Below are 54,850 nucleotides of genomic sequence, written 5' to 3'. Positions count from 1 at the left end.
GGGGTACCACAACCCGGCCTGACCTTCCTGTACCCCTCGGGCTGGCACCCCACCCGGGGTGCCTGCCCGTCGGCGTGTCGGACAAGGGACAGCAGATCAAGTCATTGTTCCGGCGGGAACTGGAGGCCGATTTATTTTCATGATCGGATCAACCCGACCGAGTCGGCCGTGCATTCGCATGTCCGACTGTGCAAAACGGGAGGACTCCGAATGACTTTCCAGAGGGCGAAGCGGATGGTGGCCGTGGCCGGTGTGGTGGTGGCGGCAGGGGCCCTGCCGATCCTCGTGGCCTCACCGGCGAGCGCCACGCAGAGTTCCTGCAGCAACTACGTGGCCAGCCATGGGTTCTTTGCCGGCCCGAAGGTGAAGGCGGCCTGCAATTACGGGGCGATCGACACGGGCATAGGGAAGGCGGCCAGCCCCGCCTGCATCGTCGCCTTGGCGAAGCTTCACGTGCCGGCCGAGGTGTCGGGACCGGCCTGCAAGCGGGCCTGATCACACGCAGAAGGCGGCTCATGACGATGAGCCGCCTTCTGTCAGGGGAACGCCGGTTCGCCGGCCTCAGGCCTTGACGCGGACCTCGCTGCGGAACTTGGCCGTCAGGTCGGCCGCGCCGGAGAGGTCGGCCGACTTGCCCGCCATGGCGCTGGCGACGTCCATCGAGATGACGACGCCCACGGTGCTGTGGTCACCCCAGACGCAGACCGGCATGCTGATCTCCTTGGGGCCGGAGGTCGCATCGGTCGACGACGACTCGTTGTTCTTGATCTTGGTTTCCTGGCACTTGAGGATCGCGCCGTTCAACCCGGAAGGCGTGAAGGCCTTCGGGCTGCCGACCAGTGTGCCCGTGTCGTCCTTGTCCTCGGAGGACCCCTTCTTGAGCTGGACGAACATGGCGTCGACGACCTTCTCCGGGTCGGCGATCTCGCCGTAGACACCCATGAACTTCAGGTACTTGCCGGCCAGCGGGTTGCTCTTGTCCTCGACCGAGTACTCCGCGTCGACGTCCTTGGCGTTCTTCACGCCGTGCTTCTCGGCGTCCTTGACGTCGTCGTCACTGAAGCCGTCGCCGGCGCTTTCGCCCTTCTTGTACTCGGTGAGCACGACGGACGGCGTCGTCAGCTTGTGCGCGCCGTCGTCCGCGACCGAGCCGGAGCCGCTGTCGCCGCCCCCGCCGATGACGAAGTACGCGCCGACGGCGATCGCGGCCACGACCGCCACCGCGCCGATGATCAGGCCCGTCTTCTTCTTGCCGCCCTCGGGGGGCGGGGGCGGGGTGCCGTAGGGCTGCTGGCCGTAGGGGCCGGGCTGCTGCGGCTGGCCGTAGGGGGGAGTCTGTGGGGGGACACCCTGGGGGGCCTGCTGGGGGTAGCCGTAGCCGGGCTGGGGAGCCTGCTGCGGGTAGCCGTAGCCAGGCTGGCCGGGCTGGGGGGCCTGCGGCTGCTGGCCGTAGGGACCCGGCTGTCCGTACGGTCCGGGCTGCTGGGGCTGCCCGCCGTACGGGCCCGGCTGGTTGTAGCTCATTACTGGGTTCCCCTCCAGATACTTATGTGGTGCGGACATCCTGGCGCAAGGGCGGGGCGCGCGATGCATCGGGGGGCGCACCGTTACGGAAGAATCCCGTTTCGGGACGGGGTCGTGACACCTCTAAACTGGCCCGGTGACCGACAACGCTCAGCAGCAGCCGCCAGCATCCACTCCCGAACTGCCGACCCAGTACGCGCCGGCCGAGGTGGAAGGGAAGCTGTACGAGCGCTGGGTAGAACGGGGTTACTTCGCCGCCGACGCGAAGAGCGAGAAGCCTCCGTACACCATCGTCATCCCGCCGCCGAACGTCACCGGCTCCCTGCACCTGGGCCATGCCTTCCAGCACACCCTCATGGACGCCCTGACGCGCCGTAAGCGCATGCAGGGGTACGAGGCGTTGTGGCTGCCGGGTATGGACCACGCCGGGATCGCCACGCAGAACAAGGTCGAGCAGCAGCTTGCCGAGGAGGGCAAGTCGCGGCACGACCTGGGGCGTGAGGAGTTCGTCGAGCGCGTCTGGCAGTGGAAGGAGGAGTACGGCGGCAAGATCCTCGGACAGATGCGCCGGCTCGGCGACGGAGTCGACTGGGACCGCGAGCGGTTCACCATGGACGAGGGGCTGTCCAAGGCCGTCCAGACCATCTTCAAGAAGCTGTACGACGACGAGCTGATCTACCGCGCCGAGCGCATCATCAACTGGTGCCCCCGCTGTCTGACGGCCATCTCGGACATCGAGGTCGAGTACCAGGACGACGACGGCGAGCTGGTCTCGATCAAGTACGGCGAGGGCGACGAGACGCTCGTCGTCGCGACCACCCGCGCCGAGACCATGCTCGGCGACACCGCCGTCGCCGTTCACCCCGACGACGAGCGCTACAAGCACCTCGTCGGCAAGCGCATCAAGCTGCCGCTGACCGACCGCACCATCCCCGTCGTCGCGGACACCCACGTCGACCCCGAGTTCGGCACCGGTGCCGTCAAGGTCACCCCCGCCCACGACCCGAACGACTTCGCCATCGGCCAGCGCCACGGCCTGGAGTCGATCACGGTCATGGACGAGCGGGCCGTCATCACGGTGCACGGCCCCTTCCAGGGCCTGGACCGCTTCGAGGCGCGCTCCGCCATCGTCGCCGCGCTGCGCTCGCAGGGCCGGATCGTCGCCGAGAAGCGCCCCTACGTCCACTCCGTCGGCCACTGCTCGCGCTGCAAGACCACCGTCGAGCCGCGGCTGTCCCTGCAGTGGTGGGTCAAGGTCGGTCCGCTGGCGAAGGAGGCCGGCGACGCCGTCCGTGACGGCCGGGTCAAGATCCACCCCGCCGACATGTCGAAGCGCTACTTCGACTGGGTCGACAACATGCACGACTGGTGCATCTCGCGCCAGCTGTGGTGGGGCCACCGCATCCCGGTCTGGTACGGGCCGGAGGGCCAGATCGTCTGTGTCGGCCCCGACGAGCAGCCGCCGGGCACCGAGGCCGAGGGCTGGAAGCAGGACACCGACGTCCTCGACACCTGGTTCTCGTCCGGGCTGTGGCCGTTCTCCACGCTGGGCTGGCCGGAGCAGACCCCCGACCTCGCGAAGTTCTACTCGACCGACGTCCTGCTCACCGGCCACGACATCATCTTCTTCTGGGTCGCCCGGATGATGATGTTCGGCCTGTACGCGATGGACGGCGAGGTCCCCTTCAAGACGATCGTTCTCACCGGTCTCGTCCGTGACGAGCGCGGCAAGAAGATGTCGAAGTCCTTCGGCAACGTCGTCGACCCGCTCGACTGGATGGACGCCTACGGCTCCGACGCCGTCCGCTTCACCCTGGCCCGTGGCGCCAACCCCGGTACCGACGTGCCGATCGGCGAGGACTGGGTCCAGGCGTCCCGGAACTTCGCCAACAAGATCTGGAACGCCACGCGGTTCGCGCTGATGAACGGCGCGACGGTCGAGGGCCCGCTGCCGCAGCCGTTGCAGATGTCGGCGACCGACCGCTGGATCCTGTCCCGGCTCAACAAGACCGTCGCCGAAGTCGACGCGCTCTACGACGACTTCCAGTTCGCCAAGCTGTCCGACGCCCTCTACCACTATGCGTGGGACGAGGTCTTCGACTGGTACGTCGAGCTGTCCAAGACGACGTTCATGGCGGGCGGCGAGCAGGCGAAGGTGTCCGGCCGTGTCCTGGGCGAGGTCCTCGACGTGACGCTGCGTCTGCTCCACCCGGTCGTCCCGTTCGTCACGGAGACGCTCTGGACCACCCTCACGGGTGGGGAGTCCGTCGTCATCGCGGACTGGCCGAAGGACAGTGGCTTCCGTGACGACGCCGCCGAGCGCGAGATCGAGGCGCTCCAGCAGGTCATCACGGAGGTCCGCCGCTTCCGTGCCGACCAGGGCCTCCAGCCCGGCCAGCGCGTCCCGGCCCGGCTGACCCTCGACGGGACCGCGCTGGCCCCGCACGAGGCGGCCATCCGGCAGCTGCTGCGCCTTCAGCCGGAGGGCGAGGGCTTCGCGGCCACCGCCACCCTGCCGGTGGCGGGGGCGCAGGTCGCCCTCGACCTGTCCGGGACGATCGACGTCGCCGCGGAGCGCAAGCGGCTTGCGAAGGACCTCGCGGCTGCCGAGAAGGAGAAGGTCCAGGCGAACGCCAAGCTCGGCAACGAGGCGTTCCTGGCGAAGGCGCCGGACCAGGTCGTGGACAAGATCCGTGGGCGGCTCGCCAAGGCGGACGAGGACATCGCGCGGATCCAGCGCCAGCTGGAGCAGTTGCCTCCCGCGTAGGCGGCTGGGGGGCGGACGGGGTGGTTTCTTCGCCCCCTCCGCCCCTTCCCGTCCCGTACCCGATCGCGCTGCCGCGCTCGTCCTCAAACGCCGGACGGGCTGGATACCCCCAGGCGCCGGAGGGGAAGAAGCGCCCGCAGCCGCACGTGTCAGTGCGGCTCCGTAGACTGTCCCCGTGAGTGAGCTCCCCCCGGACGACAGTGATTCCTTCGACGAGATCGTCGCCAACGAGACCGAGCGTGACCCCGATCTCGCGGTGATCGAGGCAGGCAGCCGTACCCTGCGCACGCAGGGCGGTGCGCCGCAGGGTGATGTGCCCGCGCGGCCCGCCGACCCGGAGGTCGACAAGGCCCTGCGGGCGGTGGAGGCCGAGCTGGCCGGGCGCTGGGGCGAGACGAAGCTGGAGCCCTCCGTCAGCCGGATCTCCGCGCTGATGGACGTGCTGGGCGAGCCGCAGCGCGCGTACCCCTCGATCCACATCACGGGGACGAACGGCAAGACGTCGACGGCCCGCATGATCGAGGCCCTGCTGCGCGCCTTCGAACTGCGCACCGGGCGGTACACGAGCCCGCACGTCCAGTCGATCACCGAGCGCATCAGCCTGGACGGGGAGCCGATCCCGGCCGAGCGGTTCATCGAGACGTACGAGGACATCAAGCCGTACGTCGAGATGGTCGACACCCAGCAGGAGTACCGGCTCTCCTTCTTCGAGGTGCTCACGGGCATGGCATACGCGGCCTTCGCGGACGCGCCCGTCGACGTGGCCGTCGTCGAGGTGGGGATGGGCGGCAGCTGGGACGCCACCAACGTCATCGAAGCCGATGTCGCCGTCGTGACGCCGATCGACCTCGACCACACCGACCGGCTCGGCGAGACGCACGGTGAGATCGCCACGGAGAAGTCCGGCGTCATCAAGCAGGACGCGACCGTGATCCTGGCCCAGCAGCCGGTCGACGCGGCCCAGGTACTGCTGAAGAAGGCCGTCGAGGTCGACGCCACCGTGGCCCGGGAAGGTCTGGAGTTCGGGGTCGTGGCCCGGAACGTCGCCGTCGGCGGGCAGTTGATGACCCTGCGCGGCCTCGGCGGGGAGTACGAAGAGGTGTATCTCCCGCTGCACGGCGCCTACCAGGCGCACAACGCGGCCGTGGCGCTCGCCGCCGTGGAGGCGTTCTTCGGGGTCGGTGCCGCGCGCGCCGACCGGCTCGACATCGAGACCGTCCGCAAGGCGTTCGCCGGGGTCTCCTCGCCGGGCCGTCTGGAGGTCGTCCGACGCTCGCCGACCGTCGTGCTGGACGCCGCGCACAACCCGGCGGGCGCCCGCGCCACCGCCGAGGCCGTCGGTGAGGCCTTCGACTTCAGCCGGCTCATCGGCGTGGTCGGGGCGAGTGGCGACAAGAACGTACGGGGCCTGCTCGAAGCGTTCGAGCCGATCTTCGCCGAGGTCGTGATCACGCAGAACTCCAGCCACCGCGCGATGGACGTGGACGAGCTGGCGGGGATCGCCGTCGAGATCTTCGGCGACGACCGGGTCCAGGTCGAGCCGCGTCTCGACGACGCCCTGGAGGCCGCGATCACGCTCGCCGAGGAAGAGGGCGAGTTCGCGGGCGGCGGGGTCCTTGTGACCGGCTCGGTCATCACCGTCGGCGAGGCCCGGCTGCTCCTGGGAAGGGGCTGACCGTCGTGCGTACGCTCTGTGCTTCGACCCTGATCGGCGAGTTCTTCGTCATCGGCTTCGCCGGACTGGTCGCCATGAAGGACCCCGACCTGTCCATGACCGCGGTCTGGACGGTCAGCGGCATCGCGATGGCGCTGAGCATCCTGCTGTGCGGTGTGATCACCCGCCCCGGCGGCGTCCAGCTCGGCTGGGCGCTGCAGATCGCGCTGATCGCCTCCGGGTTCCTCCTGCCCAGCATGTTCTTCATGGGCGCGATCTTCGCCGCCCTGTGGTGGGCGTCGGTGCACTACGGCCGCAAGATCGACGAGGCCAAGGCCAGGTTCGCGGCGATGGCGGAGACCCAGGCCGACACGCAGCCGCAGGCCGGGAGCGAAGGCACCGCGAGCCCGGCGTGAGGGCGCGCTCGGGGCCGGGACCCGGAGTCCTGACTCCGCGCAGGGCCCCTCAGGCGCGCCCTGTAGCCTCTGAGCTCCGCACATCTGTGATTTGAAGGAGCCACCTCGTGACCCAGCGCACCCTCGTCCTGCTCAAGCCCGACGCCGTCCGTCGCGGCCTGACCGGCGAGATCATCGGCCGGATCGAGCGCAAGGCCGGCTGGCAGATCACCGCGCTGGAGCTGCGCACCCTGGACCAGGAGACGCTGGAGCAGCACTACGGCGAGCACAAGGGCAAGCCCTTCTACGAGCCGCTGGTGGAGTTCATGGCGTCCGGTCCGATCGTGGCTCTTGTCGTGGAGGGCGATCGGGTCATCGAGGGTGTGCGCGCGCTCGCCGGTCCGACCGACCCGATCGCCGCCGCGCCCGGCTCCATCCGCGGCGACTACGGCGTGATCGTCCGCGAGAACCTGATCCACGCCTCGGACTCCGAGGAGTCCGCCGAGCGCGAGCTGAAGATCTTCTTCCCCGGCCGCGCCTGAGTCCGCGTCGGATGAACTTCTGAGGGATCGTCACGTCACTCGCGTGTCTGACCAGGGACGGCCGAGGAAAATCGGCCGTCCCCTGGCATATGCGTGCCGATCGGGGGAACGCCTACCCCCGAACGCCCGTCTCCAGAAGCGAGACGGCGCATCATCTGCTGACAATGGCGAAGACCCTCGCGCAGTGTTCGTGAAGGCGCGTCTACGATGGAAGCCTTCACGTCACCGCACCCACTTCGCCGTCCCAATACGCCATCAAAAGCACCACTTGGGAAGGCCAGACGAATCCTGATGGGGAACTCAATGTCGTTCATCGGCCGTGACATGGCTGTCGACCTCGGGACCGCCAACACGCTGGTGTACGTCAGGGGTCGCGGGATCGTACTCAACGAGCCTTCCGTCGTCGCGATCAACACCAACACCGGTGGCATCCTCGCGGTCGGCTCGGAGGCGAAGAAGATGATCGGGCGGACGCCGGGCAACATCGTTGCCGTGCGTCCGCTGAAGGACGGCGTCATCGCCGACTTCGAGATCACCGAGCGCATGCTCCGCTACTTCATCCTGAAGATCCACAAGCGGCGCTACCTCGCCCGTCCGCGTGTCGTCGTCTGTGTGCCCTCGGGCATCACAGGTGTCGAGCGCCGCGCCGTCATCGAGGCCTCGTCCCAGGCCGGCGCGCGGCAGGTGCACATCATCGAGGAGCCCATGGCCGCGGCCATCGGCTCCGGCCTGCCGGTCCACGAGGCCACGGGCAACATGGTGGTGGACATCGGCGGCGGCACCACTGAGGTCGCGGTCATCTCGCTCGGCGGTATTGTCACCGCTCAGTCGATCCGCGTCGCGGGCGACGAGCTGGACAACGCGATCATCCAGCACATCAAGAAGGAGTACTCCCTCCTTCTCGGTGAGCGGACGGCCGAACAGATCAAGATCACGATCGGTTCGGCGTACGACCTCGACAATGACGAACACACCGAAATCCGCGGCCGGGACCTGGTGTCCGGCCTGCCCAAGACCGTCGTGATCTCCGCGGCCGAAGTCCGCAAGGCCATTGAGGAACCGGTCAACGCGATCGTCGACGCCGTCAAGACCACCCTCGACAAGTGCCCGCCGGAGCTGTCCGGCGACGTCATGGACCGCGGAATCGTTCTGACCGGCGGCGGAGCCCTGCTGCGCGGCCTCGACGAGCGGCTGCGCCGCGAGACCGGCATGCCGATCCACATCGCCGAGGACCCGCTGGACAGCGTGGCGCTCGGCTCCGGCAAGTGCGTCGAGGAGTTCGAGGCGCTCCAGCAGGTACTGGACGCCCAGCCGCGCAGATGACGTAACGCTTCGATTCCGCCGTACGAGATGATCCCTTCTCGTGCGGCGGATCGTTGATCCCGAGGCATAAGCTCCCCCAAAGGGCCCCAGCGGCGATCAAGGCCAACCAAAGGGCTTCGCTTCGCCCGGGGCACACGAATTCCGACGAGGAAGGCACGGCCGCCGCACGTGAGGGACACACGAGAGAGCCGGCTGCTCCTGGTGCTGCTGATCGCCATCGCGTTCGCACTGATCACGGTGGACATCAGAGGTGGCGAGGACTCACCGGTCGACGGTGCCCGACAGGCCGCCGCGACCGTCTTCGGCCCGATCGAGAACGGGGTGTCCGGCGCGGTCGACCCCGTCGGCAACGCGATCGCGGCCGTCCGCGACTCCGGCGGCCGGCACGACCGGATCGCCGAACTGGAGCGTGACAACGCGGCGTTGAAGGCGAAGCTCGGCAGCGACGACCGCAACCGCAGCCGCCTGAAGCAGCTCAACAAGATGATCAAAGTCGCGGGCGAGGGCCAGTACGGCATCAAGGGCGCCGAGGTCATCGCCATAGGAGCGGCCCAGGGCTTCTCCTGGACCGTCACCATCGACGTCGGCGCGAACGACGGCGTCAAGCGCGACATGACCGTCCTGAACGGCGACGGCCTGGTCGGCCGCGTCACCACCGTCGGTCCGAGCACCGCCACCGTGCTCCTCGCCAACGACCCCGACTTCACCGTCGGCACGCGCATGGAGTCCACCGACGAACTCGGCTTCGCCTCCGGCCAGGGCGACCGCCCGCTGCGCGTCGAACTGCTCAATGGCAAGGCCAAGATCGAGAAGGGCGACCGGCTGGTCACCTTCGGCTCGCAGGCCGACAAGCCGTTCGTGCCCGGCGTCCCGGTCGGCGTGGTCTCCCGCGTCGACCCCTCCGGCGGCGGCCTGACCCGCACGGTCTACGTGAAGCCGTACGTCTCCTTCACCAAGCTCGACATCGTCGGCGTCGTCGTCGCGGCGCCCAAGCGGGACCCGCGCGACGAGGTGCTGCCACCCAAGCCCAGACCGACCCCCACGCCGACCGTGACCGTGACGGTCACCCCCTCGGCGAACGCACCCATCGACGGCCAGCAGCAAGAGCAGTAGGAGCCGAATCCCATGCGTTTCAACCGGATGCTCCTGTCCGCCACCCTGGTGGTCGTCGCCCTGGTCATCCAGGTGAGCGTCTTCGCCCGGCTGCACCTGCCGGGCGCCGTCCCCGACCTGCTGCTGCTCACCGTGCTCGCCCTCGCCATGGTCTACGGCCACGTCGGCGGCGCACTGATCGGCTTCGCCGCGGGCCTGCTCGCCGACCTCGCACCGCCCGCCGACCACGCCGCGGGCCGCTACGCCCTGGTGCTCTGCGTCATCGGCTACCTCGCCGGGCTGATCAAACCCGAGAACGGCCAGATCAAGTCCGCCACCGGACCCATGGCCGTGGTCGTCGGCGCCGCCATCGGATCCACCCTGCTGTACGCGGGAGTCGGCGCCCTCGTCGGCGACACCGCCGCCCGCCATGTCGGCCTCGGCAGCCTGCTGTTCACCGCCGCGCTGTACGACCTGCTGCTCGCGCCCTTCGTGGTCCCGGGGATCATGGCGCTCGCCCGGCGGGCCGAGAACGACCCCCTCGCCGAGACCAGTTCGTCCGCGAAGACGGACGTCTCCGCGGGCTGGCTCTCGTCCGGCACAGGCCTGCGCATCGGCAACCAGAGAAGCGGCCTGCGCGTGAAGGCGGCGAAGGCCCGAATGGCCCGCGCCGGACGCATCAAGGGGGTCAAGCGGCTGTGAGGACACGTCAGCCGGGCCCCTGCGCACACAGGTTGGCCGTGTACTCGTATGCCTCGTACACACACTGAGAGGGGGAGGCAGCAGCAGTGACGAACATCCCGGAGACCGGACGGACCCCACGGGTTCAGATCAGGCTCGTCGTCATCCAGATTCTTGTCCTTTCCCTCCTCGGCACCCTCGGCGGCCGCCTCTGGTACCTCCAGATCCGCAACGGCGACGAGTACGCCAAGGAAGCATCCGGCAACCACGTCCAGCAGGTCGTGCAGCCCGCCGTCCGCGGCTCGATCCTCGACGCCCGCGGCGTGCCCATCGCCGACAACGAGACCCGCCTCGTCGTCTCCGCCTCGCGCACCGACCTGCTGAAGATGGCCGACGACGGCAAGGCGGTCCTCACCAAGCTCGCCGGCGTCCTCGCCATGAAGCCCGCCGACGTCATCCAGAAGGTCCGGCTGTGCGACGCCAAGACGCCGCAGCCCTGCTGGAACGGCTCGCCCTACCAGCCCATCCCGATCACCGACGAGGCCACCGCCAAGCAGGCCCTGCAGATCCGCGAGCGCTCCGAGGACTTCCCCGGCATCACCGCCGAACCCGAGGCCGTACGCCGCTACGCCGCCCCCGGCAAGGCCAACACCGCGCAGGTGCTCGGCTATCTCTCGCCCGTCACGGACGAGGAGATCACCAAGGCCAAGGACACCGACTCGCCCTACCTGCGCTCCGACCAGGTCGGCCGCAGCGGACTGGAGCGCCAGTACGACAAGGAGCTGCGCGGCAAGGCCGGCGTCACCCGCTACGAGGTCGACAACCTCGGCCGCGTCATCGGCAAGGCCAAGTCCGACGCCGCCGAGCCCGGCTCCAACCTCGTCACCAGCATCGACTCCCGCGTCCAGCGCATCACCGAGTACGAGCTGAACCAGGCCATGAAGAAGGCCCGCGAACAGTTCGACAAGATCACCGGCGAGAACTACAAGGCCGACTCCGGCGCGGCCGTGGTCATGGAGGCCAAGACCGGCCGGATCGTCGCCATGGCGTCCGCGCCGACATACGACCCGAACGCCTGGGTCGGCGGCATCTCCGCCAAGGACTACCGGCAGCTCACCGGCAAGGACTCCGACTACCCGCTGCTCAACAGGGCCATACAGGGTCAGTCCGCGCCCGGTTCGACGTTCAAGGTGGTCTCCACGGCCGCCGCGGTCGAGGCCGGCTACGAGTGGGACGGCGGCTACCCCTGCACCAGCTCGTATTCGGTCGGCGGCCAGGTCTTCAAGAACTTCGAGGGCGAGAGCTTCGGCCCCATCTCCCTGGGCCGCGCCCTGGAGGTCTCCTGCGACACCGTCTTCTACGGCCTCGCCGACCGCGAGTGGAAGAAGGACGGCGGCATCAACCCGAAGAAGGGTGAGCCCAAGGACTACTTCTACAAGACCGCCCACCAGTTCGGCCTCGGCAAGGAGACCGGCGTCGACCTCCCCAACGAGGTCACCGGCCGCGTCCCCGACCGCCAGTGGAAGCAGAGCTACTGGAAGGCCAACAAGGACGGCTGGTGCAGGACAGGCAAGAAGAACGGCACCTACGTAGAGAAGATCGCGTACGAGAACTGCCTCGAAGGCAACAAGATGCGCGAGGGCGACTCGATCAACTACTCCATCGGCCAGGGCGACACCCTCGTCACCCCGATCCAGGAGGCCATGATCTACGGGGCGATCGCCAACGGCGGCACGGTCCACACGCCGACCATCGGCAAGGCGATCGTCAGCGCCGACGGCAGGACCGTCCAGGAGATCAAGCCCAAGGCCAAGGGCAAGCTGCCGATCAGTCAGGCCACCGTCAAGGGCATGGACAAGGCCCTCGCCGGCGTCATCACCAGCGGTACCGCGGCCTGGAAGTTCGGCGGCTGGCCGCAGGACAAGATCGAGCTGCACGCCAAGACCGGTACCGCCGAGGTCTACGGCAAGCAGACGACGTCCTGGTTCGCCACGTACAGCAAGGACTACACGATCGTCATGACGATCGCCCAGGCCGGTACGGGTTCCGGCGCCTCCGGTGAGGCCGTGCGCAACATCTACAGCGCCCTGTACGGCGTCCAGGCCGACGGCTCGGTCGACAGCAAGAAGGGCCTGCTGCCCACCCCGCAGAAGAGCCTGCCGAAGATCCAGACCGACGGCTCGATCGACTCCCCGAAGGTCTCCAAGGACCCGGCCAAGGACCTCGTGGCCGGCCAGAAGAGCGAGGACGCCGCGGGCGACCAGCAGACGCCGGCGACCACCCCGTCACCGACCACCCCCAACCGCGACACCCGAAGGCGTACTGCCCGTCCGAAGAAGCGGCGGAGGCTCACCCCATGACCGGCGCGAACAACTTCTCCGTCTCCGGCTACGGACCCGAACGCGCCGGCTGGACCCGGCTCTTCGCCCGCGACTCGGTGACCCGCCGACTCGACTGGCCGATGCTGCTCGCGGCCGTCGCGCTCTCCCTGATGGGCTCGGCGCTCGTCTACTCCGCGACCCGCAACCGCACCGAGATCAACCAGGGCGACCCGTACTTCTTCCTGATCCGGCACCTCATGAACGCCGGCATCGGCCTCGGCCTGATGGTCGGCACGATCTGGCTCGGCCACCGCACCCTGCGCACGGCCGTACCGATCCTCTACGGCGCCTCCGTCTTCCTGATGCTGCTGGTGCTCACCCCGCTGGGCGCGACGATCAACGGCCAGCGCAACTGGCTCGCCCTCGGCGGACTGTCGCTCCAGCCCGCCGAGTTCGCCAAGATCACGATCATCCTCGGCATGGCGATGCTGCTCGCCGCCCGGGTGGACGCAGGCGACAGGCAGTACCCCGACCACCGCACCGTGCTCCAGGCACTCGGCCTCGCGGCCGTCCCGATGCTGGTCGTGCTGCTCATGCCCGACCTCGGCACCATCATGGTCGCCGTCGTCGTCGTGCTCGGCGTGCTGCTCGCCTCCGGCGCCTCCAACCGCTGGGTCTTCGGCCTGCTCGGCGCGGGCGCGCTCGGCGCCGTCTCGATCTGGCAGCTGCACCTCCTCGACGACTACCAGATCAACCGCTTCGCCGCCTTCGCCAACCCCGACCTCGACCCGGCCGGCGTCGGCTACAACACCAACCAGGCCCGCATCGCGATCGGCTCCGGCGGTCTCTTCGGCACCGGCCTCGGCCACGGCTCGCAGACCACCGGCCAGTTCGTCCCCGAACAGCAGACGGACTTCGTCTTCACGGTCGCGGGCGAGGAACTCGGCTTCGTCGGCGCCGGACTGATCCTTCTCCTGCTCGGCATCATCCTGTGGCGCGCCTGCCGCATCGCCCGCGAGACCACCGAGCTGTACGGCACGATCGTCGCCGCCGGCATCATCGCCTGGTTCGCCTTCCAGGCCTTCGAGAACATCGGCATGACGCTGGGCATCATGCCGGTCGCCGGTCTGCCATTGCCCTTCGTCTCCTACGGCGGATCCTCGATGTTCGCCGTATGGGTGGCCGTCGGACTGCTCCAGTCGATCAGGGTGCAGCGGCCGATGTCGGCGTAACCGGTGGTGGACGGCGCGGCCGCGCGACGCGGCGCGGCCGGACGATGTCGCGGCGCGGGCTGCGGGGCCCTGCCCACAGGGCCCCGCAACCACTAGATTCATGTCATGGCGGAGACGAAGCGCGAAATCGAGCGCAAGTACGAATCCGACGAGAGCGGGCTGCCCGACCTGACCGGTGTCGCCGGCGTCGAGACCGTCCTGGACAAGGGCGTCATGGAGCTCGACGCCACCTACTACGACACCGCGGACGAACGCCTCGCCGCGTCCTCGATCACCCTGCGCCGCCGCACCGGTGGCTCGGACGCGGGCTGGCACCTGAAGTTCCCCGTCGCCCAGGGCGTGCGCGACGAGATCCAGGCCCCGCTCTCCGACACCCTCCCCGACGAGTTCGCGGGGCTGCTGCGCTCCCGGGTCCGGAACGCCGAGCTGCTGCCCGTGGTCCGGCTGCGCTCGGCGCGGGACGTGCGTGAACTCCTCGACACGGAGGGCAGCCTCCTCGCCGAGATCAGCGAGGACGCCGTACAGGCGGAGCGGCTCTTGGGAGGGGACGGCAGCGCCCAGTGGACCGAGATCGAGGTGGAGCTCGCCGACGGCGGCGACCCGGCCTTCCTCGACAAGGTGGAGAAGCGGCTGCGCAAGGCGGGTGTACGGCCCTCGAAGTCGGCGTCGAAGCTCGCGCGGGCCCTGGCCGAGACCGCCCCGAAGAGGCCCGACCCCGGGCCCCTGGAGGACCCCGTGACCGCCGCCGACCACGTGCTCGCGTACGTCCGCGCCCAGCGGGACGCGATCGTCGAGACGGACCCCGCAGTACGCCAGGACGCCGAGGACTCCGTGCACAGCATGCGGGTCGCCACCCGCCGGATGCGCAGCACCTTCAAGTCGTACGGCAAGGTCCTCGACCGGGCCGTCACCGACCCGATCGGCGACGAACTGAAGTGGCTGGCCGGTGAGCTGGGCGTGGACCGGGACCGCGAGGTGCTGAACGAACGCCTGCGCACGGCACTCGACGAGGTGCCGCACACGCTGGTCTCCGGACCGATCGCCGAGCGGCTGAGCCGCTGGGCGGGCGACAAACCGGGCGGGGCGAGCGCCAGGCTGATCGGCGTTCTGGACTCCCACCGCTATCTGGCCCTGCTCGACGCCGTGGACGCGCTGCTCGCCGACCCTCCCCTGTCGAAGGCGGCCGGGAAGCAGCCCGGCAAGGTGCTCACCAAGGCCGTACGGAAGGACTTCGGGAAGGTCACCGCGCTCATCGAGCAGGCGCTGGACCTGGAACCCGGCACCGACCGGGACATCGCCATCCACGAGGCCCGCAAGAAGACCAAGCGCACCCGCTACGCGGCGGAGGCGGCCCATCCGGCCCTGGGCAAGCCGGCCAAGGAGCTGGTCAAGTCCATGAAGGCCCTGCAGAACCTGCTCGGGGAGCACCAGGACAGCGTCATGGCCCGGCAGACCCTGCGCGAGCTGTCCGCGGTCGCGCACGCGGCGGGGGAGAGCGCCTTCACCTACGGGGTGCTGTACGGGCGCGAGGAGCGGCGGGCGGAGCTTGTGGAGGCGGCGCTGCCGAAGGAGTGGGAGACGATCGAGCAGGCGATGGGGGTCTGACCGTACGGACGATTGGCGGTCCGGCCGTACGGACGATGGTGGTCCGGCCGTACGGACGATGGTGGTCCGGCCGTACGGGAAGGGCGGTCTGTTCGTACGAGGGGCCACCGTGACCGCGTTAGGCTAGATGGTCACCCCTGTCCGTTCAGATCGCTTCCGATCGCTCACGAAAGTCGCGAGATGCCTGCCGAAGCCGCTGTATCGGTGTTCCCGCAGCTCGAAGCTCTGCTCCCGCATGTGCAGAAGCCGATCCAGTACGTCGGCGGCGAGCTCAACTCCACGGTCAAGCCCTGGGAGTCCTGCGACGTCCGCTGGGCGCTCATGTACCCCGACGCGTACGAGGTCGGACTGCCCAACCAGGGCGTCATGATCCTCTACGAGGTCCTGAACGAGCGCGAGGGCGTGCTCGCCGAGCGCACCTACAGCGTCTGGCCGGACCTGGAGGAGCTGATGCGCGAGCACCGGGTCCCGCAGTTCACGGTGGACTCGCACCGCCCGGTCAAGGCGTTCGACGTGTTCGGCCTGTCCTTCTCCACGGAGCTGGGCTACACGAACATGCTGACGGCCCTCGACCTGGCCGGAATCCCGCTGGAGTCCAAGGACCGCACGCTCGACGACCCGATCGTGCTGGCCGGCGGCCACGCCGCCTTCAACCCCGAGCCGGTCGCCGACTTCATCGACGCGGCGATCATCGGTGACGGCGAGCAGGCCGTGCTCGACATGACCGAGATCATCCGCGCCTGGAAGGCGGAGGGCCGCCCCGGTGGCCGCGAGGAGGTCCTCTTCCGCCTCGCGAAGACGGGCTCGATCTACATCCCGGCGTTCTACGACGTCGAGTACCTCGCCGACGGCCGTATCGCCCGCGTGGTCCCCAACAGGTCGGGTGTCCCGTGGCGCGTGTCCAAGCACACCGTCATGGACCTGGACGAGTGGCCCTACCCCAAGCAGCCGCTGGTCCCCCTGGCCGAGACGGTCCATGAGCGCATGTCGGTGGAGATCTTCCGCGGCTGCACGCGCGGCTGCCGGTTCTGCCAGGCGGGCATGATCACCCGCCCGGTGCGCGAGCGCTCGATCACGGGCATCGGCGACATGGTGGAGAAGGGCCTGAAGGCGACGGGCTTCGAGGAGGTGGGCCTGCTGTCCCTCTCCTCCGCGGACCACTCGGAGATCGGCGAGATCGCCAAGGGTCTGGCGGACCGCTACACGGAGGACAAGATCGGCCTCTCCCTCCCCTCCACCCGCGTGGACGCCTTCAACGTGGACCTGGCCAACGAGCTGACCCGCAACGGCCGCCGCTCGGGCCTGACCTTCGCCCCCGAGGGCGGCTCCGAGCGCATGCGCAAGGTCATCAACAAGATGGTCTCGGAAGAGGACCTGATCCGTACGGTCTCCACGGCGTACGGCAACGGCTGGCGCCAGGTGAAGCTGTACTTCATGTGCGGCCTGCCCACCGAGACCGACGAGGACGTCCTCCAGATCGCCGACATGGCGATGAACGTCATCGCCGAGGGCCGCAAGGTCTCCGGCCAGAACGACATCCGCTGCACGGTCTCGATCGGCGGCTTCGTCCCCAAGCCCCACACGCCGTTCCAGTGGGCGCCGCAGCTGTCGGCGGAGGAGACGGACGCCCGTCTCACCAAGCTCCGCGACAAGATCCGCGGCGACAAGAAGTACGGCCGCTCCATCGGCTTCCGCTACCACGACGGCAAGCCCGGCATCGTCGAGGGCCTCCTCTCCCGCGGCGACCGCCGCATCGGCGCCGTCATCCGCGCCGTCTACGAGGACGGCGGCCGCTTCGACGGCTGGCGCGAGCACTTCTCGTACGACAGGTGGATGGCCTGCGCCGAGAAGACGCTGCCCGCGATGGGCGTCGACGTCGACTGGTACACGACGCGCGAACGCACGTACGAGGAGGTCCTGCCCTGGGACCACCTGGACTCCGGCCTCGACAAGGACTGGCTCTGGGAGGACTGGCAGGACTCCCTCGACGAGACCGAGGTCGAGGACTGCCGCTGGACGCCGTGCTTCGATTGTGGGGTGTGTCCGCAGATGGACACGCACATCCAGATCGGCCCGACGGGTCAGAAGCTGCTACCTCTGACCGTCAAGAAGGACGCTGCGAGCAGCGGGCACACGCACTGACGTGAGTGAGGCGTTGGGGGACGGCAGCGAGGAAGAGGTGGCTGTCGTCCTCAGGGAGCTCGGAGCGCGGACTGGACGGCAACCGACCGTGCGGTCCTTGGACTCCAGCGGGATTTCAGCCTGGTCCGTGCGCTCAGCCGGCAGCTCGGTCCTGCGGTTGCCATTCGCGGGGCCAGTTCCCGGATGGCGGCGAAGGCCTGGTGGCCCCAGGTCACGCCGGGCCGAGGCGTAGAACGCGTCGCCTTGGCCTGCCATGGACAGGCGTCGGACGCCTTGCTCCGGGTGTCTTTGGTGTGGCGTGGCCCTTTGTCCCGGTCGTCACTTGTGGCCCGCCGAGCGGGGTTGGGTTGTCGGAATCCGCCGGGTGAAGAACAGGGACAGCAGTGCGGTGAGGGCCAGGATGGCGAGTGCGGCGCGCAGGCCGTCCAGCCTCGCCGCGGCGTTCGCGTCGAGCGCGGCCTCGGTCACCCTTGTGCTCGTCCCCGCCTCGTTCAGGGTGCTCTTGAGCTGGGCGTCCGAGAGGAAGGGCGCGCCGCTCTCGAGTTGCACGGTCGCCTGGCTCTTCACCCCGGCGGGGATGTCTGGGTTCTGCTCGACGGTGGTCAGGAACGAAGTCGTCAGTACGGCGATCATGATCGACCCGGCGAGTGCCGTACCGATCGAGGCGCCGAGGTTGGTCACGGCGTTCTGGACGCCGCCGACCTCCGCGCTCTGTTCGTCCGGCACCGCGGACACGGTGACCGATCCGAGCTGGGACGCCAGCGCGCCCATGCCGAGCCCGATCAGCAGGAGCGGGATGGTGACGATCTCGGCGCCCGCGTCCGCGTCGAGCGCCGCCATCAGGGCCACCGCGCCGGCGAACAGTGCGAGAACGCCGAGTCGTACCACTCGGCGTGGTGAGACGTTTGGCCACAGGCGCGGGATCAGGATCGCCGCGGCCAACAGCGTCAGCGAGAGGGGCAGGATGCGTGCCCCGGTTTTGAGCGCGGACAGGCCAAGGGCGACCGACAGATAGAGCGGTACGACGAAGAACACGCCCATCTGCACGAGGTATTGGAAGAAGAACATCGTCAGGCCACCGGTGAGGTGCCGGTTCCGCAGCAGGGCCGGGTCCACCAGCGGCTCCCTGCCCCTCTCGGCGAGGTGGGCCTCCCAGTGCAGGAGGAGCCAGATCAGGAGCACGCCTGCCAGCACCAGCCATACGACCAGTGAGATGCCGAGCCAGGAGGGGGCGTCGGGCTTGGGCAGGAACCAGCCCCACTCGCTCGATCGCAGTACGCCATAGACGAAGGTCCCCAGGCCGAGGGCGCAAAGCAGGGCGCCCAAGAGGTCGATGCGCGGGCGGGTGTCCGCCGGTGCGTCGATGATGCGTCGTCCGAGTACGAGGATGCCGATCACGATGCCGACCTCACCGGCGAAGACCCAACGCCAGGAGAAGAACGTCGTCGCGACGCCACCGATGAGCGGCCCGACCGCGATCGCCGCGGCTCCTGCGGCGGCGACGAGTCCGTAGGCGGCGGGCCGGCGTTCCGCCGGGAAGTTGCCGGCGACCAGCGCCACGATCGCGGGCAGGATGAGCGCCGCCCCGACGCCTTCGAGGAACGACCAGCCGAGCAGGAGAACGGGAAGGTTCGGAGCGAGAGCCGTGGTGAGGGATCCGCAGCCGTAGATGACGCAGCCGATCAGAAAGGCCCGCTTGCGGCCGATGAGTGCCCCGACCTTGCCGCCGGGGATCATGAGCATGGCCATCACGAGGGTGTAAGCCGTGATCGCGCCCTGGATCCCGGTCACGGTCGTGCCCACGTCGTCGGCCACCGTCGCGATCGAGACGTTCATGACGGAGCTGTCGAGCGCCATCAGGAACTGCCCGGCCGCGAGTGTCAGCAGGACGAGCCCCGCTTTCGTCGAAGTCTCAGGAGTGCCTGCCCCGGATGCCATGGCCACCAGGGTCCCAGCAGGCCGGGGCATGGCTCCGCGACCCGCCACGGAGGTCAGCCGGTTGGCGGCCTCGGCGCGGATACGCGCCGCGACCTGCCCGCACATGGGCACGACCATTCGCGGGCCTCGGAGAGTTCTTTCTTTTCCGTTCGCAGGGCGCTTCGTGCGTGCCATGATGCTAGGTCTCGACGCGGTCATCACCCGGGGGACGGGGGAACGAGTGAACAACGCGCTGCCGGTATTCGGCGCCCTCGCAGGTGCGTTCGTGGCCATATCCGGTCCGATCTATCTCGCCGCATTGACGGTTCTGCACGGTGATCCCGCCCATGAGACGGAGCCGCAGAAGGCAGTGCGTGAGAAGCGAGGGCGGAAGATACGCAAGAGTGCCCACGTATTTGTCTGCTGCGGGGTATTGATCTTCCTGGTCGGCCTGATGGTGAACAGGTTCGGTGGAAGCGATGCCGTCAAGGCCGACGCGAAGGAGTCCCTCTCGCCGTCGCCGGACGGCGGCCCTTCCCCCAAGCCGGACCCCACGGACTCCGCCAGTGACCCGGCCCCGACCGACCCGACCCCCTCCGAGACCGACAGCCCGACCGGCGGCCCGAGCCTCGACCCGACCTCGGCCGCGCCCACCGGCGCACTGTCTCTCTATCTGTCCGAACTGGATGTCACCGCGCGCAAATCCGCTGGATACGATGCCGCGAACCCGCAGATAATGGGTACGACTTACGCCCACAGCGCTTCCCTCGACGAACCGGACTGCTACCGGAAGGTCAGCGATTCCTGGGTTCAATGGGCTGTCCCCGGCGATTATCGTCGACTGGAGGCAACCGTCGGATTCAGTGACAGCAACAAAGCGCAGCTTCTCTCGGCGACGCTGAAAGTGACCGTCAATAACGTGGTCAAGTGGACGGGCACCGTGACGACAGGTGACAAGCCCTTGAAGATGGAAGCCGATGTGAGCGGTGGCCAACTGCGCATTGCAGCCACCTTCGTCAATCACCAGGACGACTGCTCGGGGTCCGACCAACTCCTCCTCGGGGACGCGCAGCTGACGGGATGAGTGAGCGTCACCTCCGCGAGGGTCGCCTCCCGTCCGCGAGAAGCACATCCCGATCGACCGCATCCAGACGGGCACCTGAAGCGTCTACGCAGGTATGGATTTCGAAAAGGCGCCCGTCCAGGCACCCCCGCCGCAGTCGCCCGAGGGGTGTCTCGCGGTGGCGATCCGCCTCCCGGTGCGGATCGTCGTGCTCGTGCTGGTCGTGCCGGTGCGGATGGTGTGGGACGCGCTGGTCGTGGGCGGGCGGTTCCTGAACGACACGCTGCTGCGGCCGCTGGGGCGGGCGTTGCTGTGGGTGGGCCGGGCGTTGTTCGTGTGGCCGTGGGTGGCGCTGTGGCGGTATGCCGTCGTGCCGGCAGGGAAGGGGCTCGCCTGGCTCGGCCATGCACTGCTCGTGGTGCCCGCGGTGTGGGTGTACCGGCAGGTGCTCACGCCCCTGGGGCGCGCGATCGCCTGGCTGGTGCGGGGTGTCGGGACCGGGCTGGCCTGGGTGTTCGGCGTCATCGGGGCCGCGCTCGGCTGGCTGATCGGGGTCATCGGAGCCGGCCTTCGCTGGGTGTACGCGCGCGTGCTGACGCCCGTCGGGCACGCGATCGCCTGGGTGCTCAAGGGCATCGGGGCCGTGCTCGCGGCGGTCGGGATCGGGATCTACACGGGCGCCGCATGGCTGGTGCGGTACCTCGTGGTCGTGCCCGCGCTGTGGATCCACCAGTACGTGCTGACGCCTGTGGGGCGGGCGATCGCCTGGGTGGCCGAGGGCGCCGCCTGGCTCGTACGGATGATCTTCACCGGGATCGGTGCCGTCTTCTACTGGACCGCGCGCATCCTGCTCGTGCTGCCCGCCCTCGCCGTGTGGCGGTGGGTCCTCGTGCCCGTCGGGCGGGTGCTCGCCGTCGTCGTGCGGGAGGTCGGCGAGGCGCTCGGGCATGCCTGGCGGATCGCCGGGCGGATCTCGCTCGCCGTCGGGCGGTTCCTGGGCACCCTCTTGCGGTGGATCTTCGTGGAGCCGGTGCGCTGGGTGTACCGGACCGTGCTGACCCCCCTCGGGCACGTCGTGCGCGACACCGTGCTGCGGCCCGCCGCCGAGGCCGCGCGCAGCGTCGGCCGCGCGACCCGGCAGGCGCTCACCGCCGCACGCGAGTCCGCCCGGCAGGCCCGCGCCGACTTCCGCCGGATGCTCTTCGGAACGCCCGCGGAGCCGCAGGCCGTGGCCCGCCGGGAACCGGCAGCGGCCGAAACACGTACTCTTGGTAGCAGTACGACCGCTCTCACGAAGGACTGAACGACACTGGGCAAGCGACAGCCCGAAGGCCCGCCGCCCGCACCCGCGGTGCAGCGCATCCGCCTGCGCTACACCAAGCGCGGCCGCCTCCGGTTCACCAGCCACCGTGACTTCCAGCGCGCTTTCGAGCGTGCGCTGCGCCGCGCCGAGGTGCCCATGGCGTACTCGGCGGGGTTCACACCGCACCCGAAGGTGTCGTACGCCAATGCCGCACCCACCGGCACGGGCAGTGAGGCGGAGTATCTGGAGATCGCCCTCACCGAGGCGCGTGACCCGGACAAGCTGCGCGAGCTCCTCGACGAGTCGATGCCCGTCGGGCTCGACATCATCGAGGCGGTCGAGGCCCGCACCTCGGGTCTCGCCGACCGGCTCACCGCATCCACCTGGGAGCTGCGCCTCGACGGCGTGGCACCCGAGGACGCGGAGCGCGCCGTCGAGGCCTTCAAGGCGGCGGACGCCGTCGAGGTGCAGCGCAAGACCAAGAACGGCATCCGCACCTTCGACGCCCGCGCCGCTGTAGCGAGTCTCGAGGCGCACTCTCCCCAGGCTGATAGGCCGACAGACCAGGCCTGTGCGATACTGCGCCTGGTTGTTCGGCACGTGACGCCTGCCGTACGACCCGACGACGTCCTGTCCGGTCTCCGAGCTGTGGCCGACCTGGCGCCGCCGGTCCCCGCAGCGGTGACCAGGCTGGCGCAGGGGCTTTTCGATGAAGAGACCGGCACGGTGACCGACCCGCTCGCGCCCGACCGCGAGGCAGCAGCGACCGAGCAATCCACGGTCGCCGCGACTGCCACCGCGAAGGCGCCGGCGTAGGGAAGGTTCCGCGTAAGGACGGACGTCGTAGCGTCGCCCTCGTACTCGGGAGCCACCTGGGTCGGGCAGCGCACCGACCAGAAGACTTTCGCCAGGCCGTACGCACACATGGCGTACGGAACCGGCGAGACAGGACACAGAGAGCTCCCGTGCGGCGCCCGCGCCCCGGACGGCGGCACCGCGCATCGCGCGAGCCGCGGACGTCACCGGTACTGCCGGACCAGGCGCGGCGCCCGGGAGCCTGACGGGAGATCCACCCGCATGCTCGAACCGACCGAACCCACTGAGTCGTCCGTGGGACCCGACAACAACACCCCCAGCGACACCCTGCCGCCGCGGCGCCGCCGCCGCGCAGCGTCCCGCCCCGCGGGACCGCCCTCGGGTGTCTCGGAAGCCGCAGCCGAGGCAGCGGCCGAGACCACGGCGCCGGCCATACCGGCTGTGGCGTCCTCCGCCGACCTCGCGGCCTCCGAGCCCGACGAGGCCGTGGAGACCGCAGAGACAGCGCAGGCCGCAGAAGCCGAAGAGGCCCCTGCGGCGCGTCCGCGCCGCCGTGCCACGCGCCGGGCCTCCGCCCCCACCGGAGCGCCGCAGGCCGCCGAGGTCGTGGAGCCCACCGCGGAAACCCCCGCGACCGAGGCGCCCGCTGCCGCCGAGGTCACCGAGACCCCCGCGCCCGCCGCCGAAGAGGCCGCGCCCGCCGGGCGTACGCGCCGTCGTGCGACCCGCCGCGCCTCCGCGCCCACCGGTGCGCCCGCTGCCGCCGAGGCCGAGCCGGCGCCCCAGCCCGAGCCCGTCGTGGAGCCGGAGCCCGTCGCGGACGCGGAAGAGGACACCGCTCCCCGCCGTACGCGTCGGCGCGCCACCCGGCGCGTGTCCGCGCCCGCCGGTGCGCCTGAGGGCGACGCCGCCGACGAGCGTGTGGAGGCGCCCGTGACCAGCGAGACCAAGCCCGCCGAGACCCCTGAGCCCGTGGCCGCCGAGACGGCCGAGGCCGAGGAGGCCGCGCCGCGTCGCGGCCGTCGCCGTGCCACCCGTAAGGCCGCTGTCGGGTTCTCCGCGCCCGCGCCCAAGGAGCGCGCCGAGGACGAGGGGGCGCGCCGCCCGGCGCGTCCGGCCGTCGCCGTGTTCCAGGCGCCCGTGTTCACCGAGCCGATGTTCCAGACGCCGGAGCGCGCTGCCGCCGCCGCTGCCGCCGAGGCGGCCGAGGAGGAGGCAGCGGAGGCTCCGGAGGCCGTCGAGCCCGAGGAGGCCCCCGAGGCCGTCGCCGCCCCCGCGGTCGTCGAGGAGGAGACAGGCCCGCGCCGTCGCCGCCGTCGCCGTGCCGTCGAGGAGGCGCCCGCGCCCGTGGCCGAGGAGCCCGTCGTGGAGCCCGAGGAGGCCGTCGAGGAGGAGTCCGCCGAGGACGCCGCCGACGATGACGACTCCGAGGAGACCGGCTCCCGCAGGCGCCGCCGCCGTGGTGGGCGCCGCCGTCGCCGGGGCGAGTCCGCGGACTCGGACGCCGAGGGCGGCGAGGACGACTACGCCGCCGACCAGGCCGCGCAGGACGCCGAGGACACCGCCGAGCAGGTCGAGGAGGACGCCGAGGACGAGGACGAGCGCGAGGAGGCGGGCGGCTCCAGCAGCAGCCGTCGCCGTCGTCGCCGTCGTCGTCGCGCCGGTGACTCCGGGACCGAGGCCGAGGCCGGTGACGGCGACCCCGAGCGCACCGTCGTGAAGGTCCGCGAGCCGCGCAAGGCCAAGGACGAGCACCCGTCGGACGAGGTGCAGTCCATCAAGGGCTCCACCCGTCTGGAGGCCAAGAAGCAGCGCCGCCGTGAGGGGCGTGAGCAGGGCCGCCGCAGGGTCCCGATCATCACCGAGGCCGAGTTCCTGGCGCGCCGCGAGGCCGTCGAGCGTGTCATGGTCGTCCGCCAGAGCGGCGAGCGCACCCAGATCGGCGTCCTTGAGGACAACGTGCTCGTGGAGCACTACGTCAACAAGGAGCAGTCGACCTCGTACGTGGGCAACGTCTACCTGGGCAAGGTCCAGAACGTGCTGCCTTCGATGGAGGCCGCCTTCATCGACATCGGCAAGGGGCGCAACGCCGTCCTGTACGCCGGTGAGGTCAACTTCGAGGCGCTGGGCATGGCCAACGGCCCGCGCCGTATCGAGGTCGCCCTCAAGTCCGGTCAGTCGGTGCTCGTCCAGGTGACGAAGGATCCGATCGGCCACAAGGGCGCCCGTCTCACCAGCCAGGTCTCGCTGCCCGGCCGCTACCTGGTCTACGTCCCCGAGGGGTCGATGACGGGCATCAGCCGCAAGCTGCCCGACACCGAGCGCGCGCGTCTGAAGACCATCCTCAAGCGGATCGTTCCCGAGGACGCGGGCGTCATCGTGCGCACCGCCGCCGAGGGCGCCAGCGAGGACGAGCTGCGCCGTGACGTCGAGCGGCTGCAGGCGCAGTGGGAGGACATCCAGAAGAAGGCGAAGAGCGGCAACGCTCCGACCCTGCTGTACGGCGAGCCGGACATGACCGTCCGTGTCGTGCGCGACATCTTCAACGAGGACTTCACCAAGGTCATCGTCAGCGGTGACGAGGCGTGGCAGACCATCCACGGGTACGTCGCCCACGTCGCGCCCGACCTGGCCGACCGTCTCTCGAAGTGGACCTCCGAGGTCGACGTCTTCGCGACGTACCGCATCGACGAGCAGCTCGCCAAGGCGCTCGACCGCAAGGTGTGGCTGCCCAGCGGCGGCTCGCTGGTGATCGACAAGACCGAGGCGATGATCGTCGTCGACGTCAACACCGGGAAGTTCACCGGTCAGGGCGGCAACCTCGAAGAGACCGTGACCAGGAACAACCTGGAGGCGGCCGAGGAGATCGTGCGCCAGCTGCGGCTGCGCGACCTGGGCGGCATCGTCGTCATCGACTTCATCGACATGGTCCTGGAGTCCAACCGGGACCTGGTGCTGCGGCGTCTGCTGGAGTGCCTGGGCCGTGACCGTACGAAGCACCAGGTCGCCGAGGTCACCTCGCTGGGCCTCGTCCAGATGACGCGCAAGCGGGTCGGCCAGGGCCTCCTGGAGTCCTTCTCCGAGACCTGTGTCCACTGCAACGGCCGTGGCGTGATCGTGCACATGGAGCAGCCGACCGCCGTCGGTGGGGGCGGCAAGCGCAAGAAGCGTGGCCGCGGTGGTGCCGAGCAGGAGCACACGCACGAGCACGAGTCCGTGGTCACGGACGCCGAGGAGCTGGAGAGCGAGACCGAGGCCGAAGTGGCCGCCGAGATCGCCGCGCCGGTCGCGCTGTCCGAGTCGGCCGTGGCGGAGCCGCTGAGCGACGCCTTCGTGCCCGACGACGAGCTGTACAGCAGCGCCGCCGAGGCGGAGGCCGCCGCGACCCGTGGGCGTTCGCGGCGCCGGGCCACCCGGCGGGCGTCCGCTCCGGCGGGTGCGCCGCGGGCCGAGGGCCGTCCCAGCCGGCGTGAGGAGCGTGCCGAGCGCGCCCTCAAGAGCCGTGAGGCAGCCGAGTCGGAGCCGGTCGCGGTCGAGGACCCGGTCGTCGAGGCGCCGGTCGCCGAGGCACCGGTTGTCGAGACCCCGGTCGTCGAGGCTCCCGCCGCCGCGCAGGAAGCCGTACAGGACGACGCCGCTCCCAAGGGCCGTACGCGCCGTCGTGCGACCCGCAAGGTGTCCGCCCCGGCCGGTTCGCCCAAGGCGGCGGACGAGGCCGTGACGGTCACGGAGCCGGTCGCCGAGCCGGTCCGGGCGCCCGAGCCCGAGGCCGTCGAGGCGAAGCAGCCGGAGCAGGTCGCCGAGGCGCCCGCCGAGACGCCCGTCGACAGCGCCGCCCCGGCCCGTCCGCGCCGTCGTGCGACCCGCAAGGCCACCGCGCCCGCCGCGTCCGAGGAGGCGGCCGTCGTGGTCGTCCCGTCGGTCACCGCGGAGAGCGCACCCGCCGAGGTCGTGGCCGAGACCGGGTCCGACGCCGAGGCGGCTCCGGCCAAGAAGGCGGCCGCTCGCAAGACGGCGAAGAAGGCGACCGCGAAGAAGGCCGCCGTCAAGAAGACCGCGGCCAAGAAGACGGTCGCCAAGAAGACGACGGCCAAGAAGGCGACCGCGAAGAAGGCGGCCACCAAGACGGCGTCGAAGAAGACCGCGGCGGCGGAGCAGACGGTGCCCTCCGTCACGGCTTCGGCCGACGAGGCCTGATCGACCATCGCCCCTGGTCCGGTGGTGAATCCACCGGGCCGGGGGCGTCGGCGTGAGCGGCCGCACTCCCGCGGGGCCCGACCTGGTTTGACCCTTTCGGTCGTGGCCCCGTAACCTTGACCGTCGGCGTGTCCATCGATACGCCGCACCCCGTAAACCTCTTCCTCCCGGCGCCTCGCGCTTCGGGAGAGGCCGCTCGCGTAAGCGGGTGGCTGGACTGCGGGGTTCCGATTTCGAGCGAAAGAGAGATCCGCGTGTACGCCATCGTGCGCAGCGGTGGTCGCCAGCACAAGGTTGCTGTCGGCGACATCGTTGAGGTTGACAAGATTCCCACCGCCAATGTTGGCGACACGGTCGAGCTCTCGACCCTGCTCGTTGTCGACGGCGAAGCCGTGACGAGCGACCCGTGGGTGCTGGCCGGCATCAAGGTTCAGGCCGAGATCGTGGACCACCACAAGGGCGTCAAGATCGACATCCTTCGTTACAAGAACAAGACCGGCTACCGCCGTCGTCAGGGCCACCGCCAGCAGTACACGGCGATCAAGGTCACTGAGATCCCCGCGGCTGCGAAGTAAGGGACTGAGGAGAGATGGCACACAAGAAGGGCGCATCGTCCACCCGGAACGGTCGCGACTCCAATGCTCAGCGGCTCGGCGTGAAGCGCTTCGGCGGTCAGGTCGTCAACGCCGGTGAGATCCTGGTCCGCCAGCGTGGCACCCACTTCCACCCCGGCGCCAGCGTCGGCCGTGGCAAGGACGACACGCTGTTCGCGCTGGCCGCCGGTGCGGTCGAGTTCGGCACGCACCGTGGCCGCAAGGTCGTGAACATCGTTCCGGTCGCCTGACCGGATCTTTCGCGAGGCGGACCTCACTTCCCCTACGGGAAGCGGGTCCGCCTTTCGCGTGTTTTAACTGAGGTAGTGATCTCTGAGCAGCGCTTGCAGAGATCGCAGCGATTGCAGAGATTTTTCCGTACGTATCTGGAGGCACATCCCATGACCACCTTCGTGGACCGCGTCGAGCTGCACGTCGCCGCGGGTAGCGGAGGCCACGGCTGTGCCTCCGTCCACCGGGAGAAGTTCAAACCCCTCGGTGGCCCCGACGGGGGCAACGGCGGCCGTGGCGGCGATGTGATCCTGGTCGTCGACCAGTCGGTCACCACGCTCCTCGACTACCACCACAAGCCCCACCGCAGCGCCACCAACGGCAAGCCCGGTGAGGGCGGCAACCGCTCCGGCAAGGACGGCCAGGACCTCGTCCTGCCGGTGCCGGACGGCACGGTCGTCCTCGACAAGGCGGGCAACGTGCTCGCGGACCTGGTCGGCCAGGGCACGTCGTTCGTGGCCGCCGAGGGCGGTCGCGGTGGCCTCGGCAACGCGGCGCTGGCCTCGGCCCGCCGCAAGGCGCCCGGCTTCGCCCTCCTCGGCGTGCCCGGCGGCATGATGGACATCGTCCTGGAGCTGAAGACGGTCGCGGACGTGGCCCTCGTCGGCTACCCGAGCGCGGGCAAGTCCTCGCTGATCTCGGTGCTGTCCGCCGCCAAGCCGAAGATCGCCGACTACCCCTTCACGACCCTCGTCCCCAACCTGGGCGTGGTCACCGCGGGCGAGACGGTCTACACGATCGCGGATGTGCCCGGGCTCATCCCCGGCGCCAGCCAGGGCAAGGGCCTGGGCCTGGAGTTCCTGCGGCACGTGGAGCGGTGCAGCGTACTCGTGCACGTGCTCGACACGGCGACCCTGGAGTCCGAGCGCGACCCGATCTCCGACCTCGACATCATCGAGGAGGAGCTGAAGCAGTACGGCGGCCTGGACCGGCGTCCGCGCATGGTCGTCCTCAACAAGATCGACGTACCGGACGGCAAGGATCTGGCCGAGATGGTCCGCCCCGACCTGGAGGCGCGCGGCTACCGCGTCTTCGAGGTGTCGGCGGTCGCGCACATCGGTCTGAAGGAGCTGTCCTTCGCGCTCGCCGAGGTGGTCGGGGGCGCGCGCGCCGCCAAGCCGAAGGAGGAGGCGACCCGCATCGTCATCCGGCCGAAGGCCGTGGACGACGCCGGCTTCACCGTCGTACAGGAGGAGGACGGCCTCTTCCGGGTCCGCGGCGAGAAGCCCGAACGCTGGGTCCGCCAGACCGACTTCAGCAACGACGAGGCCGTCGGCTACCTCGCCGACCGTCTCAACCGCCTCGGCGTCGAGTCGGAGCTGATGAAGGCGGGCGCCCGCTCGGGCGACGGCGTGGCCATCGGCCCCGAGGAGAACGCGGTCGTCTTCGACTGGGAGCCCACCGTCATGGCCGGCGCGGAGATGCTCGGCCGCCGCGGCGAGGACCACCGCCTGGAGGTGCCCAGGCCGGCCGCGCAGCGCCGCCGCGACAAGCAGGCGGAGCGGGACGAGTCGGACAAGGAGTACGACGACTTCGAGCCGTTCTAGAACGCCACCGCCGGTGCCATTGCTGTGGCGGCCCTTTCCCTCGGGCCTTTGTTCCCTCGGTCGTAGGTGAACGCGGGGGAAAGTCACGGCATGGACAGGGCAACCAACCGGGCGGACCGGGAGTCGTAGTGGGCGCGGATGAGGATCTTCCTCTCCGCGCCCACTTCTCTTCCAGCCCCCCGGAGTCGACGTGTCCCAGCCTGCTGCTCTGCGCAGAGGTGCGGTGGTCGCCCTCGCACTGCTCGCCGCGATCGCCGTTCCGCCGCTCGCCCATGCACAGCCCGCCGCCCCGGGGACCCGTGCCGACTTCAACGGCGACGGGTACGAGGACCTCGCTGTCGGTGCGGAGCGGGCCACCGTCGGCGGGAAGTCGGCGGCCGGGTACGTCGCCGTCGTGTACGGCTCGGCGCACGGGCTGAACCTCGCGACCAAGAAGGTGTTCACGCAGGCGAGCGCGGGTGTTCCCGGGACGCCCGAGAAGGGCGACGCGTTCGGTGGCCGGCCGGCCACCGGCGATCTGGACGGCGACGGCTACACCGACCTGGTGGTCCCGGCGGCCGGAGAGAAGTGGCAGCGGGGCGGCGTCGATGTCACGGGCAGCGTGACCGTGCTGTGGGGCGGGGCGAGCGGCCTGTCCGGCGGAACGATCCTGCTGCCCGACGGACCCGGTATCGGTTCGTTCGCGGCCGTGGGCGACTTCGACGGCGACGGCCACGCCGACCTGGCCACGTACGGCGGTCTGCGGCTCGGCCCGTTCACCCGCGCGGGCGCGTCGGCCCGTACGCAGGAGGTCTCCTTCACCGACGGCGACTCGAACCTGCTGGACGCCGCGACCGGGGACGTCGACGGTGACGGCATCACCGACCTCGTGACCCTGACCGCGCCGTGGGACCACGACGACCCGGGCGACGACTCCGCTCACCAGGCCCACTGGCTGCGCGGCACCCGCGGCGGGCTCGCCCCCCTCACCACGCTGAAGGACGGCGAGGGCCGGTTCATCGAGGCGGGCAACAGCATCGCGCTGGGGGATGTGAACGGCGACGGCCGCGACGACCTGGTCTTCGGCCGCCCGCTGCCCGCCAACTCCCCCGGGGAGCTGTCCGACCCGCGCACGTACGGCTCGCGGGTCGGCGTCGTTCTCGGCGGCGCGCGGGGCCCGCGGGCCGCGGATCCTCGCATGCTCGACCAGGACACCCCGGGCGTCCCCGGGGTCGGGGAGCCGGGTGACTTCTTCGGCGCGGACGTCGCCGTCGGGGACGTGAACGGCGACGGGTACGGCGACATCGTGGCCGGCAACCCCGGCGAGGACTTCTCCGGAGTGCGGGACGCGGGCACTCTCGCCGTGATCCCCGGCGGCGCGTCGGGGCCGACCGGCGCGGGCTCGAGGGTGTTCAGCCAGAACAGCGCGGGGGTTCCCGGCAGCGCCGAGCGCGGGGACTCCTTCGGCGCCGCGAGCACCCTGCTCGACACCGACAACGACGGCCGTGTCGATCTCGTCGTGGGTTCCCCCGGCGAGAACACGGACGCCGGCTCGGTGACGGCCCTGCGCTCCACCGCCTCCGGAGTCACCGGCACGGGGTCCGTCTCCTTCGGCGCGGGCACGCTCGGCACGGATCCGTATCGCGCCCGTCTCGGCGCCGCGTTCGCGAACTGAGCCACCGCCGACTCGGCCCCCTGCCGGCTTCCACCACAACTCACGCAAGAACAGGAGCAGTTCGGATGAACGCACGTACAGGAGCCTGGCGCATCGGTCTGGCCGTCGCCCTGGCCGTCACCGGGGCCGCGGCCCTCCCGGCCGCCGCCCACGCGGCGCCCACCACGGCCACCACGGCCACCACGACGAAGCTCCAGGACGACTTCAACGGCGACGGCTACCCCGACCTCGCCGTAGCGGCGCCCGAGGCGACCGTGGGCGGCAAGGCGAAGGCCGGATACGTCGCCGTGGTGTACGGCTCGTCGACCGGGCTGAAGACTTCGACGAAGAAGGTGTTCAGCCAGAGCACCGCCGGTATAGCGGGAGTCGCGGAGGCCGGCGACATGTACGGCAGCGCGATCGCGACGGCCGACCTGGACAAGGACGGCTACGCGGACCTGATCGTCGGCGCCTCCCGCGAGGACGTCGGTACGAAGGTCGACGCGGGCACCCTCGCGGTGATCTGGGGCGGCGCCCACGGGCTCTCGGGCGGCTCGACCCTGCTCAACGGCTCCGGGTCGTACGACATCGTCGGCAGCCAGGTCGTGACGGGGGACTTCGACGGCGACCACACCCAGGACGTCGTCACCAACGGCACCTACCAGAACATCGGTGTCCTGTCGGGGCCCTTCGTGCGCGACGGCTCCGTCGGTGCCGGGGCCACACTGACCACCGAGGACAACCGCTTCCTGGACATGGCGGCAGGCGACGTGAACGGCGACGGCGTCAGCGACCTCGCGGTGGCCGTCAACGACGGCGACGAGTGGGACGCCCGGCGCATCCTCTTCTACCCCGGTTCCGCCCAGGGGCTCTCCGAGGGCACCGTCATCCAGAAGTCCGGCGGCGGACGGCTGCAGGGCGGCGAGCACCTCGCCATCGGCGATGTGAACCGTGACGGCTACGCGGACATCGTCTCGGGCCGTGCCAGCGACGGCGCCGACAGCGACGTCGATGTTCCGCTCGCCAAGGGCGGCATGATCACCTACATTCCCGGCGCCGCGAGCGGACCTGCCGGAGCCAAGGCGAAGTCCTTCAACCAGGACAGCCCCGGGGTGCCGGGCGTCGCCGAGGGCTCCGACGGATTCGGCGGCTCCGACGCCTTCGGCTTCTCCCTCTCGGTCGCCGACATCGACGGCGACGGCTACAAGGACGTGGCTGTCGGTGTGCCCGGCGAGGGGTTCGACGGCAGGAAGCGGGCCGGCGCCGTCGTCACCATGCGCGGCACCGCCAACGGCCTCACCGGTACCGGCGCCAAGGTGTTCAGCCAGAACACCGCGGGCGTGCCCGGCGGCGCGGAGGACCAGGACACCTTCGGCTGGGCCGCCCGGCTGATCGACGCCAATCATGACGGCCGCGCCGAACTCGCCGTCGGCGCCCCGGGCGAGAACGCGAACGCCGGGTCGGTGTGGGTGTTCAGGTCGACCTCGTCCGGGATCACGCCGACTGGCTCGTTCACCTTCGGCGCGGGCACGCTGGGCACGGTCGCCGCGGGAGCGAAGCTCGGGGCGGGGTTCGTGCGCTGATCGACTGTCGGACCCGCTGACCGCGGGTCGGCAACACCGACCGTCTCTCAGGCCCGCTGACCGTCTGTCCGACCCGTCGCGGCAGGGCTGTGTCCACTGCCGCGGCGGGTCCGCTTTTGTCTGCCTATTTGTCATGCCCGTGACGTATTCCGTTCAGGGGGCGGGCCGCTGCGCCGTGTGAGCCTCCTGATGTCCAAGAGGCAACCGACGCAAGGGAGTTCACCGATGACCGGAGCAGTCTCACGCGATCGACGCCGCTTTCTCACCGCCGGAGCCGCGGTGCTCGGCGCCGCCGCCTCGGCCCAGCTCTGGCTGCCGACGTCCGCCCGCGCCGCCGAGACCCCGCTGCCCGACGGTGTGTTCAGCCTCGGCGTCGCCTCCGGTGACCCGCTGCCCGACGGGATCGTGCTGTGGACCCGGCTCGCCCCCGATCCGCTGAACGGGGGCGGCATGCCCGACCGTGTGGTGACCGTGGAGTGGGAGATCGCGGAGGACGGCCGTTTCAGAAAGACGGTGCGCCGCGGTGTCGCCCCGGCGCGCCCCGAACTCGGCCACAGCGTCCACGTCGACGTCCGCGGACTGCGCCCCGACCGCGCGTACTGGTACCGCTTCCGCACGGCCGGACAGCTCTCGCCGGCCGGCCGCACCCGCACCGCCCCGCACCCCCGCAGCCCCGGCGGCACCCTGCGCGTCGCCCTCGCCTCCTGCCAGAACTGGCAGCACGGCTACTTCACCCCGTACGCCGACATGCTCGACCAGGACCCGGACGTCGTCCTGTTCGTCGGCGACTACATCTACGAGTCCAAGCCCGCCACCACCGGTGCCCGCGTCCACGAGGGCAGCGACGAGCCGTACACCCTCGTCCAGTACCGCAACCGCTACGCCCAGTACCGCACCGACCCGCACCTGGCGGCGATGCACGCGGCCGCGCCCTGGGTGGTCACCTTCGACGACCACGAGGTCGACAACGACTTCGCGGGCGAGATCCCGCAGGACCCCGCCAAGCAGTCGCACGACGCCTTCGTGGCCCGGCTGACCGCCGCCTACCAGGCGTACTACGAGCACATGCCGGTCCGTGCGAGCGCGGTCCCCAACGGCCCGCACATCCAGATGTACCGGCGCCTGGACTTCGGCCGCCTGGCCCGCCTCAACGTCCTGGACACCCGGCAGTTCCGCAGCGACCAGGCGACCGGCCAGGCGGGCGCCCAGGACCCCTCGCTCACCATGCTCGGCGCCGACCAGAAGGAGTGGCTGCTGGAGGGGCTGCACAAGTCGCCGACCCGCTGGAACCTCATCGCCTCGCAGATCATGATGGCCGAGACCGACCTGCAGATCGGCGACGGCAAGCTCTGGTACTACGACGCCTGGGACGGCTACCAGGCCGAACGCAACGCCCTCCTCGACGAGTTCACGAGCATCCGCAACCCCGTGGTGCTCTCCGGCGACCGCCACCTCACGATGGTCAGCGACCTCAAGCGGGACTACGCGGACCCGGACTCCGGCGTGGTCGGCGCCGAGTTCGTCGGCACCTCCATCTCCAGCAACGGCGATCAGGACCAGGCCGCCTTCCACGCAGAGTGGGACGCCCGGATGCCGGACAACCCGCACTGGAAGCTCATCGACGCCCACCGCGGCTACCACCTCTTCGACATCCGGCGCGACGGCATCGACGCCCAGGTCCGCGTCGCCGACACCGTGCTGCGACCGGACGCCGGCTCCAGCACGCTGGCCCGGCTGCGGGTCGAGGCGGGGAAGCCCGGCGTACGCCTGGTGTGACGCAGTAGTTGCAGTAGTTGCAGTAGTTGCAGTAGATGCATCAGACGCCGCATCCGCCGCACTCGTCGTACGGAAACGCTCCGGGACTCATGGCACCCAAGGCACTCATCCGAGTCCCAGAGCGTTTTCAGGTAAGACTCAGGTGTGAGATCTAGCGTCCCGTGACCATGGAGACCGACTGTTCGACACCCCGCCCGGCAGCCGCCGGGACCGCCCCCGCCGCGCTGCCCGCGGGTACCCGCCTCCTGCACATCGGGCCGCACAAGACCGGGACGACGTCGATCCAGGGCGCGCTGTTCGCCGCGAAGGACGCGATGGTCCCGCACGGCGTGGTCTTCCCGGCCCGCAGCAGGCACCCCATGGAGGCCGCCCTCGCGGTCTGCGCCCGCCCCGGCATGATGGGCGACACCGAGCCGACCGAGGGGCACTGGCGGCAGCTGACGGAGCTGGTGCGCGCCACCGGGCGGCGCACCTCGGTGATCAGCAGCGAGTTCTTCGCGGACGCGCCCGACGACGAGACCATCGCCCGTATCGCGGACGACCTCGGCCGCAACCGCGTGCACGTCCTGGTCACGCTGCGCCCGCTGGCCCGGATCATGCCCTCGCAGTGGCAGCAGTACGTGCAGAACGGACTGCGCATGGGCTACGAGGAGTGGCTCGACCACATGCTGCGCAAGGCGCCGTACGAGAGGCCGAACCCCAGCTTCTGGCGGCGCCACCGCCACGACCGGCTGGTCGAGCGCTGGTCACGTGTCGTCGGGCCGGAGAACATCACGGTCGCCGTGGTAGACGACCGCGACCGTGACGGTCTCATGCGCACCTTCGAAGCCCTTCTCGGCCTCCCGGGCGGTCTTCTGGTGCCGGTGCCGGACACCGCCAACCGTTCCCTCACGCTCGCCGAAACGGAAATGCTGCGGCGGTTGAACACGGAGTTCCGCGGAAACAGCCTCCCCGACGAGCTGTATTCCAAGCTGGTGCGCAATGGCGCCGTCATGCATATGAAGAACACCTGCCGCCCCGCACCGGACGACGCCAGGATCGTCACGCCGCAGTGGGCGCTGGAGGCGGCCGCCGGCATCGGCGCGGAAATGTCCGGCCGGATCACCACCATGGGCGTACGGGTCCTCGGGAACCCGGCGCTGCTCTCCGCGCCGCCCCCCGCCGCGAGCCCCGACGCCCGCCAGGGGAAGGCGCCCGACGCGCTGGCGATCGCCCCGGAGGTGGCCGCACAGGCCCTGTACGGGGTGCTCGCGGTGGCGGCGGAGGTGCCGCTGCGGCCGTCCGCCGTACGGACCGTTCACCAGACCCCTTCCGGGGAACTCGTCAGGGTCCTGGGCCACCGGGCCCTCCGGCGGCTGAGGCGGACGTGAGCCCGTCCGGGCACGCACCCGGACGGACTCACCCCTTCCCGCGTCTTCCCGCGTCTTCTTGCGGGTGAAAGGTGTGACCGGAAAGTGACTCGGCGTGGAATGGGGGTGCAGGTGTGTGATCAGCGTGTGCAGTTACTCACAGCAACCTGGACATTTCGGTCCGGCGTCACGGCATTGCTCCAGCGTGCAAGGTGAATAACCGGTGTCCCGCACATATGCAGCAGAGGGCGCTCACCTTGCACTGCAGTAACCGAAAGTGGGACCATTCTCGGGTTCCCTGACGTCCCAAGGTAGGTCACCTGTGTCTGAGCACATAGCCAAGCCCCGCACCACCGCAGTGATCCTGGCTGGCGGCACCGGTCAGCGCGTGGGTCTGTCGATTCCGAAGCAGCTGCTGAAGATCGCCGGCAAGGCGGTCATCGAGCACACGCTGACCACCTTCGAGCACGCGGACTCGATCGACGACATCATCGTGCTGATGGCCCCGGGCTATGTGCCGGACATCGAGAAGATCGTCGCCAAGGCGGGCTTCACCAAGGTCACCCGGATCATCGAGGGCGGCTCGACGCGGAACGAGACCACCGAGCGCGCCATCGCGGCCCTCGGCGAGGGTCTGACCGAGGGCGAGGACCGCAAGGTCCTCTTCCACGACGCCGTGCGCCCCCTGCTGTCGCAGCGCGTGATCGACGACTGTGTCGCCGCCCTCGACCGCTACCAGGCCGTCGACGTCGCCATCCCGTCCGCGGACACGATCATCGTGACCCGCACGCACGGCGAGGACGGCGAGTTCATCACCGAGATCCCGGACCGCTCCCGGCTGCGCCGCGGCCAGACGCCCCAGGCGTTCAAGCTGTCCACGATCCGCCGCGCCTACGAGGTCGCCGCCGGCGACCCGAACTTCCAGGCCACGGACGACTGCTCCGTCGTGCTCAAGTACCTGCCGGACGTGCCGATCCACGTCGTCGCGGGCGACGAGTACAACATGAAGGTCACCCAGCCGGTCGACGTCTTCATCGCCGACAAGCTCTTCCAGCTCGCCTCCACGGCCGCGCCCGAGCAGGCCGACGAGGCCGCCTACCGCGAGCTGCTCACCGGCAAGACCCTGGTGGTCTTCGGCGGCTCGTACGGCATCGGCAAGGACATCGCCGAGCTGGCCGAGAGCTTCGGCGCCAAGACCTACGCGCTGGGCCGCTCCACCACGGGCACGCACGTCGAGAACCCGGAGGAGGTCGACGACGCGCTGTCCCAGGCCTACGCCGAGACCGGGCGCATCGACTACGTGATCAACACCGCCGGCGTCCTGCGCATCGGCAAGCTCGCCGAGACGGACAACGCGACCATCGAGGAAGCGCTGAAGGTCAACTACCTCGCGCCGGTGCAGATCGCCCGCTCCTCGTACAAGTACCTGGCCGAGACCAAGGGCCAGCTGCTCCTGTACACCTCCAGCAGCTACACCCGCGGCCGCGCCGAGTACAGCCTGTACTCCTCGACCAAGGCCGCCATGGTCAACCTGACCCAGGCCCTGTCCGACGAGTGGGCCGGCGACGGCATCCGCGTCAACTGCATCAACCCGGAGCGCACGGCCACCCCGATGCGCACCAAGGCCTTCGGCCAGGAGCCCGCGGGCAGCCTGCTCTCCTCCGAGGCCGTCGCGCGCACCTCGCTCGACGTCCTGCTCTCCGAGCTGACCGGTCACGTCATCGACGTACGCCAGCAGGACCCGACGGCGGGCGCCGGCAAGGCCTCCGGCTTCGAGGCGGCGCTGGCCTCCGTGCTGGACCGCCAGGACGGCATGGCATAATTAGCGGAGAATAGCTTTCCGTCATTCAGGCCTCTGTGGCTGCGTGTTCATCACGCATTCGCAGAGGCCTGAATCCGTAAAATCGCAGATCGCACACAAGGCCCTTTCAGGACCTTTTCAGGTTCTTTCCAAGGGTTTTCGGTGCGAAAACCGGCACCCACCCCTCAAGAGCAGGTTTCTCCGTGATTTCCACCGCTATACGCGTTGCCCGGGTGGGCAGTGCGGCTCAGCTGGCCGCGGCGGCCCTCATGATCCTGGGCTTCCCCGCGCTCATGCTGGCCGCGCTCGTCCCGAGCGTTCCCGCCTTCGCGGCCGCAGCCGCAGTGACGTACCTGGCGGATCACTATCTGCACCGCAAGGGCAGCTACCTGATCAACCGCCTGAGCAAGGTGCGGGCCGGTCTCTCCATCCGCTTCCTGATCCGGCAGCTGCTGCTGGTCCTGCTGCTGGCCCGGCTCTCCCTCTCCGACGGCCTGATCTTCTACGGGGCCATCGCCTGCTTCATCGCCTCCTACGGCCTGCAGGCCCCGCACGGCGCGCTGGTGCAGCTGATCCGCAACCGCCGCCGGATGCCGGTAGCCACCCGCAACGTCGATCTGGCCTCCCGGGTGCGCATCCCGGACGCCCCGCCGCGCCGCCTGCTGTACCGCTCCGCGGAGAAGATGCTCCACCTCGACCTCGCGGCGGTCACGGGCCTGCTGATCTCCGGCCTGACCGACTCGGCCGTGGCCGGCTTCATCGGCATCGGCGTCACGCTGGTCCTCGGGACGGTCTACGTCGGCGCACTCGTGCCGTACGTCCGCGGCAGCAAGATCCCGCCGAACGCGGAGCGCGTCCTCGCCGCCGTCGACGACTGGCTGGGCACCTACAAGCCGGAGACGGTGCTGTACTTCTCCGGCTCCAAGGACTCGGCGTACCAGGTCAACATGTGGCTGGAGACGATGGAGCAGCTGGACACCCGGCCGCTGATCATCCTGCGCGAGCGCGCCATCCTGAACAACATGGCGCCCACCACGGTCCCCGTCATCTGCGTGCCCGGAGGGGTGCACCTGATGAACATGGACCTCTCCACCGTGCGCGTCGCGCTGTACGCGGCGAACGTCGGCAAGAACATCCACCTGCTGCGCGTCCCGACCATGAAGCACGTCTTCATCGGCCACGGCGACAGCGACAAGCTCGCCAGCGTCAACCCGTACAGCAAGGTCTACGACGAGGTGTGGACCGCCGGCCGCGCCGGCCGCGACCGCTACGCCATAGCGGACGTCGGCGTCCGGGACGACGACATCGTCGAGGTCGGCCGCCCGCAGCTCGCCCCGATCCAGACCTGGCAGGGCGTGCCCGAGGGCCGCATCGCCACGGTCCTGTACGCGCCCACCTGGGAGGGCTGGGACGACAACCCCGGCAACACCTCCATCCTGCTGGCGGGCGAGAACATCGTGCGGGACCTGGTGAACGCCGAACCGCCGGTCCGCGTCCTGTACAAGCCGCACCCGTTCACCGGCACCCGCAGCGCCGAGGCCAAGGCCGCGCACCTGCGGATCACCGCGCTGGTCGAGAAGGCCGCCGCCGCACGCGCCGCCGACCCGGCCTTCGGTGCCGACGCCGCAGCCCAGACGCAGGCCAAGGCCGACCTGACGCGCGTCGAGGCCCGCATCGCCGAGCTGTCCGGCTCCGCCGAGAAGGGCGACGAGGCCGAGGCCACCCGCGACGGCCTGGTCGACGCGGCCAAGCACGCCGAGGTCGCCCGGCTGCGCGCCGAGTGGAACGACGCCTACTGGCGCTCCTTCCCCGTCTGGGAGCACCGGGTCATCACGGGCGCCGAGCCGCGGCTGTACGACTGCTTCAACGTCTCCGACGCGATGGTCTCCGACATCTCCAGCGTGGTCTCGGACTTCATCGCGAGCGGCAAGCCGTACGCGGTCACGGACTCCGCCGAGCTGGGCGTCGAGGAGTTCAAGCGGCAGAACACCGCGGTGCGCGCCGCCGTGATCCTCTCCAACAGCGCGGCCGAGCTGGGCGGGCTGCTGGACGCGGTCCGCGACCCGTCGGCCGACCCGCTGGGCGTCGACCGCCAGGAGCTGAAGCAGTACCTGCTCGGCCCGGACGAACCGACCTCGATCGTCCAGTTCAACACCGCGGTGCAGCAGCTCGCGCAGAAGGCCGAGACGCGCAACCTCGGCCAGGACACGGGCGCCGTGGACGCGGAGGCCGCCACCTCGGCGGCGGTCGCCGACGACGCGACGGCGGCGGAGGCCGACGTGATCACGGGCTGATCCGCCCGGACCTGCGAAAGGGCCCGGTTTCCGAGGAGAACTCCTCGGAAACCGGGCCCTTTTGTCGCTCGAAGGTGATCTGTGACCTGCCTCACCATTTGAGTACGCATAGGCAACCAGTACGTATGTCCAACCGTCTTCCAGGTAGCGATTGAGGTGATACGGGGGAAATGTTCCATGACTAGGGGGAAGAAGTGACCGTCACACAGCCTGATGTGAGTGTGGTCATCGGGGCGTACGAGGCCATGCCGTATCTGGTGAAATGCCTGGAGTCGGTCGAGGCGCAGACGCTCGATCCGTCGCGCCTGGAAGTGATAGCCGTCGACGACGGATCGACGGACGGTACGGGGGAGTACCTGGAGGAGTTCGCGGAGCGCGCCGCGATGGCCGTCACCGTGCTCCGGCAGCCCAACTCAGGGGGCCCCAGCGGCCCGCGCAACGTGGGCCTCGGCAAGGCGCGCGGACGCTACGTGTTCTTTCTCGACGCGGATGACCACCTCGGCGAGGAAGCTCTGGAGCGCATGGTCGCGATGGCCGACGAGAACGGCACGGACGTCGTGCTCGGCAAGGTCGTCGGGGTCAACCGCGGTGCCCCGCAGTCGATGTGGGGCAAGAACCTGCCCCGTACGGACGTGTTCTCGTCGAAGATCAAGTTCACGCTCAGCGCGCAGAAGCTCTTCCGGCGCGACCTGCTGACCCGGCACGGAATGATCTTCGACGAGTCGCTGGTGACCGGCGAGGACGCGCTGTTCACGATGGAGGCCTACCTCCGCGCCGACGGGGTCTCCGTGCTCGCGGACTACGAGTGCTACTACCTGGTCGGCCGGGAGGACGGCAAACACGCGACGAAGAGCGGCAACTACACCCACCGCTTCGACTCCGCCCGCGCGCTGATGCACCTGATAGCCGACCACCTGCCCGCGGGTCCGCGCCGCGACGGCCTGATGGTCCGTCCCTTCATCGTCACGCTGCTCCCGCAGTTCGGCCCGGGATTCCTGAAGCAGAGCGAGAAGATCCGGCGCCACAAGCTGGAGCTCGCGAAGCCGCTGATGGACGCGTACTGGAACGAGGTGGTGGCCGGCCGGCTGAAGGTGCACGAGCGGCTGCGGCTGCACCTGGTGGCGCAGGGCCGCGCCGATCTCCTCGTCGACGTACTGGAGTTCGTGAAGGCGAAGAAGGCCCCCGTCGTGCACCTGGAGGCGCGCGGCCGCAAGGCCTACCTCGGCTACCCGCACTTCCGCGACCCGGCCGCCGGGATACCGGACAGCTGCTACATCCCGACGACCCAGGAAACGGTCACCATCGAGGGCTTCAAGCCCCGGACGCCCCCTCTCCCGCGCCTGCGGCGGGTGGCCCGGAGGGTGCTGGGACCGCTGCGGGCGGCGTGACGGCGGCGCTCTGCGGCCCGGCGGTGTCCAGGCTCGCCCGCGGCCCCGGGATCGCGGAGGCCATGCGCAGCGCGGCCCGCTCCCGGTGCTTCCCGGCCGCCGCGTGCAGGGCCTCGGCCGCCGCGTTGAAGCGCACCTGGGACGACGGTTCGGCGGGACCCAGCAGGTGCAGCTTCAACTCGGCCCGCGCACCGGCGAGTTCATCCCGTCCCGGATCGCGGACCGCGGCCAGCAGGGCAGGCACGCCGGACGCGTCCGGCGTGAGAACCGTCGCCGCCCGCACGGTCGGGAAGGTCTCCCGGAACGCGTCCTCGGGCAGCCCGCTCGTGTTCGCCACCGCATACGGCTTCTCGCTCGCGATGTAGTCCGAGATCACACTCGACACATCACTGATCAGCAGGTCGGCGCGGTTGAAGCAGTCGTAGATGGTGGGGCGTGCGCCCATGACGACCTGGTGCTCGCCGACGGGCAGCGAGGCCCAGTAGGCCTCCTCCCAGGCGACCGTGGCGGCGCGGACCGCCTCGGCGTGCTCCGGCCGCGGGACGGACTGGAGGAGCATCCGCTCGACGTGGTCCGCGCTCGTGCGGAAGGCCGACGTGGTGAGGCGGTCCAACTCGGCGGTGCGGTCGGCCAGTTCCGTACCGGCCGAGGAGGCGGGGGCTTCGTTGCCGCGCTGCCGGTTCGCCGCCCGGATCAGTTCCCGGATGCGAAGGTCGGCCGCCCCGGCGCGCGGATCCACCGACCCCGTCAGCGGATGCGGCTTGTACAGCAGTCGGACGCCGGGGTCCGCCAGCAGCTCCCGTACGAGGTTCTCGCCGGCCGCGACGACCGACGTGTTGCCGGGATTGCCGTCCCAGCCCTCCCAGGTGGGGGCGTACAGGACGGTGGTGTACGGGCCGGTCGGCGGACCGTCGCCGGGGCGGATCGTGTCCAGTTGCGGTCGGCCGATCTCCACCACGTCCTTGTCCTCCACGCCGACGTCCGCCAGCGCGTAGCGTTCGCGCGCCGCGGGTCCGGCCACCCACACCTCGTCGTACGCCTTCGCGTACGGGTTGCACGAGGAAAGCTTGTCGCTCTCGCCGTGGTTGACGAAGGTGTGCAGGATCGAGGGGATGCGCAGCACCTGTGAGGTCTTGCCGGAGTTCGACGGGTGGATGAGGACCTGGAGCGTCGACTGCTCCAGGCGCATCAGCGTCGAGACCCTGGGCAGGCAGACGACGGGGATGTCCGTCGCCGCGAGCCGCTGCAGCATGAAGCGTTCGCGCAGGACGATCAGCGGGCGCCCGTCGAGCCGCGCGAGCGGCTGGAGCCACATGTTCGCCTGGTACGCCGACGAGGCGCCGCCGGAGAAGTAGAGGCCGACGGTCGGGCGGTACTCGGCGAGCCAGGCGTCGAACCAGTCGAGCACCTCCTGCTCGCAGGCGGGCCGGCGGCCGGGCAGCAGCCGCAGCAGCAGCTGACCGAGCCCGACGGCCGCGAGGCCCACCGACAGCGCGATCCCGGCCGCCGCGATCCGCCGCTCGTCGGTCGCCGCCATCGCCAGCAGCCCGGCCGTCGCCGGCAGCCCGAACACCGGCAGCCGGTGACCCGGGCGCCGCAGCAGCAGCGCGGGCGGCGCGGGGGAGAGCCGCAGCGCCGAGGCGTCGATGTTGCGGGTCAGCACCGGCAGGGTCCGGGTGCGGCGGACCAGGAGCGAGACCGCCTGGATCGCGAAGTGGAGCACGTAGAACAGCAGCAGCCCGGCCAGCAGCGGCGTGCAGCGGGTCTCCTGGTCCTGCTCCTCGATCCTGAGCAGGCCCACCACGAGCAGGAGGTCCCGCACCACCTGCCGGACCGTGACGTCCGCGTGCGACTTGGCGAACGCCGAGGCCATGGAGCGCTGCCAGCGGTACAGCGCGGCCTCGGTGACCAGCCCCGTGCCCGTCGCGGCGATGAGCAGGACGGCGTGCGGGAGCAGGGCGGTGACGACCTGAGTGGCGAAGGAGGCCGCGAGGAGGGCCGTGATGAGCGCTCTCACCGCGGTCTGCCGGTGGGGGAGAGGTGTGGGCACTGCGGTCACTCCAAGGTGCTGGGCGTGTGCGGGGGCCCGCCCTCACCTGACGGGGCGGGCTCCCGGTTAACGCGCACCGGCCGCTCGACGACACGCGCCCGACGGCACCTTGATCAGGGTGAGCATGCGCAAGCAGTGAGGGTGTGGTCACGCGCCGCCGTCCGCCCAGTGGACCGACGGGCGTCACCGCTGCCAGTTCGCGTAGATTGCCGTGCGGGTGAGCCGGATCGCCGCGTACCGACACGAGGGGACACACCGCAGGTGGCAGGGGCAAGGCAGGCTGTGGCGCAGGCGCACAGGATCGTCGTCAAGGTGGGTTCCTCCTCGCTGACCACGGCTTCGGGCGGCCTCGACGCCGACCGTGTCGACGCGCTCGTCGACGTCCTCGCCAAGAGCCGCAGCGGAGGAGAGCGCGAGATCGTCCTCGTCTCCTCCGGCGCCATCGCCGCCGGGCTCGCCCCGCTGGGACTGCGCCGCCGCCCCCGGGACCTCGCCCGCCAGCAGGCCGCCGCCAGCGTCGGACAGGGCCTCCTGGTCGCCCGCTACACCGCCTCCTGCGCCCGCCACGGCATCCGCGTCGGCCAGGTGCTGCTCACCTCCGACGACATGAGCCGCCGCGCCCACCACCGCAACGCCTCGCGCACCCTCGACAAGCTCCTCGCGATGGGCGCCCTTCCGGTCGTCAACGAGAACGACACGGTCGCCACGGACGAGATCCGCTTCGGCGACAACGACCGCCTCGCGGCCCTCGTCGCCCATCTCGTCCGCGCCGACCTGCTGGTCCTGCTCTCCGACGTCGACGGCGTGTACGACGGCGACCCCAGCAAACCCGGTACGTCGCGGATAGCTCAGGTGCGCGGCCCCGAGGACCTCGCGCACGTCGAGATCGGCAGTACGGGCAAGGCCGGCGTCGGCACCGGCGGCATGGTCACCAAGGTCGAGGCGGCCAGGATCGCGACCGAGGCCGGCATCCCCGTGGTGCTGACCAGCGCCGTCCACGCCGCCGACGCCATGGCGGGCCGCGACACGGGCACGTACTTCCACCCCACCGGCAAGCGCTCCGCCGATCGCCTGCTGTGGCTGCAGCACGCCTCGACCCCGCAGGGCGCGCTCATCCTGGACGACGGCGCGGTGCGCGCGGTCGTCGAACGGCGCACCTCGCTGCTGCCCGCCGGCATCGCCGCCGTCGAGGGGGACTTCGCCGCGGGCGACCCCGTCGAGCTGCGCGACGGCACGGGCCGGGCGGTGGCCCGCGGGCTGGTCAACTTCGACGCCAAGGAGATCCCCCAGCTCATCGGCCGCTCCACCAGGGAGCTGGCGCGCGAGCTGGGCCCGGCGTACGAACGAGAGGTCGTACACAGGGACGACCTCGTGCTCCTGCACCCGTAAACACCCGCAAAAGGGCCGCCAGGGGCATCCGTAACGGCCGATTCCGGCGCCCCCGCCAGGGGGACGTTCAGTAAAACCACCACACGAGGGCGCCCTACCTGCTCAACTTTGTTGCAGGGAGTTTCGGCACGACCATTGCGAAAAGGAGGCCGTCGTGAGACGAGTGCGCCCTGGGGCGGCGGCGTCCCGCGGTGGATCCGCGTCGCGCGGTGGTGCCTCCCGTCCGGCGGGTGAGGAGCGGGTCCTGATGAGCGTCGCGGCCGGGGACTCGTACGAGCACGAGGAGCCCGTCGACCAGCCGCGCCTGTGGCACGTCACGCTGAGCGTCTCCGGCGGCGAGGCGCCGCTCAAGGAGGTCAGGCGGGGCCTTGAGCAGCTCGCCCACGACCACCCCTTTCTGCTGACCAGCCGGTACGCGAACGACCACGCGGAGATCCGCTACTGGGAAGAGGCCCGCGACCTGCACGACGCCGCCGCGGTCGCGCTGCGCCTGTGGGGCGAGCACCGGCAGACCGCCAAGCTGCCGCCCTGGGAGATCGTCGGCCTGGAGGTCATCGACCGCGAGACCTACCACCAGCGGATCGCCGAGGGATACGGGCCGCTGCCGGCCACCCCCGTCGGCGTACATCCCTTTTGAGCCCTCTTCGCCCTGTGTCTCGCGGTTTGGGACAACGGCTGGACGGACTCGTTCGGAGCATTACGCTGCCGACATGACCACGCTCTCGCCGTACGACTCGATGTCCCCGGTCACCCAGGCCGCCTACCGCGCCAAGGCCGCCGCCGCCGACCTCGCGCCCCTGCCGCGGGCCGAGAAGGACGACGCGCTGCTCGCCATCGCGGACGCGCTGGAGGTCCGTACGAGCGAGATCGTCGCGGCCAACGCCAAGGACATCGCGAAGGCCCGCGAGGCCGGGACCAGCGAGGCCATCATCGACCGGCTCGCGCTCAGCCCCGAGCGGGTGCGCGCGATCGCCTCCGACGTGCGCGACGTGGTGGCCCTGCCCGACCCGGTCGGCGAGGTCGTCCGCGGCTCGACCCTCCCCAACGGTATCGACCTGCGCCAGGTCCGGGTGCCGCTCGGCGTCGTCGGGATCATCTACGAGGCCCGCCCGAACGTCACCGTCGACGCGGCCGCCCTCTGCCTGAAGTCCGGCAACGCGGTGCTGCTGCGCGGCTCGTCCTCCGCGTACGAGTCGAACACCGCCCTCGTCCGCGTCCTGCGCGACGCCGTGGGCGGCGCAGGGCTGCCCGCCGACGCCGTGCAGCTCGTGCCGGGCGAGAGCCGTGAGTCCGTGCAGGAGCTGATGCGCGCCCGCGGCCTGGTCGACGTGCTCATCCCGCGCGGCGGCGCCTCCCTGATCCGCACGGTCGTCCAGGAGTCCAGGGTCCCGGTCATCGAGACCGGCACCGGCAACTGCCATGTGTACGTCGACGCGCAGGCCGACCTCGACATGGCGATCGACATCCTGATCAACTCCAAGGCCCAGCGGCCCAGTGTCTGCAACGCCGCCGAGACCCTCCTCGTCCACCAGGACATCGCCCCCGAGTTCCTGCCCCGCGCCCTCGACGCCCTCGCCGACGCCGGGGTCACCGTGCATGCCGACGAGCGCGTGCTGGCGTACGCGAAGGACTCCAGGGCGGCCCTCGTGGAGGCCACGGCCGAGGACTGGGAGACCGAGTACGGCTCGTACGACATCGCCGCCGCCGTCGTCGACTCGCTCGACAAGGCCGTGGAGCACATCCGGCTGTGGACCTCGGGGCACACCGAGGCCATCGTCACCACCTCGCAGCAGGCCGCCCGCCGCTTCACCCAGTTGGTCGACTCCACGACGGTCGCGGTGAACGCCTCGACCCGGTTCACCGACGGCGGCCAGTTCGGCTTCGGCGCCGAGATCGGCATCTCCACGCAGAAGCTGCACGCGCGGGGGCCCATGGGGCTGCCGGAGCTGACGAGCACCAAGTACATCGTCACGGGCGACGGGCACATCCGGCGCTGAACCCCGCCCCTGCGGAACCTTCTCGTCCGGCGGATGAATTTCCATACCGTCTGCCCAAATTGACCCCCCAGGTCTACTCTGGATCCGTGCCGGAGGACGTGGGGGGCACGCCGTTCGCCGACGGCTGGGAGCCCGACGACGACCGCGACCGCGGGGGTGCGGACGAAGAGTTCGCCTCCGTGGTCTTCGACGAGGACTTCGTACGGGCGGCCGTGGTCCACGAGCCGACCGCGGTGGAACGCCTGCTCGCCGCCGCCCAGGCCCGCGCAGAGGCCTCCGAGGCCGAGGCCCGCCGGGCACGCACCCGGCGCACCCGCGGGGACGACGAGCGCTACGAGGACGGTTTCGACCCCGACGAGCACGGCGATTTCGGCCATGACCCGGATCTGGACGACCTGGACGACACCGAGGTCCTCGAAGGCCGCTACGGCGCGCCGGGAACGTACGGCAGGCTCTACGGAAAACAGGCCCGCTGGCACCGTCCGGTCGCCTGGATGCTCGCCCTGGTGATGGGCATCGGCATGGTCGCGCTGGCCTTCGCGGCGGTCTACCGGGGGACCTCCTCGGGCCGCCAGGAGCAGGTGCCGCCGTCCACGTCGACAGGCGTCGGACAAGGCCAGGACAAGGTCACCGGCACCGGTCCCTCCGCTTCGGCGGACCACTCCCAGCCGGCGATGTCGGCGGTTCCCCGGACACCCTGACCGCTCCGGCCCGAACACCGGGACGCACGCGGCCCGGACCCTGGGGCAGGCCTGGTGCGAACCTGTCAGAACTTGTCGTGCACCACGGCGTTTACCGGGGCTCCCGGAGACCTACCCTGAAGGTATGGGCGGGCCTGCAGAACCACCTGAGGGGACACCCGAGGGCGCCCCCGGAGGTGGAGAGGACGAGTACCGATCCGTCGTCTTCGACGAGTCGTTCGTCCGCGCTGCCCGCCTCCAGGAGTTCTCGGCGCAGGAGCGCATCACCGACCACGCCCCCGCCGTACGCCGCCGACCGGCCCTGCGCCGCGGCCTCTCCCGGCAGGCGCTGATCCTCGTCGTACTGATCGCCGTCGCCTTCGGCACCGCGATCTACATGGGCGTCCGGCACCCTTACGAGAACCCCGCCGCCCAGCCCGCCGAGCCGCTGCGGATGACGGTGATCCCCCTCTCGCCGGTGACCGCCGTACCCGGGGCGGCCGACGCCGAGGCGCTGTACGCGCACAGCCCCGCCGCCCAGTTCCGTGTCGGCGGCGAGGGCATCACGCTGCCCGCCTCCCGGCGCACCGCGCACTTCTCCGACGGCCAGGTCGTCGCCGCGCTGACCACCGCCAAGGACTACCTCGTCAAGTCCTCGCTCGACCCGGACGTCCTCACCGGAAGCACCAACCGGCCCGTACGGATCCTGCTCGACCCGCAGCAACTCGACCAGTTCGACCAGAGCTTCGCGCAGCCCGCCGGGGACGGACGGCACGCGCCCACCGGCTGGCTCGTCCGCTTCGACCCGACCCGTGCCGCACTCGCCGACTCCAAGGTCCGGGTGCAGGGCACCCTCCAAGCCGCCGAATTCGACTCGAACACCCTGGAGATCACCGCCGACCACACCTTCGTCTACGCCCTGCGGCCGACGGGCTCGGACGGGAAGGCGAAGGTCTCGCTCTTCACCGTCCGGCGAGAGCTGCAGTTCCGCTTCGACCACGACGACCTGCGCATGCACCAGACCCAGCTGGTCGTCTCCTACGTGCAGGCCGGGCCGCTCGCCTGCGCCGAGGACTCGGTGAACCACCTGCACCCGCTGCTCGCGGGGCAGACGGCGAAGGCGGGCGGCCCGGCCGGCACGGACCCGTACGCGACGGGCAGCGCGACGGCCCTGTGCGGGTCGCTGGCGACGAGCGCCCAGCCGAGGCTGTGACAGCTCGTAGCCCGCGCTTCCCGTGCTTCCCGCGCATTCCGCGCCGAGCGGTGGCTCAGTCCTCGTCGCCGGGGGTCCCGTCCTGGGGCGGCTGCTCCTGGGGCGGGGTCTGGTCCTTGGGCGACTGATCCTTCGGTGACTCGTCCTTGGGCGAGGTGGCCGCGAAGCCGCCGAAGCCTCGTCGTACCCGGCCGCCGAGGTCGCCGGCGCCGCCCGCGATGTCGCTGACCAGCTTCATCAGCGGGTCCTTGGAGTTCTTCACATCGCTGGCGTAGCTGGCCGCGGACTGCCGGAAGGAGTCGGAGACCGAGGTGTCACCGTCCGCGTCGCGCCGCGGATAGTGACCGTCCATCATCCGCTGGTAGTCGCGGGACTCGGCCCACTTCTTCAGCTCGGCGGCGCGGACGGTGGTGAAGGGGTGCGTGCGGGGGAGCGTGTTGAGGATCTTGAGCACGGAGTCGCGCAGGTCGCCCCCGGCCTCGTACTCCTCGGCCTGCGCGAGGAACGCGTCCACGTTCATCTCGTGCAGATGGTTGCCGCCCGCGAGCTTCATCAGGCCGCGCATCGAGGCCCGCAGATCCTGGCCGACCAGAAGCCCGGCGCGGTCGGCGGACAGCTCCGACTTGCGGAACCACTCGCGCAGCGCGGTCACGATCGCCATGACCGCGAGGTTGCCCAGCGGGATCCAGGCGACCCGGAGCGCCAGGTTCGTCAGGAAGAGCAGGATCGTGCGGTAGACGGCGTGGCCGGAGAGCGCGTGGCCGACCTCGTGGCCGATCACCGCCCGCATCTCCTCCTCGTCCAGCAGCTCGACGAGGCCGGTGGTGACGACGATGATCGGCTCGTCCAGGCCGATGCACATCGCGTTGGGCTGCGGGTCCTGGTTGACGTACATCGGCGGGACCTTCTCCAGGTCCAGGATGTGGCAGGCGTCCCGCAGCATGTCGTTGAGGTGCGCGAACTGGGCGTCCGAGACGCGCACCGAGTCGGACAGGAACAGCAGCCGCAGACTGCGCTCGGGCAGCAGACCGCTGAGCACCTTGAAGACCGTGTCGAAGCCGCTCAGCTTGCGCAGGGCCACCAGGGCCGAGCGGTCCGCCGGGTGTTCGTACGCCCGGGAGGAGATCCCCTCGAAGCGCCTGCGCTGCCTGCTCGGCACGTTCTCGTGCCCGTTCTGCTCGTGGCTGTCGTCGGACATGTGTTCCCCCATGTTCTGAGTGCCGAGCCCCCGAAGCGGGATCCAGCGTAGGCGGAGATACCGTGATGGGGCAGCACACCGTAAGGAGCTATCCCCATGGAGCACATCCCCGCAGCCCACTGGCTGACCGAGGCGGCCGGCGCCGCAGACAAGCAGGGGGCGGGCGATCTGCTCCGTGTCGTGCTGATCGTGATGGTGGTGGGCGCCGTCCTGCTCGGGTGGTTTCTGCTGCGCGGCTACAAGCGGGACGACTGACGTACTCCCTGGGTTCCCCGTCCTTCCTGGCTTCCTCCTACTTTGACGCCGTCGCCACCGCGGACGTTGCCTCGCGGTGGTGACGTACGTCGACTCGTGCGTCGGCGGGGGCGTCGCACGGTCCGCGTCCCCAACGGCGGAGTCGGCGTGATCGCCCTGCGCGTGCCCGCTTACGATGGGCCGAAGTCTTTGTCCCGATCCCACACCCGGATAGGTCCTGCCGACGATGAGCTTCCACAGCACCGCTGCCCAGTTGGTCACCTTTGCCGCCGAGGGCGAGGAGCACGGTGGCAACCACGAGAGCCTCAGCCCCTACCTGACCGGCGGCGGCGCGCTCTTCATCCTCCTCCTGCTGCTGTGGATCACCACGCGCTTCAACCGGGACCGCTGAGCCCCGCGGTCCCCGTCCGCGGGGGCCTGTCGGCCGGAGCCCTCAGGTCGGGCCGGTAGGGTCTGCACGCATGGGAGAGCAGGACATGCCTACCGGTCCGGCGAGTGACACGGAGAGCGGCGCGCACAGCGGTGCGACGGGGCGTTCGGCGAGCGGCCGGGGAAACGGCCCCTCGAACCCCGGCAAGCGCCGCCTCGGCGTCATGGGCGGAACGTTCGACCCGATCCACCACGGGCACCTCGTGGCGGCCAGTGAGGTCGCCGCGCAGTTCCACCTCGACGAGGTGGTGTTCGTGCCGACCGGGCAGCCGTGGCAGAAGAGCGCCAAGAGGGTCTCCCCGGCCGAGGACCGCTACCTGATGACGGTCATCGCGACCGCCGAGAACCCGCAGTTCTCGGTGAGCCGCATCGACATGGACCGCGGCGGCCCGACCTACACCACGGACACCCTGCGCGACCTGCGCGCACTCAACCCGGAAACGGACCTCTTCTTCATCACGGGCGCCGACGCGCTCGGCCAGATCCTCACCTGGCGCGACACCGAAGAGCTGTTCTCCCTCGCGCACTTCATCGGGGTCACCCGGCCCGGCCACCCCCTGTCCGACCCGGGACTTCCGGAAGGCGGTGTCTCGCTGGTCGAGGTTCCCGCGCTCGCCATCTCGTCCACGGACTGCCGTGCGAGGGTCGCCAAGGGCGATCCTGTCTGGTACCTGGTGCCGGACGGTGTGGTGCGCTATATCGACAAGCGCGAGCTGTACCGCGGCGAGTGAGCCGAGAGGGGCACCGGTGAACGACCGATACGACGCTGGGTACGGGGGCGACCAGTACGAACTCGTCGGCTACGACGAGTTCGGGCAGCCTGTGTACCGGCAGGTGCCGGTACAGCCGCAGCAGCCGACTCAGCAGCCGCAGCAACAACAGCCGACCCAGCAGGGCTACGACCCCTACGGGCAGCAACAGGGCTACGGCTACGACCCGTACGCGACCTCGTACGACACCGGCACGCAGCAGCCGACCCAGCAGGGCTACGACACCGGCACGCAGCAGCCCGTACCCCCGTACAACTCCTACGACCCGTACGGCACCGCCGCGGCCGCCCCGGGCACCGGGTACGACCCCTACGGGCAGACCGCGACCAGTGGGCAGCAGCCGCGGGTCGCGGAGCAGACCGCCTACATCCCGCAGCAGGCGGCGCCCGCGGAGCAGGACGAGCCCCGCCGGAGCGAGCGGCCCCGCGCCGACCGGGACTACCGCACCGAGCAGTTCGCGTTCGTCGAGGAGCAGGAAGCCGAGTCCGAGGACGTCATCGACTGGCTGAACTTCACCGAGAACCGCACCGAGCGCCGCGAGGAGGCCAAGCGCCGCGCCCGCAGCAGGATCGTGGCCCTGGTCGTGGCGTTCGCCCTGGTGGCCGTCGGCGGCATCGGCTACCTCTGGTACGCGGGCAAGCTCCCCGGCACCTCCTCCGGCGGCAAGACCGGCACGACGGCCGCGACCGGCCCGCAGAACCGCGACGTGATCGTCGTCCACCTCCACAACACCAAGAAGGGCGGCACCTCCACGGCGCTGCTCGTCAACAACGCCACCACCAAGCAGGGCGCCACCGTCCTGCTGCCCAACTCCCTTGCCCTGACCGACGACGACGGCACCACGACCACGCTCGCCAAGTCGGTCGACGGCGACGGCTCGTCCGGCACCCGGGACTCCATCGACACGGTGCTCGGAACCGACATCGAGGGCACCTGGCGCCTCGACACCCCCTACCTCAACAACCTCGTCGAACTCGTCGGCAACATCGACCTCGACACCAACGCGGCGGTGCCGGACCCCGACGCGAAGAAGAAGGGCGAGGCGCCCCTCGTCAAGAAGGGCGAGGACCAGACCCTCAGCGGCAGGATGGCCGTCGCCTACGCGACCTACCGGGCCTCCGGCGAGGCCCAGGACGCCCAGCTGGAGCGGTTCGGCCAGGTCATGCAGGGCGTGCTGCGCAAGCTCTCCTCCGACCAGCAGGCCGCGACGACCACCGTCCAGACCCTGGCGCAGATCCTCGACCCGTCCCTGACCGACAAGGACCTCGGCGCCTTCCTCGCCAAACTCGCCGACCACGCCAAGGGCGGCGACTACAAGACCGCGTTGCTGCCCGTCCAGCAGGACGGCACCATGAGCGAGCAGGCCACCGACAGCGTGGTCAGGACGCTCCTCGGCGGCACCGTGAAGAGCCCCGAGAAGGGCGACGCCGTCCGCGTCGGCATCAAGAACGCCACCGGGAACAAGGACGCCACCGAGAAGGCACGCGTCGTCCTGGTCAACGGCGGCTACACCTTCCTGGACTCCGGCACGGCCACCGCCCAGAGCGTGTCGCGGATCACGTACGCCGACGCCGCCTCCAAGGACGACGCCGTCGAGGTCGCCAAGACCCTGGGCCTGCCCGCCGGCTCGGTGAAGAAGGGCGAGGTCACGTCCAACGCGGACGTGTCCGTGGTGCTCGGCCAGGACTACAGAACGTCGTCGTGACGCAGATCACGGGCCGGGGCGCCCCAGGGCACCCCGGCCCGTGATCGCGGAAACGCGTGGGGTGCCGTCGGCGGTCCGTGAGACCCTTGGGGTATTACTGACCGCCGAGGGAAAGCCGCGTAGTGACCGCCACGGACCGCTCCATCGAGCTCATCACCACCGCCGCGCAGGCGGCCGCCGACAAGCTCGCGCACGACATCATCGCCTACGACGTCAGCGACGTGCTGTCGATCACGGACGCCTTCCTGCTGGCGTCCGCGCCCAACGACCGCCAGGTCAAGTCGATCGTCGACGAGATCGAAGAGCGGCTGAACAAGGAACTCGGCGCCAAGCCGGTGCGCCGCGAGGGCGACCGCGACGCCCGCTGGATCCTGCTCGACTACGTCGACATCGTCGTGCACGTGCAGCACAGCGAGGAGCGTGTCTTCTACGCCCTTGAGCGGCTGTGGAAGGACTGCCCCGAGCTGGACCTCCCCGCCGACGCCAAGGCGACGCGCGGCAAGGCCGCCGAGCACGCCGAGCGCGCCGAGCTCCAGGATGTGGAGGACGCCGCCGAATACGGGGAGCTGCGGTGACCGACCCCGCCGCCGGTGCACAGACCGGCAGGAAGCCCGGCCGGGGCCGCCGTGTCATCCTCTGGCGGCACGGCCAGACCGCCTGGAACGTGGAGCGCCGCTTCCAGGGCACGACGGACGTCGAGCTCACCGAGACCGGCGTCGGCCAGGCCCGCCGCGCCGCCCGGCTGCTCGCCTCGCTGAAGCCCGACGCGATCGTCGCCTCCGACCTGCAGCGCGCCGCGAACACGGCCGCCGAGCTGGGGGCCCTCACCGGCCTCGACATCACCCACGACGAGGGCCTGCGCGAGACCTACGCGGGCGTCTGGCAGGGGCTGACGCACGAGGAGATCATCGGCCGGTACGGCGACGAGTACACCGCGTGGAAGCGCGGCGAACCGGTGCGCCGCGGCGGCGGCGAACTGGAGACCGAGGTCGCCGACCGCGCCGCCCCCGTGGTGCTGCGGCACGCCGACAAGCTCCCCGAGGACGGCACCCTCGTGGTGGTCAGTCACGGCGGCACGATCCGCACCACCATCGGCCGTCTCCTCGGCCTGGAGTCCCACCACTGGGAGAGCCTCGGCGGTCTCTCCAACTGCTGCTGGTCCGTGCTCGGACAGGGCGCCCGCGGCTGGCGGCTGCTGGAACACAACGCCGGCACGCTGCCCGAGCCGGTGCTCGGCGACGACGACTGAGCGGCTCCTTGGGCCCTGCCCGTCGTCGCTCCGTCCGGTCCCGAGCGCCCGTCGGGACCGGATTTCACTTTCCGGCAGGTCGCAGGCTAAAGTTCTTCTTGTTCGCCCCGCAGGGCGGGAAGAACACAAGGGGCTATAGCTCAGTTGGTAGAGCGCCTGCATGGCATGCAGGAGGTCAGGAGTTCAATTCTCCTTAGCTCCACAGATCAGCTCTCTTGAGTTGTCGAAGATCAGTGGTGAAGATCCCGTTCCCTCAGGGGGGCGGGATTTTTTGTGTCCCGGCGTTGAGTCACTCGGGCTCCCGGGGCGTATATCTCTGCGGATGCGCTCCTCGCGTGCACGTACGCGCCGGCCGCTGCAGGTCCGCTGGGTGCCGTGTCCGGACTGGTACGAAGGCGTCGCTGACCGTATTGCTCCGGCCGTGGCAGAATCAAACGGCCGGAAGGGGGCGCGGCCCGACGGGAGGGAGAAGCGATGCCTGCGAGCATCCTCGGGGAGGTCGGCGATCCCCCCGACGTGGCGATGGCACGAACGAAGGCCATTCTCCTCTGCCCTTCCTGCGGTTCGTTCCATGTCGCCCAGGTCCTCGGCGACAACGGCGGGGTCTCCTACGTGTGCACGGCCTGCGGCCACAGCTGGAGCTGATCGATGGGTGCACACAGGCGGAAGTGCGATTGGTGCGGCAGCGGTACGCCGATCGTCCGCGACATGGAACCGGTCAACCACGACTACCAGTACTGGTGCGAGGAATGCGCGCGGGCGCTGATCATAAAAGGCGACCCGATCGAGACGTACCGCGAGCTGGAGGGCGAGCCGATCTACGGCCGGCTGCTCGACGAGCACTGCACGCTCAAACGCTTCTACTCGTTCGCGACGGCCTGAGCCGAGGGGGCCGAAGGGCCCTGGCAGGGGCCCGACGGAAACGATTTGGTGGTGCACCCGGGTGACCGTGTAATGTTGGCGTCGCCGCCGGGGAAACCGGGCGGAACGCAACAAGGGGCTATAGCTCAGTTGGTAGAGCGCCTGCATGGCATGCAGGAGGTCAGGAGTTCAATTCTCCTTAGCTCCACAGTAGTTCGAAGGCGG

The 54,850-nt window shown here is 70.2% G+C and carries 43 protein-coding genes and 2 tRNA genes; 41 read left to right on the top strand and 4 right to left on the bottom strand.

Annotation, left to right across the window (positions count from 1 at the left end; all coding sequences use genetic code 11):
• Positions 1-210: 210 nt before the first annotated feature.
• On the top strand, positions 211-495 hold the full coding sequence (locus tag ABZS97_RS19915; protein ID WP_356139588.1) for a hypothetical protein: 285 nt from the start codon (positions 211-213) through the stop codon (positions 493-495).
• Between the two features lie 66 nt (positions 496-561).
• On the opposite strand, the gene ABZS97_RS19910 is transcribed toward ABZS97_RS19915, so the two are convergent.
• The gene (locus ABZS97_RS19910; RefSeq protein WP_356139587.1) at positions 562-1,524 is read right to left on the bottom strand and encodes a hypothetical protein; all 963 of its coding nucleotides are present in this window, start codon (positions 1,522-1,524) and stop codon (positions 562-564) included.
• A 136-nt stretch (positions 1,525-1,660) separates the two neighbouring features.
• On the opposite strand from ABZS97_RS19910, the gene ABZS97_RS19905 reads away from it, so the two are divergent.
• From ABZS97_RS19905 to ABZS97_RS19855, 11 genes are all read left to right on the top strand, one after another.
• Positions 1,661-4,291 (top strand): valine--tRNA ligase, encoded by a 2,631-nt coding sequence (locus ABZS97_RS19905; RefSeq protein WP_356139586.1) that lies wholly within the window; start codon positions 1,661-1,663, stop codon positions 4,289-4,291.
• Positions 4,292-4,466: 175 nt separating this feature from the next.
• Positions 4,467-5,966 carry a folylpolyglutamate synthase/dihydrofolate synthase family protein gene (locus ABZS97_RS19900; protein WP_356139585.1) on the top strand — a complete coding sequence of 500 codons (1,500 nt, stop codon included), beginning with the start codon at positions 4,467-4,469 and terminating at the stop codon, positions 5,964-5,966.
• A 5-nt stretch (positions 5,967-5,971) separates the two neighbouring features.
• Positions 5,972-6,361, top strand: a complete 390-nt coding sequence (locus ABZS97_RS19895) for a DUF4233 domain-containing protein (protein WP_356139584.1) — start codon at positions 5,972-5,974, stop codon at positions 6,359-6,361.
• 107 nt (positions 6,362-6,468) lie between these two features.
• Entirely contained in the window at positions 6,469-6,882 is a 414-nt protein-coding gene (gene ndk, locus ABZS97_RS19890; protein ID WP_356139583.1) for a nucleoside-diphosphate kinase, read from the top strand.
• Positions 6,883-7,185: 303 nt separating this feature from the next.
• Positions 7,186-8,205 carry a rod shape-determining protein gene (locus ABZS97_RS19885; protein ID WP_355492528.1) on the top strand — a complete coding sequence of 340 codons (1,020 nt, stop codon included), beginning with the start codon at positions 7,186-7,188 and terminating at the stop codon, positions 8,203-8,205.
• 168 nt (positions 8,206-8,373) lie between these two features.
• Entirely contained in the window at positions 8,374-9,318 is a 945-nt protein-coding gene (gene mreC, locus ABZS97_RS19880) for a rod shape-determining protein MreC (protein ID WP_356139582.1), read from the top strand.
• A gap of 12 nt (positions 9,319-9,330) precedes the next feature.
• A complete protein-coding gene (gene mreD, locus ABZS97_RS19875; protein WP_356139581.1) occupies positions 9,331-9,999 on the top strand; it encodes a rod shape-determining protein MreD in 669 nt (222 codons plus the stop codon).
• An 86-nt stretch (positions 10,000-10,085) separates the two neighbouring features.
• Positions 10,086-12,338, top strand: a complete 2,253-nt coding sequence (gene mrdA, locus ABZS97_RS19870; RefSeq protein WP_356139580.1) for a penicillin-binding protein 2 — start codon at positions 10,086-10,088, stop codon at positions 12,336-12,338.
• Positions 12,335-13,531: a rod shape-determining protein RodA gene (gene rodA / locus ABZS97_RS19865; protein ID WP_356139579.1), complete on the top strand. Its 1,197-nt coding sequence runs from the start codon at positions 12,335-12,337 to the stop codon at positions 13,529-13,531. Before mrdA ends, rodA begins: the two co-directional genes overlap by 4 nt.
• Positions 13,532-13,636: 105 nt before the next feature.
• The gene (locus ABZS97_RS19860) at positions 13,637-15,136 is read left to right on the top strand and encodes a CYTH and CHAD domain-containing protein (protein WP_356139578.1); all 1,500 of its coding nucleotides are present in this window, start codon (positions 13,637-13,639) and stop codon (positions 15,134-15,136) included.
• Between the two features lie 180 nt (positions 15,137-15,316).
• Positions 15,317-17,278: a TIGR03960 family B12-binding radical SAM protein gene (locus ABZS97_RS19855; protein WP_356139577.1), complete on the top strand. Its 1,962-nt coding sequence runs from the start codon at positions 15,317-15,319 to the stop codon at positions 17,276-17,278.
• Between the two features lie 318 nt (positions 17,279-17,596).
• Here the strand turns inward: ABZS97_RS19855 and ABZS97_RS19850 are convergent, their stop codons facing one another.
• Positions 17,597-19,216 (bottom strand): MFS transporter, encoded by a 1,620-nt coding sequence (locus ABZS97_RS19850; protein WP_356139576.1) that lies wholly within the window; start codon positions 19,214-19,216, stop codon positions 17,597-17,599.
• Between the two features lie 220 nt (positions 19,217-19,436).
• Between ABZS97_RS19850 and ABZS97_RS19845 the strand changes: the two genes are divergently transcribed.
• The 14 genes from ABZS97_RS19845 to ABZS97_RS19780 all read left to right on the top strand — a co-directional run bounded on the left by ABZS97_RS19845 (position 19,437) and on the right by ABZS97_RS19780 (position 40,829).
• Positions 19,437-20,279 (top strand): NPCBM/NEW2 domain-containing protein, encoded by an 843-nt coding sequence (locus ABZS97_RS19845; protein ID WP_356139575.1) that lies wholly within the window; start codon positions 19,437-19,439, stop codon positions 20,277-20,279.
• Between the two features lie 94 nt (positions 20,280-20,373).
• Positions 20,374-21,561 (top strand): hypothetical protein, encoded by a 1,188-nt coding sequence (locus tag ABZS97_RS19840; RefSeq protein WP_356139574.1) that lies wholly within the window; start codon positions 20,374-20,376, stop codon positions 21,559-21,561.
• A 48-nt stretch (positions 21,562-21,609) separates the two neighbouring features.
• A complete protein-coding gene (locus ABZS97_RS19835) occupies positions 21,610-22,377 on the top strand; it encodes a TIGR03936 family radical SAM-associated protein (RefSeq protein WP_356139573.1) in 768 nt (255 codons plus the stop codon).
• Between the two features lie 261 nt (positions 22,378-22,638).
• Positions 22,639-26,574, top strand: coding sequence for an Rne/Rng family ribonuclease (locus ABZS97_RS19830; protein ID WP_356139572.1), 3,936 nt, complete (start codon positions 22,639-22,641; stop codon positions 26,572-26,574).
• A 254-nt stretch (positions 26,575-26,828) separates the two neighbouring features.
• Positions 26,829-27,149, top strand: coding sequence for a 50S ribosomal protein L21 (gene rplU, locus ABZS97_RS19825; RefSeq protein ID WP_356139571.1), 321 nt, complete (start codon positions 26,829-26,831; stop codon positions 27,147-27,149).
• 14 nt (positions 27,150-27,163) lie between these two features.
• Positions 27,164-27,418, top strand: a complete 255-nt coding sequence (gene rpmA, locus ABZS97_RS19820; RefSeq protein WP_006374707.1) for a 50S ribosomal protein L27 — start codon at positions 27,164-27,166, stop codon at positions 27,416-27,418.
• Between the two features lie 150 nt (positions 27,419-27,568).
• Entirely contained in the window at positions 27,569-29,005 is a 1,437-nt protein-coding gene (gene obgE, locus ABZS97_RS19815) for a GTPase ObgE (RefSeq protein ID WP_356139570.1), read from the top strand.
• 190 nt (positions 29,006-29,195) lie between these two features.
• A complete protein-coding gene (locus ABZS97_RS19810; protein WP_356139569.1) occupies positions 29,196-30,659 on the top strand; it encodes an FG-GAP and VCBS repeat-containing protein in 1,464 nt (487 codons plus the stop codon).
• Between the two features lie 65 nt (positions 30,660-30,724).
• Entirely contained in the window at positions 30,725-32,221 is a 1,497-nt protein-coding gene (locus ABZS97_RS19805) for an FG-GAP-like repeat-containing protein (protein WP_356139568.1), read from the top strand.
• Positions 32,222-32,446: 225 nt separating this feature from the next.
• On the top strand, positions 32,447-33,997 hold the full coding sequence (locus ABZS97_RS19800) for an alkaline phosphatase D family protein (RefSeq protein ID WP_356139567.1): 1,551 nt from the start codon (positions 32,447-32,449) through the stop codon (positions 33,995-33,997).
• 167 nt (positions 33,998-34,164) lie between these two features.
• Positions 34,165-35,367, top strand: coding sequence for a hypothetical protein (locus tag ABZS97_RS19795; protein ID WP_356139566.1), 1,203 nt, complete (start codon positions 34,165-34,167; stop codon positions 35,365-35,367).
• A 301-nt stretch (positions 35,368-35,668) separates the two neighbouring features.
• Positions 35,669-37,168, top strand: a complete 1,500-nt coding sequence (locus ABZS97_RS19790; protein WP_356139565.1) for a bifunctional cytidylyltransferase/SDR family oxidoreductase — start codon at positions 35,669-35,671, stop codon at positions 37,166-37,168.
• 182 nt (positions 37,169-37,350) lie between these two features.
• Entirely contained in the window at positions 37,351-39,441 is a 2,091-nt protein-coding gene (locus ABZS97_RS19785) for a hypothetical protein (protein ID WP_356139564.1), read from the top strand.
• 194 nt (positions 39,442-39,635) lie between these two features.
• Entirely contained in the window at positions 39,636-40,829 is a 1,194-nt protein-coding gene (locus ABZS97_RS19780) for a glycosyltransferase family 2 protein (RefSeq protein WP_356139563.1), read from the top strand.
• Here the strand turns inward: ABZS97_RS19780 and ABZS97_RS19775 are convergent.
• Positions 40,753-42,879 (bottom strand): hypothetical protein, encoded by a 2,127-nt coding sequence (locus tag ABZS97_RS19775; RefSeq protein ID WP_356139562.1) that lies wholly within the window; start codon positions 42,877-42,879, stop codon positions 40,753-40,755. The genes ABZS97_RS19780 and ABZS97_RS19775 overlap by 77 nt on opposite strands.
• Before the next feature lie 282 nt (positions 42,880-43,161).
• On the opposite strand from ABZS97_RS19775, the gene proB reads away from it, so the two are divergent.
• The 5 genes from proB (at position 43,162) to ABZS97_RS19750 (ending at position 48,158) form a co-directional block, all read left to right on the top strand.
• Complete coding sequence (gene proB / locus ABZS97_RS19770; RefSeq protein ID WP_356139561.1) at positions 43,162-44,268, top strand: glutamate 5-kinase; 1,107 nt, start codon at positions 43,162-43,164, stop codon at positions 44,266-44,268.
• Between the two features lie 163 nt (positions 44,269-44,431).
• Positions 44,432-44,905 carry a hypothetical protein gene (locus ABZS97_RS19765; protein ID WP_356139589.1) on the top strand — a complete coding sequence of 158 codons (474 nt, stop codon included), beginning with the start codon at positions 44,432-44,434 and terminating at the stop codon, positions 44,903-44,905.
• A 73-nt stretch (positions 44,906-44,978) separates the two neighbouring features.
• On the top strand, positions 44,979-46,265 hold the full coding sequence (locus ABZS97_RS19760) for a glutamate-5-semialdehyde dehydrogenase (RefSeq protein ID WP_356139559.1): 1,287 nt from the start codon (positions 44,979-44,981) through the stop codon (positions 46,263-46,265).
• Positions 46,266-46,351: 86 nt separating this feature from the next.
• On the top strand, positions 46,352-46,966 hold the full coding sequence (locus ABZS97_RS19755; RefSeq protein ID WP_356139557.1) for a hypothetical protein: 615 nt from the start codon (positions 46,352-46,354) through the stop codon (positions 46,964-46,966).
• Positions 46,967-47,090: 124 nt separating this feature from the next.
• On the top strand, positions 47,091-48,158 hold the full coding sequence (locus tag ABZS97_RS19750; RefSeq protein ID WP_356139555.1) for a hypothetical protein: 1,068 nt from the start codon (positions 47,091-47,093) through the stop codon (positions 48,156-48,158).
• A gap of 55 nt (positions 48,159-48,213) precedes the next feature.
• On the opposite strand, the gene ABZS97_RS19745 is transcribed toward ABZS97_RS19750, so the two are convergent.
• On the bottom strand, positions 48,214-49,356 hold the full coding sequence (locus ABZS97_RS19745) for a M48 family metallopeptidase (RefSeq protein WP_356139553.1): 1,143 nt from the start codon (positions 49,354-49,356) through the stop codon (positions 48,214-48,216).
• Positions 49,357-49,452: 96 nt separating this feature from the next.
• On the opposite strand from ABZS97_RS19745, the gene ABZS97_RS19740 reads away from it, so the two are divergent.
• From ABZS97_RS19740 to ABZS97_RS19695, 10 genes are all read left to right on the top strand, one after another.
• Positions 49,453-49,611: a hypothetical protein gene (locus ABZS97_RS19740; RefSeq protein ID WP_356139551.1), complete on the top strand. Its 159-nt coding sequence runs from the start codon at positions 49,453-49,455 to the stop codon at positions 49,609-49,611.
• Positions 49,612-49,837: 226 nt separating this feature from the next.
• Positions 49,838-50,002 (top strand): hypothetical protein, encoded by a 165-nt coding sequence (locus ABZS97_RS19735; protein ID WP_356139549.1) that lies wholly within the window; start codon positions 49,838-49,840, stop codon positions 50,000-50,002.
• A 70-nt stretch (positions 50,003-50,072) separates the two neighbouring features.
• On the top strand, positions 50,073-50,771 hold the full coding sequence (nadD, locus tag ABZS97_RS19730; protein ID WP_356139547.1) for a nicotinate-nucleotide adenylyltransferase: 699 nt from the start codon (positions 50,073-50,075) through the stop codon (positions 50,769-50,771).
• Between the two features lie 16 nt (positions 50,772-50,787).
• Positions 50,788-52,515 (top strand): LCP family protein, encoded by a 1,728-nt coding sequence (locus ABZS97_RS19725; protein ID WP_356139545.1) that lies wholly within the window; start codon positions 50,788-50,790, stop codon positions 52,513-52,515.
• A gap of 122 nt (positions 52,516-52,637) precedes the next feature.
• The gene (gene rsfS / locus ABZS97_RS19720) at positions 52,638-53,090 is read left to right on the top strand and encodes a ribosome silencing factor (RefSeq protein ID WP_356139544.1); all 453 of its coding nucleotides are present in this window, start codon (positions 52,638-52,640) and stop codon (positions 53,088-53,090) included.
• The gene (locus ABZS97_RS19715; RefSeq protein WP_356139542.1) at positions 53,087-53,764 is read left to right on the top strand and encodes a histidine phosphatase family protein; all 678 of its coding nucleotides are present in this window, start codon (positions 53,087-53,089) and stop codon (positions 53,762-53,764) included. Before rsfS ends, ABZS97_RS19715 begins: the two co-directional genes overlap by 4 nt.
• A gap of 129 nt (positions 53,765-53,893) precedes the next feature.
• Positions 53,894-53,966, top strand: a tRNA-Ala gene (locus tag ABZS97_RS19710).
• Positions 53,967-54,238: 272 nt separating this feature from the next.
• Positions 54,239-54,409: a hypothetical protein gene (locus tag ABZS97_RS19705; RefSeq protein ID WP_356139540.1), complete on the top strand. Its 171-nt coding sequence runs from the start codon at positions 54,239-54,241 to the stop codon at positions 54,407-54,409.
• A 3-nt stretch (positions 54,410-54,412) separates the two neighbouring features.
• Entirely contained in the window at positions 54,413-54,646 is a 234-nt protein-coding gene (locus ABZS97_RS19700; protein WP_010986886.1) for a hypothetical protein, read from the top strand.
• A gap of 114 nt (positions 54,647-54,760) precedes the next feature.
• A tRNA-Ala gene (locus tag ABZS97_RS19695) sits at positions 54,761-54,833 on the top strand.
• Positions 54,834-54,850 lie beyond the last annotated feature (17 nt).

It is taken from the genome of Streptomyces sp. NPDC005485 (assembly GCF_040606085.1).
Lineage (GTDB): Bacteria > Actinomycetota > Actinomycetes > Streptomycetales > Streptomycetaceae > Streptomyces.
This window is presented reverse-complemented; position numbering and strand designations above follow the sequence as displayed.

Excerpts from the sequence above, each read along its gene's own strand:
- ABZS97_RS19855 (WP_356139577.1), top strand. The coding sequence starts at position 15,317 with ATGCCTGCCGAAGCCGCTGTATCGGTGTTCCCGCAGCTCGAAGCTCTG.
- ABZS97_RS19840 (WP_356139574.1), top strand. The coding sequence starts at position 20,374 with ATGGATTTCGAAAAGGCGCCCGTCCAGGCACCCCCGCCGCAGTCGCCC.
- ABZS97_RS19700 (WP_010986886.1), top strand. The coding sequence starts at position 54,413 with ATGGGTGCACACAGGCGGAAGTGCGATTGGTGCGGCAGCGGTACGCCG.
- ABZS97_RS19910 (WP_356139587.1), bottom strand. The coding sequence starts at position 1,524 with ATGAGCTACAACCAGCCGGGCCCGTACGGCGGGCAGCCCCAGCAGCCC.
- obgE (WP_356139570.1), top strand. The coding sequence starts at position 27,569 with ATGACCACCTTCGTGGACCGCGTCGAGCTGCACGTCGCCGCGGGTAGC.
- ABZS97_RS19860 (WP_356139578.1), top strand. The coding sequence starts at position 13,637 with ATGGCGGAGACGAAGCGCGAAATCGAGCGCAAGTACGAATCCGACGAG.
- ABZS97_RS19805 (WP_356139568.1), top strand. The coding sequence starts at position 30,725 with ATGAACGCACGTACAGGAGCCTGGCGCATCGGTCTGGCCGTCGCCCTG.
- ABZS97_RS19705 (WP_356139540.1), top strand. The coding sequence starts at position 54,239 with ATGCCTGCGAGCATCCTCGGGGAGGTCGGCGATCCCCCCGACGTGGCG.
- ABZS97_RS19750 (WP_356139555.1), top strand. The coding sequence starts at position 47,091 with ATGGGCGGGCCTGCAGAACCACCTGAGGGGACACCCGAGGGCGCCCCC.
- ABZS97_RS19800 (WP_356139567.1), top strand. The coding sequence starts at position 32,447 with ATGACCGGAGCAGTCTCACGCGATCGACGCCGCTTTCTCACCGCCGGA.
- ABZS97_RS19735 (WP_356139549.1), top strand. The coding sequence starts at position 49,838 with ATGAGCTTCCACAGCACCGCTGCCCAGTTGGTCACCTTTGCCGCCGAG.
- ABZS97_RS19850 (WP_356139576.1), bottom strand. The coding sequence starts at position 19,216 with ATGGCATCCGGGGCAGGCACTCCTGAGACTTCGACGAAAGCGGGGCTC.
- rpmA (WP_006374707.1), top strand. The coding sequence starts at position 27,164 with ATGGCACACAAGAAGGGCGCATCGTCCACCCGGAACGGTCGCGACTCC.
- ABZS97_RS19915 (WP_356139588.1), top strand. The coding sequence starts at position 211 with ATGACTTTCCAGAGGGCGAAGCGGATGGTGGCCGTGGCCGGTGTGGTG.
- ABZS97_RS19795 (WP_356139566.1), top strand. The coding sequence starts at position 34,165 with ATGGAGACCGACTGTTCGACACCCCGCCCGGCAGCCGCCGGGACCGCC.
- ABZS97_RS19745 (WP_356139553.1), bottom strand. The coding sequence starts at position 49,356 with ATGTCCGACGACAGCCACGAGCAGAACGGGCACGAGAACGTGCCGAGC.
- ABZS97_RS19830 (WP_356139572.1), top strand. The coding sequence starts at position 22,639 with ATGCTCGAACCGACCGAACCCACTGAGTCGTCCGTGGGACCCGACAAC.
- ABZS97_RS19740 (WP_356139551.1), top strand. The coding sequence starts at position 49,453 with ATGGAGCACATCCCCGCAGCCCACTGGCTGACCGAGGCGGCCGGCGCC.
- ABZS97_RS19885 (WP_355492528.1), top strand. The coding sequence starts at position 7,186 with ATGTCGTTCATCGGCCGTGACATGGCTGTCGACCTCGGGACCGCCAAC.
- rodA (WP_356139579.1), top strand. The coding sequence starts at position 12,335 with ATGACCGGCGCGAACAACTTCTCCGTCTCCGGCTACGGACCCGAACGC.
- ABZS97_RS19760 (WP_356139559.1), top strand. The coding sequence starts at position 44,979 with ATGACCACGCTCTCGCCGTACGACTCGATGTCCCCGGTCACCCAGGCC.
- nadD (WP_356139547.1), top strand. The coding sequence starts at position 50,073 with ATGGGAGAGCAGGACATGCCTACCGGTCCGGCGAGTGACACGGAGAGC.
- mreD (WP_356139581.1), top strand. The coding sequence starts at position 9,331 with ATGCGTTTCAACCGGATGCTCCTGTCCGCCACCCTGGTGGTCGTCGCC.